This is a genomic window from Calditrichota bacterium (assembly GCA_020637445.1).
Lineage (GTDB): Bacteria > Electryoneota > RPQS01 > RPQS01 > RPQS01 > JABWCQ01.
Genome location: JACJVZ010000001.1, coordinates 115,344 through 173,014 on the forward strand (window position 1 = coordinate 115,344; position 57,671 = coordinate 173,014).

The window sequence follows — 57,671 nt, forward strand, 5'->3', positions numbered from 1 at the left end:
CGCGAACGGCCGCCTTGATGTCCCAGCAAGTAGTTGCTTTGTACTTCGCTGATACGAAGTACCAGTACAAAGTCGATTTGCCACAAAATGCCAGAGTCTTGTCAGTCGTTGAAATGGATAAGAACGAGCTCGGAGGTCGCTACCACGACTACATACGCATTCTCCTGCGAGGATTAGAGCTACCTAATGGCGTTTCAAATATCGACCTACTCAGTTCCATAGTTGAGGGACGGATTGAGTCTCCTCCGATCTCAATCTCGGAGGCAGATGTAAACGAGTCACTAGCGGCCCTAAAGTGTCCTTGTTTCTCAAAGTCTGAGCTCCGCTATCAACTTGCCGCTGCAGTTGTTCTGAACGCATGGATCGAAGCAGAACGACTCCTAGGCTTTGTTAAGCGGAAGAAATTCTATGCCTTTAAGCAAAAGGTTGGTACGCTAGCGCGGTGGGCCAGTGAGTTCAGTCCTCCAGGTGTACAAGTGTGGACAGAGGTCATTGACAAGGATCATGGAGCAGTTGTCTACATTCGAATCGACAACGTCGACTTTAGCTTTCATGCAATTCCAAGTCAAGACAAGTGGAGCAACTCAAAAACGCCTACACCTGCTTGGAGCGGTGTTCGCTTGAAGCCCATTGCTCCTATCGTCTTAAAGTGGGCCAGATCAATGCGTGATTCAAACGTCTAATGTCTTGGCTAAGAAGAACTTTGCTTCTGATCGAGAAGTGGCGGGTGCTTTATACCACGGTTAGACCACATAACACACTGGGCTATCCGCCACCCGCGCCGGAAGCAGAAAACAATAGCTTCCGTCTCCGCCAAGCTGCGACGGAAGTAACCAAGTGTAATCCTACAACTGGTACAGAGAATGGGGGCAGACCATTGTGACCTTCGTTTGGACCAAAAACTCACTGAAGATACAAAGCGAGAGTAAGGCATAGCCTACAATCAATAGAGGGCATTCTATGAAAGCGATTATTACGTGGATCGTCATTACGGTGACTTGTCTAATCGTAATGCCGACGCTGGGTTGGAATCCGTCCGACTTCTTTCACCAGTACTGGCCTAAACCTGTTGCATCTTTTCTGTCATTCTTGGCAAGCGCAAAATTCCTATTGCCAGTTGCAATACCTGTTTGCATTTCTGGCTTGTTCGGAAAGAGTCGTCCGACGACAAAAGAATTTTACAGACATCGTCCAGTCTGGGTGTTCGTTTCGTTTGCTACCGCTGCTGTTATCTGGTTGATAATGCTAGTCGGCTGGAAGACAGAGATTACAATGCCCAACTCTACCACGCTTGGCGCAGATGGTATTAGGTACGATTGGCTGTCGCGACTAGGTGTGATAGTTTTGCTTGCTGGCGTGGCAGCATTTTTCATCAAGAGGCCATTGACATCCAGTTTTTTCAAAGATTTGCGCCAACAAGCTTCAGGAGACAATGGTTCGATCTCAAGGACAATCACCGGCGGTGTGCACTGGTGGAGCTTGATCTCTCTGCTGGGTACCGCTACGCTGGCGTTCATAAGTTTCGAGTGGTTGTCGCTCGACTCGTCGCTTGCATGGAAGTTGATTGTCATTGTTCCGGCATTTCTGTGCTTTTGGCTGGTGGGAGGTGTGATGGTGTTGCATGTCAATGAGATAGGCATACTAACTTCGTACAATAACCCTAACCCTCATCCTTGGGTCCTACGCCGTTCAGTTGACCATCAAAAGGGTTACATTGAGCAGGACGCCTATCATACGGATAAAACAAAGGATTCTGACGGTACAGTTCTGAGGACAGGATTGAACATTTATTGCTTACCGTTCTGGCTTCCTTTTATCGGAATCACTCTCTTAACGAGAGAAATCGAACAACGCTTCGGTACAACTCCCCTATTCCCGACGAAGCCAGTTGCGAGTGACGGACAACCAGATGACCCCAATCGGAGAAGACTCGTTGGCCCGAAAGTGCAGATAAAATTTCGCATGCGCGTTTGCTGGAACGAGGCACCTTTTACTTTTTTACACATATCCTTTTCTGAACAGAACAATATTCGCCAGAATGCAGTCAAAGCGCTTTCCGCTTTGATGGTTAATAAATTCAGCGAGATGAGTGTTGAAGAGGTATACACTTTGCTCCATTACACTCCCTATCGTAACACGGGTAGTGGTGATGCTAATCGTATCACATCCGATTTAGCTGAAACGCCATGGGATAGGTTTCAAAGTGAAGCAGCGCGCCTTCTCTTTCAGGAGTTCGGTGCCAGAGTAATAACGATTCAAATTGAAGACATTAATCTAGATCCCGATCTTGAAAGAGCTATTCAGGCACAGGCTGCGGCCACTACAGAAGTGGAACGCCAGACGATCCTTGGGCAAGCCGAGGGGCGTAGAGAAGCCAGCCTGATAAAGGACTTTGCTCGACAAGTTTTCGGAATTCCCGCCAATCAGGAAGTTTCTGAAGCAAAAATGTTGGAAGCATTAGCGGAGTACAACAAACTAAACAAATTCAGAAACTCCAACATAGTGATTGACGGGAGTGACGAAAGGCGGCAAATTATTCTGGGCATTGATTATAGCCGAACACGTTAGTCCGAGTTGCCCCCGGCAGATTGCTGTCCACATCTACATTGCCTCATTCACTTGGCTGTTTGCCCCCCGCTGTTGCTCCTTCACTGTTTTAGTCAGCGCTTTTGGCACAAAAGAATAGGGACAACATGCCCGACCTAAACCACCTTCAACGCGCACTGCGCATTCTTCAGCGGTTGATGACTCACGATCGAGTCACAGTTGCGGAACTGCATGAACTGCTAGACAAACAGGTCGATAAGCGTTCGATTCAACGGATGTTGAATTCCATAGAAGGCGCGAATATCCCGTTGCGATTTGAAACCGGAGCACATGGTGTTCGGTACTACAGATTGCAGCGGGAATTTGATTTTGTGCCGATGATGCTGGAGCCGGATGACTTGTTGGCGGGCATTCTTTTGGGACAGTTCAAAGAACTGTTTCAAGGCACAAAGATTGGCGACAATATCAAACGTGTCTTTGAACGCATGGAGCAGCTCGTGCCGCCCGATGGAGTCGAGATCGCTTCAGCATTCTGGGATGTCAATGATGCTTTCTCGTATCACGAAGCTGGTCGAGTCGACATCAAGCCATTCAGCCACGTCCTGATGGACCTGTTCAAAGCACTTCTGGCGCGCAAAGTGTGTTGGGTGAAGTACAAAGGGAAGTCGTATCAGATTCATCCATACAGTCTGATTCTGCATACCGGATCGCTCTACGCAGTCGTCTTTCAACCTTATCACAAGTCGTACATCTATCTGTCGTTGCCACGCATCGAGGAGATTACGCCGACTGACGAGATCTTTGAACGTGATCCCAAGTTTAGCCTAAGAGAGTTTATGAAGGACAAGTTCGGCATCTGGTCGGACAAGCCTGCGACAGTGAAAATCAAATTCGCCAAGCTTGTTCGTCCGTCAATAGAAGGACGCGTCTGGCATCACAGTCAGTCGATAAGAGAACTTAAGTCCGGTGACATCGTACTCACAATGAAAGTAGGTATTACGGAAGAACTGATTGCGTGGATTCTGCGATGGGGGAAGTATGGAATCGTGCAGTCCCCTAAGAAGCTGCAAGACAGAATCAAGCGGACCCTAAGAGAAACTCTGAAGAGTTACAGATAGCACGTCATGATTTGTCGCTCTGGCTGGTATTTTTCAGCCATGAAGACAACATCTCCCACCCCAAAGCCCGGCCGCAAGATCGTTATCGATCTTAAGTCTGTTCCTGTTAACTACAAAGCGGCAACGAGGTTATTCTGTCAGCGATATCTAACCGCAGCACTACGAATGTACTCATGGAATGTGACCAAATGTGCAAAAGCGCTTGGAATCAGCAGGAGGACATTGCAGCTCAGGATGAGGCAGTTTGGAATTCAGGAGGGCATGAACATCGAGTCCAATGCGCATTTCATCACTGCAAAAGAAACCTCAATGGCTATTGACTCCGATTCGGCATTAGAACCTACTTCCTTAGATGTCAGCAGCCGGAGTGAAAATGTCGTCCAATAACGGCTATCGATATCTGTCCAAGTCTAGGCTAATGGCACTTCATCAGTGCCCATTGCGGCTTTGGAACGAGGTGCACCGACGCGATCTGATGCAGGCGCCGTCAGCAGAAGCCCAAGCTCGGTTTGACGCTGGAACGATGGTTGGTGAGCTTGCTCGCGATCTCTATCCCCAAGGTAGGTTGATAGCGGAGAAGTACTGGGAAATCGCAATGGCCAAGATTCACACAAACGAAGCACTGGCCGACAAGTCCATTCCGGCACTGTTTGAACCGGCGTTCGAGTATCGGCAGACCCGCGTACGCTGCGATATTCTCGTTCGTGGAAAAGGCGGCTGGCAGCTCTGGGAAGTCAAGAGCGTAGTCAATCCCAAAGAATACCACGTGCTTGACGTTGCAATTCAGGCGCATGTACTGAAGAAGTCGATGGAGGCGTCCGGGAGCGACTGTAATTTCGAGAATATTGGCGTAGTCCATCTAAACAATGAATATGTCTACGACGGCAAGAAGTATGATGCAAATAGTCTCTTCAGCCGATTTGAGTGCTTAGATGAAGCGTTGGACATTGAGATTCCAGTTGAAGACTTGATTTCTGAGGGTCTAGAAATCGCCACGTCGACAATACCGCCGCAGATTAAGCCTGGCGGTCAATGCACAGATCCTTACGACTGCCCATTCCTTGGCAGTGCCTGTGATGTGCCGGAACGGCATCCACTGATGTTGGTGCCAGGCGTTGGTCCGGCCAAGCTTGAGAGTCTTATTGCACAGGGAATCAACACACTGGACGATCTTGCAGCCAGCAGCGTAGTCTTAAATGGCCCCCAGCAGCGCATGATGAAGGCCGAAGAGACTGGACAATGCGTGGTCGAACCGACATTGTCTGAATATCTGGCGGCAATAGGATATCCCAGATATCATCTTGACTTCGAGACGTTCATGCCTGCGCTTCCTAGATACAAAGGTACGCGGCCATTTCAGGCGCTGCCGTTCCAGTACTCAGTTCATTTCGAAGAATCTGAACGACGACCTGCACAGCACTTTGGCTATCTGCATTCGGAAGATTCAGATCCAAGGCGGTTGCTCACCGAGCATATGCTTGATGTCCTTGAACAGCACCCAGACGCGCCAGTCCTAATGTACACAGCGTACGAGAAACGGGTTCTCAATGCGCTTGCAGATGAACTTCCTGAATACGCAGACCGATTGAATACCGTCGCTGATCGACTCGTTGATTTGTGTGCCATCGTCAAGGACAATATCTACCATCCGGACTTCAACGGCAGCTTTTCTATCAAAAGTGTATTGCCTGCCTTGGTCCCGGAACTCGGATACGATGATCTTGAAATTGCGGATGGTACAGCGGCTTCGCTGAAGTACATGGAGATGATCGAGCTAGCCAAGTCTGACAAAACTTCGGCGAAGGTGATATTGAACCAGCTTTGGGAGTATTGTAAACGCGATACGGAGGCGATGATTGCCGTCGTGTCACGGCTTAACATATTGTCAGCGGGTATTTGATACTGGGCTGCCCTATTTCATACCAACATGAATCAATTGATTTGCGATCATACTAATATGTAGTAACGCGTAAGAACTGTAAGAACAATGGCAATTAGACGAAAGCAGCACATTCCCACTTTGCGTGAAATTGTCCGGCGGATTCCCAAAGAAAACGACCTTTTCTCCGAAGTGTTTTCACGTGAGTCAGTAATAAATGCGATCGACCGGCTTTTTGTCAAACGCAACATGTATGGATACAGCAGTTGGTTTGTGCTGGAATGTGCTGGAGAGTTATCCCGACAGTACAGCGACCTCGCAGCTGCCATGCTTGAACGTGCTGCAGACTACATTCTTGAACGCGATGGCCTACGAAGTGCAGATGAATGTCAGAATCTGGTGTCTGAAGCGGCGACACATTGGCTTATGTCGGACAATATTGCTGAGTACAACGAAACGAACTTGCATCGTATTTCTATTAGCCTTAAGTCAACTAAACAACGTGAGCTTTTTGTTTCAGAGGAACATCTCGGTAGTCTAATTGTGCTGTACGATACAGCAGAAAGATACTTTGAATCAGGTAATTTGGAAAGGGCTCTTGAGACGTTTCAGCTATTTATGAGAGAGATGGAAGTCGAAGAACAGTACGTGGCGGCCGGTGATGCAGCCTTAAGATGTATGTTGGTTTGTGCTGCATTGGAGAATTGGCCTAAGACCCAAGATTTCGCCTTGGAGTCGCTGGAACTGTATAAGCGATCAGAAGAGGATATGGATCTAGACGATATGCTTCTTTGCAATTACTACACGGGCAAAGCCATGTACTTCATGGCGGCAGCCGCTAACGCTGGCAGTATTATAGATTGTCTTACTTTCTGCAAAGAGGATGATGAAGACAGAGAGATGCTCACAAGAAACGGAGTTGACTTCCGCGAGATGGATCAAATGCTAGCGAGATGCCATGCAATACGAGGCGAACTGTGCTTTCAGAAATGGGCCTATCAAAACAACTCGACGCTTCTCAGCGATGCTGAGGCTGATCTAATAAAGTCAGCAGAGATGCTTGAGGAAGAGCCGGAACGCCCGCGCAGAGTACTGGCACGAGTGTACGCCGCATTAAGCACCGTCTATAGTGCAAAAGGTAGCATAGATGAAGCAGCAGAATATCGCGAAAAAGCTCTTAGATTCGGATTTGATTTATCCGAAGAATAATGTATTAGTATAGTTTGCATTGGCTCCACGACGGGTGGCGCAATAAGAATGCGATATTGAAGAGTAATGGGCAGCACCTACGAAGCAACGTGCCAGTCTTGTAACCATCACTTTGATTTCCAAATTAGCGGAGGCATGACATTCCACTATCTGCACTGCGACAAATGTGGGGCTGGTAAGGCCATCGCCTTTGACGAACTTGAAGTTGTTGCTGGCGAACCACAATGTCCTGGGATAAATTTAGATCACAATTTGAAAGTTGAATGCGTTGCAGACAAGTGTCTTTGTGGGGGACACTTTCGATTCAATGCGCCAGTTCGATTCCCATGTTGTCATTCAACTGATGTCGATTGGGACGAAGACAATCCGCAAGAGAACTATGACTAGAGGCATAATACCAGACAGTTCACAGATCGCGTTAACCACAATTCGGGCTTCGCAGTGAACCCTTTCGGGGGCCTCCGTACTCTTGCTACATTAATACCGAAAGGTTCGCTGGGTTACCAACTGTTCGCGCCGGGGACAGAAGAACAATTGCTGCCGTCTCACTCCGCCGGACGGCAGTAAGTATGCCTAATCCTACAACTGGTACAGAAATATGGGCAGACCAACCTAGCCTACCCAACCTTGCCGGGTCCCTTTCCTGCTGATCAATATGTCGCGAATCAACTGCAAAAATGGCATTTTTGATAGGTCCTATTGCTGCAAAGCAACTTATCATTCAAGAAAGGGAGATTCTGAATGTCTGACGAAACTACTGTCCGTAACGTAATCACTTCAATAGATCAGCATGTTCGCGATGTTTTTGGTACTTCAAAGGCGTACCATATTGACATCTATCAACGGGAGTATCGGTGGGATAAGGACAATGTCGACACGTTGCTGAATGACCTTCAGATTCGTTTCGAACAACATCAGCGCATTGAAACGGATCCCAAAGAAATCCATAAGGATGTTCTCAAGCGCTTCGAGCCATATTTTCTTAACACCTATTTGACCCACAGCACCAATTCGACAACGGCTATCGTTGACGGTCAACAACGACTTTCGACCATCTTGCTAATGCTGATAAAGCTTCGGTCTATTCTCACTGAAATAGAAGGTGGTGAAAGCGCATCAACCAAGACATTTTCAAGCAAAAGCCTTGAACGTCTGATCTTCGAAACTGATGATTTCGGCGATGCGAATCGCTTCAAAGTCTATAATGAAAATCGCGAGGCAGCCTTTCGCGGGCTGATAGACAATGCACCTGTCGATCCCTGCGACGAGACACAGAATCGGATTAATGAGAACTACACATTCATAAGTCAACAGTTTGATGTATATTTCAAGATTGATGGCGATAGTAAGCAAGAGTGGGACTTATCAAAACTCACACACTACATTTTCTTTCTTCTTGACCGAGTATCAATTGTAGAGATCAAGATAGAACGACAACAGCATGTTGCAACAATTTTTGAGGTTGTAAACGACCGTGGACTCGGACTCAAGCCTTATGAGATATTGAAGGGTAAGTTGTTAGGCAATCTTCCACCTGTTGAGAAGGAATATGCCAACAAGGTATGGACTGACCTTCAAAACAGATACTTCGCTTCCGATGTCAAAAATAGTACTGATTCAAAGATCACACTTGATATGTTCTTTCAAACGTACTTTCGTGCCAAATTCGCTGAAAGCGAAGCGGATTACGTAAAGTACGAAAACGACTATCACTACGAGATATATCGGAACAAAGACATTTCCAAGTACTTTGGCAACTTCTCCGACACACGCATTCTTTACGACAAGATTGTTAATGAGATAAAGTATTTCGCGGAACTGTACCTCAATTTACGCACCGGCTACTTTGATGAATTTCTGATTTACAACAAGCTTCTTGATCAGAATCAGCAGTACCTCTTGATAATGTCCTCGGTGATTCTGAATGATCCAAGTCGCGATACTAAAGTCACAGGGATTGCGCGGAAGTTTGACCAACTCCACTCTGTGCTCCGATTGCTTGATGTATATGACAGTAACGTGTTTCAGCGTTATATCTACAAATTGAATAAACGAATTCGTAATGTATCTATGCTTGACGCAATCCACGTGTTCGATAGTACCTTGATAGAAGCACTCGTTGAAGGTGAAACTATCGCTCCAGAAGACGTAAATAATGTTGCCGATATTTTCCAGTATGAACGGTTCAGAGCTATGAGGAATCGCTGGACTAATTTCAGCAAGTATGTGCTGTTGCGCGTCGACCGCTACTTAGCGGAGCACTTAGACAAGCCTTCGTATACGACGAAAGGATCTTTGCAGGATTTGGAAGACCACTTCAACAAGAGTACACGAAAGATTTATGGTATGCATCTTGAGCATATCTATGCGCGAAACGAGGAAAACTTCGACCAATTTAGGGATGTTAATGGCATATTTGACGAACAGCACTTTAATACAGTTCGGAATCAGCTGGGCTTGGTTCTACTTCTAAAAGACCGTCAGAACGAAAGCAGCAATAATGAATCATATAGGATGAAAATGGAGCGATATCGTACGAGTAACTTTATCTGGAATGAACTTATGGTCGGCCATCTAGATATTGTGGACAAACGAAAGTTACCCGACAAATTTGCATTTGAGAGGGTGGATCCTGATTCTAGCGGTGCCTTTCCAAGCGATAAGTGGGGGGCCCGACAGCAACTAATGTATAATGCTGTAAAAACCGTCTGGCTTGATGATGTTATGAATTGGGAGCAAACATTAAATGAATAAAGACTTAGGCGTCTTCCCTTTTGGAAAAGAAGTTGTAGAAGTTAGGCAAGCTGATGATTCTCCGAAGAGCGTGTTTATACTAGGTGTTTATGCTAGTGCAGTACACGCTCGATGGATAGGAGCAAATGGAAGGGAATTGGTTAAGTCATTGTCCGTGTGCAGCGAGTCTGAGATATTCTGGGATGGGTCAAACCAAGACTTGATAATACAAAGAATTGTAGTTCCTAATGATGCTGGAAAGCTAAAGCCATCACATCTTAATGGCGAGTCAGGAAAGGCTCTCGACAAGCATTTCCTCGCACCACTTCATCTAAATCGGTCACAAGTATGGCTTTCCGACTTGTTACCTTTCTTCCATGTGAGGCCTGGGAGTAAACAGGAAAAGCGGATCCACGATACATACAACAATCTTGCAGTTGAGAAAGGATGGCCAGTTGCGAATATCAGAAAACTATCTACAAAGTTTGAAACAACTGTTGAACGGGTTTATGAGATAGTAGCTGAGCTTGTTTTGTCTGGTGCTGACATCTTGATTACTCTTGGTGATGATCCGCTGCGCCTATTTACTTCAAGATTTGATCAGTGGCACCGAGCGAGCCTAAGTGAATACGCTTCCTATGGCAACACATACAAAATCGAAATAGACGGTCGATCATTGCTGCACTTGCCGCTAGTGCATCCGCGACAGGCTGGAAGACTTGGGAATCACTCCTCCAAATGGAGCGATCTTCATGACCACTGGAAACACGGTGATCCCAGTTGTTTGATACGATGCCGATTATACGACAATGATTTGTCAAACGTCAACTTTGATAATATTCCAAATTATTGTGGTCGAAACCCTTATTCTGTTTTGCAATATCTAATCATGCGCTTCTGCACTTACATAGTTAAAAGAGACAAGGGACTAGCTCCTAATCCCTTCTACGGCTACTGCACACTTGCGCTATGTACGCCTAATCATATGGGGATTAGGCTAAGTGCCGGTGACTGGATTGCAGGATTTACCGACAGAGCGTCAGGTAACAAGCTCGTCTATTGCATGCGAGTTGATGAGGTGCTTGACTTGGATCACTATTACCATGACCAACGCTTCCAACGCAAGAAGCCCCAGCACAATGGAACTGCTCGGCAGCGAGTCGGTGATAACATGTATTGGAGAGATGAACGAGGTGTATGGAAACGAGACCCTGAAGCTAGTTTGCACTTCAAGAAGGAGCACTTCAATAGGGATACTCGGCACGCTTTAGTTTACATTGGCAGACGATTCCACTATCTTGGTAGGGTAGCCTCTGTTGTTCCGCCGAAGTTCCATGTGCTACCGCCTGCCGGCCGAGGAGTAAGGACGAATCATGAAGACAATCTTGTTAATGACTTCCTGTCATGGGTGCAGGAATCATTCGAGGTCGGAATTACAGCAATGCCGAGTATGTTTAGTGGTACTTCGGGATGCAGTACCGATACTGGTTCCAGTCGCAAAAGCGTCGTATGCGGCTAATTAGACCTCTATCATACCAACTTCAAGATGTAGTACTGATCTAGCCCCAGAAAACTGTACCACTTTGAAAGCAACTGAATAGTCACAAAAGTATTTCTGCACGCTCTCGCTCCGACAAATCGCCCAAAGTCGTCTCGATGTCACTCTAAACGACATTGAAAACAAAGACTTTTGAGGCCGTTGGAAGTCGGATCAAGAGACTGTTCCTGATGGAGTGTTAAGCCGAGCAAAAACAGTGGGTGTTGGGATGGTGTTTTAGGAACAGGATGTCGTGTGGGATGTCGGTTGGATGTTTTCTTGGTTAGAAGTAGAATTGGGGTCTGTTTTCGAGCAGAGCGTGTTGACAAGTCTGCTTTCGGGCAGGCTTTTGCGAGGAGCGAACCAATGGGTCGTCGGATTTGACGACTTTCATTGACTAACGAAACGAGCGACTGTGATTGTTCTTCACAGTCGCATTTCTTATTGGTGCGGCCCTCAAAGTCAGAGCCAAAAAATGCGGAGTGAACGTACTTGCAGTGCAGCTGATCGAGCAAAACGAAGCTGACCAAAACGGCCAGGCCAAATTGCTCCCTCAACTAATAGCCGCGACGGCCGGAATCGGGAAGTCTCGGGGGCTTTCACTTCCCCTCGCCTTTTCTATTGATTGAGAGGCATCGACAACTGAATTGTCATCATCACTTGTGCCGCAAAACGGCAAATTATTTTTCGATATTTCATCACCTGACAACGTATTTGCTTGACGAGCATTGAAGCAAACTTATGCGGAACGATGCGATTTCATCCGTTTCATTTGCATTCTGAAGTTCGTGCTGTTAAATTCTGCTAGTGCTATTTCATGGAAGCAGCGATTCAGACAGGACATTAAGATGATTTCGACAGCTAAAATTGACTGGAAGGCGCGCAAAAGGTCGAAGCGCCAGTTTCCGGACGGCATTTGGTCTCGGGCCATTGATCCGTCAAGTGTTTACCTGTATCGAGCGAACATTCCATTCTACGACCCGAAAAGCAATGCAGGGCCTAGCGATCTCTTCGTACCGGAGTGCCCGCCGGTGTTTTCAAATCGGATCGACTTCGCGGAATGGGTGGCTGTGGATGCTAAAAACTACGGAGTAAATTTCGAAGCGGACTACGAGTGGTTTCTCAGGGTCGTTGACGATCTCAATCTTTATGAGGAAGTAGTTACCCAGGCCTCGAACCACCTAGTGGATACAATCGAGTTTATGGGACCCAATCCGGTGATCAGTCTTGACCACGTTGTCGGGACTTTGGCGCTTCCACTAATTCTTGAGCGCCTTGTCAAACGGCGCGTGCTCTTGTGGCTGTTTTCTCGCTACGAGAAAGTGGACGTTGTTGCGCGACGATTGTCCTATAAACCTGGATCGGATAAACAATGGCCAGGACTTCGGACGTTGTTGAGTCGGTGCGGATTGACGTTGCTAGACGTTCAGAATCCGCAAGCGTCATGCACGATCTTGGGCGCCGAACGAAAATGGCTAACGAGCAACTAGACCGAATCAGATTCGCACGCACAGTAAACCCGGCTTCCGCCGGGTTTACTGTTATTGGAGGTATGGTTTGTTGCAGAGCCACTCTGCAACACAGATTTTGTTGGCGTGGGCGTTGGCAATAGTGGAAGCGAAAACACGATAGCCGTAAGTTTGTTCGGTTGGGACGAAGCCAGCACTGTCTACTTCTGAGAATGCGGCAACCCAATCTCTGTGCTTTCAGGCTTTAATTTTTCGCTCGCACACCTCGGCCCTGAACAAAGCAAGGCGCGCGTATCGTGTCCGACTTCATCAAGAAGTTTGGTCCCCAAGGACGTGCGGTTGATTTGAATGAGTCTTCAAGGGTGCTCATACTTTGATGGGACTTGTTGCTCAGAATTTCAATCGCGTCTAGGCGCTCACTTGCACGGTTCCCTGGATTGAACCGAATAACAATAAAGGAGGACTAGTGTACAACAACCGAATTCATCTGTTCCCTTTCGGACTCGCTGAAGAAGACTATAAGAATTCCCGGTGGGGCGAGGAGGAAGATATCAGTGGTCTCGGCGTTTATGTGACGCTAATCGCAACAGACCAGAGAACAATGATATTGAAAACTTCGAACAGTTGCGCTTGCGTCAAGCGAATCAAACCTGCGTTGAAGGTATTAGATGGCCGCCCCGTGGAAAACCGGCGCATCGACACTATCTTTGAACCCTGCGCGTTGGACGCTCACCGAGACCTGTTGCGTTCATTTACCAACGAACACCGTCGCTGGATTGTCGATGGATGGTATGTTCAGGTTGGGTTTGCTAAGTACGACTCAGTAGGCCAGCCTGGAATCGAAACGTGTATCGGCACATCCATGCTGCTGTACGATATCTTGACTGTCCGACACGGTTCAACCTTCACAGTCGACCACGAGCCCCTTGAGCTTTCGGCCAACTCTGTGCGGGACATTAAGCTGGCAATGGGGCAACACTTCCAGTTCGGGTCAGTCATTTTCACGCCGACTCTGGAACGATACCGAAACAAGGTTGCCGTGATGTGCCGCGCGGCCCTGGCAGGCGAGAATCCCGTCAAAGCGTATCAAGAATTCCTTTCCGCTTCGAAAACTCACTTCCTCGATTTCGAGATTCGTGACGCCCCTGACAAGTACGAGACATACGTCACCGTCAAGGGCGGTCCAGAGAATCGCGCCTGGCGTCAGCAACAGTAGCGTTTTCGGTCAATTTAGGAGATCGCTCCACGGAATAGGTGAGTTGCATTGGCAACCGAGCAAATCAAGACGACACAACCCAGCAAGAACTACAGATTAGAACCGCAGGAAAATTACAACTGTTTCAGGAGGAATCGATGAAAGACTTCAAGAATCTCAAGATCGGGACAATGTTCCAGATCGGAATCGTCAAGGAAGTCCAGATGAAAAGTGTGGAAGACTCAAACGGAAAAGTGCTTCCCAAAGTCTTCCTCAAAGTCGAGGCAGGCACCAACACATTTCACGTGGACGAAGCATTCGCTTGTGGACGTGACCGAGTTGCAAAACCTCAGGGCATGTGGCTCAAACTTGATCCTGACGGCAACATTCTTGCCTCATGCACGGTCGCAAAAGTGTTGACCTACTACAATGCATCTACATTGCGTGACATGGTCGGCACCCAAGTTTCTTTGTATCCAAAGCCACAAGGTTTCCTTGTGATCGTCGCCGTAAACCAGGTCAATGGTCACCGCCCCCCAACTCTCGCCGCAAGCGGAAGTAACCGGCAAAGTTGAGGTTCATATTACACGGTATAAGGTAGAGTAGGTGAAATCCGTGGGCGAAAAGCTGGACGAGATCCTCGAAATTCTTCGAGAGTATCGCGTTGAATCCGGTGAAGCGGTTTGGCTCACGCCGGAGGAAGCGGCCGATCGTCTGCGGATTTCGCGTTCGCGCATCTACCAGTACATTCACGAAGGGAGCATCCCATTCCACCGATTGCCCGAGTCGAATTTGATTCGACTGAACACGCTCGAACTCGATGCGTGGGTACGGAGTGGGTCGCAACCGCCAAGACAAGTCTCGAAAGAAGCAATCAGGAGGATTCTAAAATAATGCCCGTCACGGTACGATGGACAGAAAGGAAAAAGGGTCGAACATACTTTCTCGACATCGTTCACGACGGCCGCAGGAAGAAGGTGTCGCTCGGCCCAGTTAGCAGTCGCGAGGCTCGCGAAATCGCCGCACGAACGGAGCGTGAACTTCTACTCAATGGTTGGCCCGACGACAAGCCAGGCAATCTGACGTTTTCAGAGTTCATGACGCAGTACTTCGACTACTGCATTGCAACAAAGTCTGGCAGCACGGTGAAGACGGATCGATATGCGCTCCAAACCTTCGCGAAGTACATCGGAAACGCGCAGTTGTCCGAAATCACGACCGACAAGATTGAAGAGTTCCGGCTGTATTTGCTGCGAAAAGTGAAGCCCAATTCCGTGAACGTTGTGCTTCGTCATTTGAAATCAGCGATGTCCTGGGCTGCCCAACGAGGTCTGATTTCAGCGAGCCCGGCAGCGAAGGTGAAACTGAACCGTGTACCCCGGAACACGCACATGCGATTCCTCGACGACGCAGAGATCCAACGCCTACGGGACGCAATAGGCGATGACCTTCAACTTCGGCGCGTAGTAGACTTCGCGTTGTGGACGGGTCTGCGCCGCAATGAGATAGTGAACTTGCAATGGTCGGATGTCGATTTGAATCGTAAGGTGCTCATCGTTCAGAATAAGGCAGGGTTCCGCACCAAGTCGGGCAAGTCACGCAGCGTACCGATAAACAGCCAGCTTGAAGAGATGCTGAACGTGATGAAGGCCGCTGGCGCGAGACATGGAGATCACGTCTTCCCTTTGAACTATTGGACATTGGGCCAGCATTTCCGACGTGTTGCGCGTGCGGCCGGGTTGGACGGATTCAACCTTCACACGCTACGACACACGTTCGCATCGCATTTGATCATGGCCGGTGCTGACATTCGGTCCGTGCAGGAACTCTTAGGTCATCACGACATCTCGGTAACAATGATCTACAGCCATTTAAGTCGCGACCATCTAACAGCGACCGTCGAGAAGCTGAAATACTGAACAGGAGACCAAATTGGCCTCCTGTTTCTTTTAGGTCTCGCGTATTTTTTGTCGGACTGAAAATGTCGTCGAAAAAAACGGGACAGAAACGGGACAGATTGGTTGATACTGGTTGCTAAAATCTGGACATACGAATGAACACTTGCGCAAATCCGAAAAACAAAAAAGCCCTGCAAAACAATGTTTTAGCAGGGCTTTAACCAGTGCACCCACAGGGACTCGAACCCCGAACCAATTGATTAAGAGTCAACTGCTCTACCAATTGAGCTATGGGTGCTTGGGAAGGCCAAGAAAGTACAAAATCCCGAGTTGATTGTCAAGTGGAGAATTTTCGTGGGGTTGGCAGCCTACCGTTCACGGGCCGGCCGGGGAGCCCAGAAACCGGCGAGAATGGCGAGCGCAACCGCGCTTCCAAGAGAAAGCAACACCCAGCCGGAAGGAGCGGAGATTGGAGTCAAGATTAACCATCCAACGAACATCATACCGGCACGCAAAACCAGAATCGATACTAGTCCAGCCAGTAGACCCAACACGATTTCAATGATGAGCTGGACAAGTTCGAGGTCTCTTGGACGAATACCCAGCATGAGCATCAATTGCCAAGCGGTCCGCCTGTTGCGCAAGATCGCTCGCAAAGCCAGACCTACGAGTATCCACGCAAAAACCGCAAGTGCGCCGATGATGTAGGCCGTCTTGCCGCGCAGCTTGGCGATCCAGTCGTCAAGCCGTTCCCATAAATCCCGCGGATAAATTGCCTGCAGCACTCCGGGCTTGGCCGATATTTCGGTTACAAATTGATCCAAAGATTCTCGTGTCGGAGCGCGCAGCTTTACACGCAAGATCGGCGGGAACGGATTCTCGGTCAAAATGTCACGCAGCGATTCGCCCAACTCCTGTTCCACTTCTTCCAAAACCTCACGGGGAGCAAGGGACGTCACAGCCAGCACGTCGGGACGGTTCCGCAATTCCCGGGCGAGAGCCGTCTGCAGCGAATCATTCGGCGTTGACAGTTCAATCTCGATTGACAGATCATTGAGAAGGGAACCTTTCAATGAGCTGATCGTCTGCACCGAGATAATCAAGCCTGCCAACAAAGATGTCGAAAGCGAGAGCAGCAAGACGGCCAAAAGCGCCAACGTGGGCCGGGCTATCAACGTCTGCCATGAAAGTCTGAATAGCAATCCCATCAGACTAACCTACCTTCACGCACGGTCATTTTCTTAGCGCGGCGCGCAAGTTCCGTTGGACGGTGCGTCGTAAGTACGATAGCCGTACCGCGGGTGTGCGCAAAAGAGAGCAGCGATTCAATCAACTCCACGGATTCGCTGTCCAGATGCGCGAAGGGTTCGTCCGCCAGAAGTAAAACTGGAGAGTGAATCAACGCACGCGCCATCTGCAATCTTGCTTGCTCGCCGCCGGAAAGTTCATGCGGCTTCCGCAACGCGGCACCGGTCAGCCCGGCTTCAAGCAGAGCTTTTGTCCCGCGAGCTCGGCACTCCGAAGCAGGCACGCCCGCAATATGAAGGGGCAATGCAACATTGTCGAGGACCGATTCCTCCTCCAAAAACATCGGCTGCTGAGTCACCACACCGAGTTTTCGCCGCAGCAACGGCTTCTTGTGGGTCGGCAAGGGACGCAACGAAATCCCCACGACTTCGCCATAGCCCGCCGAGGGTGCAAGATGTCCATAGAGAGCTCTGACCAACGATGTTTTGCCGCTGCCGGTTGGTCCTTCGATGATGAGGAAGTCACCGGCCTGTAAAATCAAATCCAGCCCGGCCAGAACTGTTTTTCCGCCATTAGAAATCGCGCAATTCTGGAGCAAAACAACGGGCTTACGTTCAGTGGTCATTTAAGGAAGGATGAGCGGAATGATGGGATAGAGTGTGCAAGCGGGTTTCGCACGGTCTCTAATCAGACCATGCAGTGAAATTTTTAAGTTAATACCAAACAAATAATTAAAATCAAGAACGAGGGTCAAATCTTTTTAGATTGCACCTTTTCACGCTTGCAAAAGTGAGAGGAAATTGAGTATATTCTTGGTCTTAAGACGAAAGACGTGAAAAAATGGCAACATGCCATTGTCTATGTCAAGGTAAGCAGGGTCCAAGTTAAAAGTCAAGGAGCAGCATGCCAAATCCCGGAATAATCTCCCTCGTGGCGGGTGCAGTCGGTCTCGTAATCGCATTTCTGATCTATGGAATGGTCAAGAAGCAGCCTGCGGGAACGGACGTGATGAAAAGTCTCGCGGAAAAGATTCACAAAGGCGCCATGGTCTTTCTGAAGGCCGAATACAAGATATTGGCGGGCTTCGTGGTTCTCGTAGCGGTGCTTTTGTTCTTTTTCCACCCCGAACATGAAACCGCATACGCGTTCATCGTCGGCGCCGCCTGTTCGATGTTAGCCGGTTACATTGGCATGAATGCCGCAACGATTGCGAACGTCCGCACGACGTGGGCAGCCAAGGAAAAGGGTCAAGGTCCCGCATTGGTTACCGCGTTTTCCGGCGGAGCGGTGATGGGTTTGGCCGTCGCGTCGTTGGGCTTGATTGGCTTGGGCGGCTTGTACTACATGCTGGACTTGAATCCCAATGTCAAGGTCGAAGATGCGCTTGTAGGGATGTCGATGGGTGCGTCCTCAATCGCGCTTTTCGCCCGTGTCGGTGGCGGTATCTTCACCAAAGCTGCTGACGTAGGTGCCGACCTCGTGGGCAAGATGGAGTACAATTTGAACGAAGACGATCCGCGCAACCCCGCCGTGATCGCCGACAATGTCGGTGACAACGTGGGCGACACCGCCGGAATGGGCGCGGACTTGTTTGAAAGCTATGTCGGCTCGATAGTCGCGGCCATCGCGATTGCCGGAACAGGTGCCGCCTATGCATCGCAGAAACTGGCCTTCATGGGCTATCCGATGTTCCTCGCGGTTGCCGGTTTGGTCGCGTCGGTGGTTGGTATCTTTGCCGTCCGGTTGTTCCAAAAGGGCGATCCTGCGAAAGCGCTGTCATCAGGAACGCTGATTTCCGCGCTTCTTTTCTGGGTCTTCGGTTATTTCGTTACGACCGCTCTTGACTTGAAAATGGGCGTATTCTGGGCGATGGTGTCCGGTTCGGTAGTCGGTGGTTTGATTGGCCGCATCACGGAATACTACACGTCCGGCAGTCCGGTGCAGAAGATTGCGAAGTCGTCGATGACGGGATCCGCCACGACCATCATCACGGGCGTGGCCGTCGGTCTTGAATCCGTTGCGATTCCGATTATCTTGATCGGCGCTTCGATTTGGACGAGCTTTTATTTCGCGGACCTCTATGGTATCGCTATTGCCGGTATGGGTATGCTCGCCACGGTGGGCATCGTGATGGCCGTCGACGCGTACGGTCCGATCGCGGACAACGCGGGTGGTATTTCCGAGCAGGCTCACTTGGGTCCCGAAGTTCGCAAGATTACCGACAAGCTCGACAGTTTGGGCAACACGACCGCCGCGATCGGCAAGGGTTTCGCGATTGGATCTGCGGCTTTGGCTGCGCTCGCGTTGTTCTCCGCCTACACGACGGCAGTCGGTATCGACATGATCAACCTCGTGGATGCGAAGGTTGTGATCGGTTTGTTCCTTGGTGGCATGATGGCATTTTGGATCGGCGCATTGACGATGACGGCTGTCGGTCGCGCGGCCTCGGCGATGGTGAACGAGGTTCGCCGCCAGTTTACCGAAATCAAGGGATTGTTGGAAGGTAAAGAAGGTGTGGAACCCGACATCGAACGCTGCGTCGCGATTTCCACTCAAGGCTCGCTGCGCGAAATGATTTTGCCCGGCGTGTCCGCGATTTTGGCTCCGATCATTGTCGGTTTCACACTTGGACCGCAGGCGCTCGGCGGGCTGCTGGCAGGTGCGACGCTGGCCGGCGTGCTGTTGGCACTCTTTATGGCCAATGCAGGTGGTGCATGGGACAACGCCAAGAAGTACATTGAATCCGGAGAACACGGCGGCAAGGGCTCGGATGCTCATAAGGCTGCCGTCGTCGGCGACACGGTAGGCGATCCATTCAAGGATACGACCGGTCCGTCGATGAATATCTTGATCAAGTTGATGGCGATCGTGGCACTCGTGCTCGCGCCGCTGCTTAAGTAGATTCGATTAGTATGAAAGTGAAACGGGCGACCATGTTGGTCGCCCGTTTTTTTATTGTGATTTTGCGAATACTCTCGCAACCAAGAACAGCGCGAAGAGCAAGAGCACGATAATAGGGCCCGGCGAGAGTCCATAGTTCACGGCAATGACCGCGCCGACCAAAGATGTGAACGCACCCATGAGAACGGACATCGTTACCACGGTCGAAGCTCTTTGACTCATCAGTCCCGCCGTGGCGCCCGGAATCACCAAGAGTGCGCCAACCAACAGCACTCCGGCAATTTTCATTGCCAATGCAATCGTAACAGCTAAAACCGACAGGCTTCCCAAATGCAGCAATTTGACCGGCAGTCCGGCGATGCGCGCGCCTTCAGGATCAAACAAGAAGAGCAACAACTCTTCCCAATAGAACACGAGAGCTAAGACGACCACCAGGGCCAGCGCCGCGAGGAAATACACGTCGCCAAGAAATACTTGATCAAGAGAGCCGACGAGAAACTCTTCAAGGTGTCCGCCGCCGCAATCGTCGTGACTGTGCATCTGGTCATGCACTCCCGACAGCAAAAGTCCGAACGCGACGGCCGCGGCCAACAGGATGCCGATGGCACTGTCAGAGGAAATGTCGTCACGTTTGGGCAAGAGTCCGACCGCGATGCTAAAGATCAAAGCAGTCAAGAGTGCCACGGGAAACACGGGCCAATGTAAAAACAGAGCAAGTCCGACTCCCGCGATCATTCCGTGTGAGGCTCCATGTCCCATGAAAGCCATCCGGCGATGCACAACCATGAACGACTGAGCGCCGCAAGAAATTCCGAGCAAGACGGCCGCGACCAGCATCGGCCAAAACTCAATGTTCATGGGGGCCTACCACCATATGCGGAAGTGAGTGATCGTGGAACACCAGCTTCGCGGGGCATCCGTAGATCTTTTCGACGTCCGCGGTCGAGAGCTTTTCGGGCGCGTCGTGAAAATGAAGCTGTACATTTAGACAAGCGAGCCGGTCGCAGATAGGAGATATTGCACCGACGTCGTGCGACACCAGCACAACCGTAAGTTTACGCTCCAGCCGCCATTCGGCGAGCCACTGATTCAGCAAGTCTTGCCCCTGCGCATCGACTCCAACCGTCGGCTCATCCAGAAGCAGGAGTTCCGGTTCATGCACCAGTGCCCGCGCCACCAGGATTCTTTGTTTTTGTCCGCCGGAAAGAGTCCACCAGGTTTTGTTTTTGTGCGTGGTCATCCCGACTCGTTCGAGCGCGCGCGCAGTCTTTTGTTCGCTTGCGCTTTTACCGAGCTTTGGTAAGCCGTGTGCGAGGAGTCCCATCGCAACAACTTGCTCTGCCGTGACGGGAAAGCGCGCCGTAAATTCGCGCTGCTGCGGAACGTGCCCGACTTTGCGCCGCCAGTTCGTTCCCGTGCGCGGGTCATCTCCAAACACACGCACGCTGCCGGACAACGGGGCTTCCAATCCCAGCAGCAGTTTTAGCAGCGTGGATTTTCCCCCGCCGTTAGGTCCGATCAGTCCGACAAACGCACCCGCTTCCAGTTCCAGCGAAACATGTTCAAGCGCGTTCGTATTTCCATAACGAAAAGTTACGTCGGACAATGTTACAATTGAATTCGTACTCAAGGCTGCTTATGTAAGTTTTGAAGTGAATCTTCTTGGAGCACGTCAAGCGTGTGCTCGAGTAAGGATAAGTCTCCGATCTTTCCGTGTCCGGGAATCACAATTTGGGGAGCCAGCGGCAGCAGAGAGCGCACGGAGTTAGGCCAATCGCGCATCACTGCGTCGCTCTTGTTGCCCACACGCTTTCCGGCAAGAATGAGACAACCGCCGAACAAAACATTGCGCTCCGGCAGCCAGACCACAACATTGTCGGGCGAATGTCCCGCACCGGGAAAGATCGTTCGTACTTCTTCATCATCAAACTGCAGGGAAAGACCCTGCTTGAGAGGAAACAGCGAGTCCGGAGCGGCAAGTTCCAAATTCTGAAAGTACTCTGACCACAGCGAATCTCCGCCGACGTAGTCCAGCAAGAGAACCCGCATAGGATCGATTCTGCTTTCGAGGAGTTCCGCACACAAATCCGACCCGTACACGGGAATACCGCGCTCTAAATAGACCTCATTCCCACCTGTTCTGTCATTGTGGAAGTGTGTATTGATCGCGGCAAACCGGAGGGGATGAAACTTGTCAATGAGCCAGTCAAGCCAGAGTGCGGTGCTAAGGGTATCGTTTGGAGAGTCCACCAGCAGAAGCGTCGAGTCGCGCATCAGGGCGGCCAGAAAATTCGAGGTATACGGAGAGTCGTGGGTCCCGACAATCGTACTTTTGTCTAAGGCAGTCTCCGTCACCCTCCCGAACTGCGTTTCGCAAACGACTTGCGCCGGTTCGGAAGCTGGCAGTATAGACGCATGCACTAAGATACTTGCAACAATCAAACAAGTCAGTGACTTTGTCATGCGTCTAATCACGAGAGGGTTCGGCAATCGCCGGAGTTCTGGGTTCCAGGACGACAATTAGAATACACAGGACGATAAGTACCGCCCCGACCAATGTCCAGCCTGTGGGAACTTCTGAAAAAATAGACCATCCCAAGAGCGTCGCACCAACGGGTTCGCCTAAGATCGAAGCAGACACGACAAATGCCGGGAGATATCCGACGGCGAAATTTAAGAGAGTATGTCCAATAAGGGTTGGGACCAGCGCGAGCAGCAAAAGCGCCGTCCAGCTATCGCTCGTGAAGCCTGTCAGAGGTTTGTGTGCAAAGCCCGCCAAGGCCATTAGAATAATCGATCCACTGACATGCATCACGAGCATAAACGGAACGATCGGCGTGGTTTTGCGAAACGTTCTCGCAAACAGCACAAAGACGGCGGCCAAAACCGACGCGGCCAAGGCCAGCAAATTCCCGGTCAGTGCTGTTTCTCCGCTGCCTCCGCCAAATGTAATCGCCGCCATTCCCGCCACGGCGCCAAAAATCGCGATCCGGCTCAGCCAACTGACGGCTTCCTTGAGGAAGATCGTGCCCAAAAAGGCGGTGAATATCGGTTGAGTACAGGTCAGAAACGTAGACGCGGCGATAGACGTATAACTTAGGCTGGTGATAAAGCAAACTTGATGCAGGGCAATAATCGCCGTGGCACCGAAAATTCCGAGCAGCTTTTTCGGCCCCATTTCCCTCAGAGCCTGCCGCACGGTAGGGCTTAAAAGCGCAAACAGGAAGATAATCGCGCAAAACCCGCTGCGCCAAAATGCCGCCGCCATTGGCGGAACATGTGCAGACCGGATGAAGATCGCCGCCGTCGAAACGGCCAAGATAGCGGGGAAAAGGGCGACTTTTGCGCGAGCTGGGAAGTCGGTCAAGATGGGTCTATTGAGTTTAAGAGTCTGTCACAGGGCTTGCAACCTGATTTCGGACTGACTTCCAGCCCGTAAGTTCAGAAAATATACAAAACGACCCTGAGATTCACAATTGGCCGGTCTTGGACAAATGGGCCAGTTGCGCTTGCAAGAGGTTGTATTTTTTGATATTTTGAGGATTATGAAGATGAAAACGACCGGAATATTCCTGTGCCTGATGTTCCTTTGGACCACCAGTGGCCATAGCCAGTACTTGGCAGTGCGCGGCAGTGTTCCGCTTACGCCTCGTACCGATGTGGCGATTTCCGGGACAAGTGCCTTTGCCTGTGGCGCAAACTCCCTGAGTATTGTGTCGTTTTTTAATCCGTCTTCTCCGGCCGTGACCGGTCAGGTTGCCCCGGGCGTGGGAGATCTTTTGGCCGTTGCCGTGAATGACGGCTATGCCTATTGCGCGGGCAACGTGAGCGGCATTGTGGTGATCGACGTCAGTGATTTGTCCGATCCGACATGGGTACGCAACGTACAGGCCGCCGCACCGGTCTTGCACGTTTCCGTCAGTGACACGTTTTTGGCGGTTTCGACGTCACTCAATGTGACGCTGTACGGGTTGAGGAATCCGGAGCAGCCGCATTTCTTGGCGACATTTGGCCGTCCGGCCAATCGCGTGGCAATCGACGCCGGCACACGCAAGATTCACTGTGCAGGCACGACCGGAGCTTTTCTATTGGGCTGGACAGTGAATCAAGGTGTCGTGACCTTGAGCAGTGCCGATGAGTTCGGTTCGACTGCTTTTACTCACGTTGCTCTGGGAAACTCGTACGCCAACTATATTCAGAACCTCCAGTTCAGCGCGCTGAACAAGACCACTTATTCGCTCGCCGGGCAATATGGAGCCGTGGCCCAAATCACCGCGCTGGCTTCGGGATCGAATTTCTCGGTCATTGGGCTGGCAACCAGCGGTGTCGAGTACCTCCGGCAAACGAATGCAACTCCGGTATTTTCATCGTCCGTGCAAACTCCCGGCGGGGTTGCAGGCTTGGCCATATCTTCGAACGAACAGCTAATGGTCGCGGCAACTTCTGCGGGCGTCACCATAATCGCAAATTCGCCGCTTGCATCGGACCCTGTGGCACCGCTGCCTGAAGCGTTCACTTTGTCTGCTTTTCCCAATCCGTTTAACAGCCGAACGACCCTTTCTTGGACGGGTTCATTGCACGGTGGTGCTGAGCTTTCCGTTACCGACATACTTGGTCGCGAGGTCATGCGGTCGGCGGTGCCCGCAGGCACCAACACGCGGCAATTGGATTTTAGCGGTTTGGGGGCGGGAAGCTATTTCGTGAACTTTGAGACGCCACAAACACGCTCTGAACCATTGCGTGTGATCTACCTCCCCTAAAGTTCGCGCGTTCCGTTCGCTTTTCCGGGTCTCCGGGAACTCGACCTATCGTTTGCTCCATTCTCGAACAACCATTCGACTATGAATTTCCTTCAACTCATCGTGGAGGCGCTGCTGTATTACTTGGCGTGCTCGCTGCTTGCCAAGAAAGAAGACGCGCCCGGCTTCATTCGTGTTTTGGTCGTTGTGCTCGCGCTGGCCTTTGTCTCCGGCGGAATCAACGCAGTACTTCCTAACTTCTGGATCTCGAGCGCGATCATCGCGATCATCAATTTCTTCATTTTGTGGATCGGCCTCGGAATAGGACTGTTCCGTACGGTGCTCGCATTGATTGCGGTGATGATTTTGCGTTCGCTGCTGCAATATTACTTTGGTCCTACCGGACAAGGCCCCGCACTCTTCACCTAATGCGACTACTTCTTACTCTATTGTTACTTGCTTCTGCCGCGCAGTCCGCTGAACTCACGCGGCAGAAATTTCTTTTGTCCTTTCCCGAGATCTCCTACGACGACAATAGTGTGTTCTTCTCGAACGACGAGTGGTCGGCTGTATTTGTTGGGAAAGAGGGCGCGATGTTTACGGTTCCGCGCGATTCCATCGAAATACCGACACCCCTTGAGAGCGGCCGTACGTGCAAAGTCGTCGTGGGAAACGCGACGTACTCGTGCAGCCCGCTCCGCGGCAACTCCCTTGTCCGGCAGGACGCGTTCGGCAATTCGGACAAGACGATCTCGGCGCCCAATGTCCGCGCGATGGAAGCCTTGGCCGAAGCATGGGATAAACCGGATGTATCTAAGGCGGACGTGACCGAAGAGCTCGGCCCGCTGTGTGAAGACGCGAGCAAGGTTTGGTTCGGATTGGTTGCTTATTATCGAAACGGACAGGACCCCGTGCCCGGTTTGGGCTGGTATGACACACGCACGGATCAATTCGGTCGAGTGTATGCCGCCTCACTTGAAGATTTTCTTCCGCGTTGGATCGGCGTGCGTCAGGATACAGTTTGGATATTTTGCGTCCCGACTGGAGCAGACGTCGGCGGAAAACTGTTGAATTATTCAATTCAGAGCGGGACGGTAGGCATCATAAGTCCCAGCGCTTACGGCATTCCCGGCGATACACTTTTGAATGTCGCGATGTGGAGGAACAACTTGCTTTTGGCCACGGAGAATGCGGTCGCCATCTGGCCGCATGGTAAAACACCGTGGGTCTGGCAAACGGACGCGTACGCCACTCGCGTAGGTACATGGCTCAAGTTTATGACGTTTGACATGGCCAACGGCCTGAAGGTCATTGGCGGAGATTTCTTTCCCTTGCCGATAAACAAACCTGCGCAGGCTTTCGCAAAAGTCGGCGATTGGATAGAGCTTCTTGCACCGACCGGCATCGAAGCAACGATGCCGTTAACCCGATGGAACAAGCGAAAAGACAGGTTTACGTCTATCGATTGGGGCTGCGGGGATCAAATGTGTTTTGAACGGATAAAGATCAACGTGTCCGGCGCGAATCACGAAATGGATTTGCTCGACGCTCCGCTCGCTCCGCTTGGGGACGAAGGTTCACAGAAAAAAGTCGGCATGCGCGCGGGCTGGGCACCTGCGTATGACCTTGTGCCGGTACTAATGAAGAAGTAGATTGGTTACATGAAGCGAAGATTTCTGATTTGTTTGATAGCATTGGCCGCGGGGGCGACAGCGTTGTTGGCGCAGCCCGCCGTAACACTCGAAGACTTGCTCGAGGAAGCGGAGACTGCGCTGGCCGAAGCGAAAGCACACGAAGTGCAAGTAATCTCTCCCCGTCGCGTGGCAAAGGCAGAAGAATCGATTCGCGAAGCACGTGACAAGATGGGGAAGGCGGGTAGCGATAATCTCGTGCGCTTGAATCTGGAGAGTGCGTTGGAATCTCTCGAAACCGCGGTAACACATGCAGAGACGGCTCGACCTAAGCTGCAGAGCATCCTCGAAGCCCGCGACGCCGCCAAAGCCGCGGGAGCGGAAGTTAGTAATCTGCCGGCGTGGCAGCAAGCAGAACGCGGGCTTATGGAGATTGCCGGAAAGATTGAGCAGGGAATTGAATCGGAGCTTAGTGGATTGCGCGAACCGCTTGCGCAGCAGTATTGGGCGGCGCGCCGCGAAGCCTTGCGTGATGGTCTGCTCGCAAATGCGAAGTCGGACATCGCGGCCGCGGAGAAGCTCGACGGTGACAAACATTTCCCGACTTTGATGGCTCGTTCGCGACAGGCTATGTCGCGGGCAGAAGCGCTGCTTGCACAAGAAAACCTCGACGATTGCCGAATAGCGGCGCAGGAAGCATCCGATTACGCAATCCACGCGAAGGGACAAATTGAATACAGTGCGAGTGCCAAATCTTCGCGCTCGCCGGACGAGGCGCTTTTGCTGCCGTACGACGACCTGCTGACCAAGATGGCAGCGGAATGGGGGGAAACTCTGTCGTTTGAAGGCGGTGGCGAGGCCGCCATTCGCCGCTTCGAAGAAATGTACGCTCGCAACATGGCTCGAGAGAAAGCAGTCCGTGATTCACTCGAAGGCGTAGTAATGACGTCGCGAGAGAGTATGGAGAACTCGTTGACGGACATGCAAACGAGTTTGGCCGACCAGCAAAACAAAATGACCGAGTGCGAGCAGCGAATTGCGGATATCCGAGCGGAGCGTGATTTGGCGGTGAGCCGCCTAAGGAAGCGTGAATTGACCGCGCAGCGCGCGCAAATCGCGCAGACGGCATTTGATCCGGGGGATGCCGTGGTCTATCAAAATATGGACGGAAATATCATCATTCATCTGTACGGCGTAAAATTTTCCAGTGGCCAAGCAACCTTAGGCAAGGATCAGAAGTCTATATTAAAGAAGGCGGCGGAAGCGATAGAAGTCTTTCCGGACGTGAAAGTCGTCGTCGAGGGACATACCGATGCCGAAGGTTCGGAGTCGAGCAATCAAGAATTGTCGGAAAAACGCGCTGCGGCAGTTGGAAAAATGCTCGAAGGCGAGCTCAAATCGAAAGTGGCGATTGAAACGGTCGGCAAGGGTGAATCTACGCCAATTGCCTCGAATGATACGGCCCGCGGACGGGCACTCAACAGAAGAATCGACTTAGTATTAACATTGCCGTAATATGAAACGGATCATCATTTTTTTGGTTTTGCTGACAGCGGCGGCCGTTCACGCAAGTGACCGTTCGCCGTTGCTTCTCAATTATGGTCAGGGAATCCTGAACACGGGCTCAACACCCGGGTCATACATGGGAGCGATAGGTTCGTTTTGGAATCCCGCGGGGTGGTCCACGATGTCCCGCTCAGAAGCGGTATTTTCGTGGGATGACCGCAACGATGCGCGCAAACGGCTCGACAATTGGGGAGTTTATCTCGGTGGTCATGGTCTCGGAGCGGTGGTACGCAGGAATTTGGTGTACCGGAACGACGATTACTATGCAATCGATGACTATCAACTTGCCATGTCCGGAGGCAGCCGAGGTGAAGGCTGGGGCATCGCCTACGGGTGGTCCAAAGGAGACAGCGCAAAGGAGTTGCGCCAGCACTACTTGACGGTCGGGAATGTTTACCGTCCGTACAAGTATGTCTCAATCGGCAGTGCGTGGACGCTTGGATTGCGGAACGGCAGGTCGAGGTTTCAAGGTGATTTGGGATTAAGACCGTTTGCGGGGTCGCACAAGCTCACGCTGTTCGGAGATCTTGCGGCTCACGACAAGGACAACTTCAAGACGATGCAGTGGGGCGGAGGAGTCGAGGTTATGCCCCTGAACGGCGTTCGCATATCCGCCAAAATCTCCAAACTCTTTCCTGACGATCCAGCTCCGTGGTTCACACTTGGGATTGGTCTTTCCGTCGATGAGGCAGGCGTGCACGTTACGCCGAACTACAATAAGAAATCCGATATTCAGTATACGAGCTACGCCGTTCGAATTGGCAAAGTCGAGCCAAGTTTTTCCGGACAAGAGAAAGGCAAGCGCGTCGTGGCGCTTGGCATGCGCGGCACTCTAACCTATCAGAAGTCGCGCTGGTTTGATCCCGGTCGGCAAACGTTGACTGAAATGCTTCAGCTTGTTGAGGATGCTAAGAACGACCGGAGCGTCGGCGGCATTGCGATGAATCTTTCAGGATTCAATGCACCGCGGGAATTGGTCTGGGAGCTGACTGAAAAACTCAAGGAGTTTCGTGCCGCTGGCAAAAAAGTTTACATGTATGTAGACCGTCCCACGATGACTCAAGTCTATCTTCTGACGCAAGCGGACTACTCGTGGATGGATCCGCTGGGTTCGATGGACATGTTGGGGTGGTTGATGGGCGGCACCTATTACAAAGGAATGCTTGAGAAGCTCGGCATCGGCGTCGAGGAGTTTCGCTACTTCACGTACAAGTCCGCATTCGAAAGATTGGCCCGCGAAGACATGTCCAAAAAGGACCGCGAGCAGCGCATGAGTTTGCTGTCCGATTTTCACGACGAATGGTCGCATGCGATAGAAGAGAATTTGGGAATCAGTGCGGATTCGATCAAACTCGCGATGGATTCGCTTGGTTTGATCACCGCTCACGAAGCTGAACGGTTCGGTTTTGTGGATACGGTCGCTCGCTGGACGGATGCCGCGGACATAATTGAAAGCGAGCGCGGTTCTCGTGCGAAGTTTGTCGAGCGCGGCGAGCTTAATGAGGACAAACACAGCGATCCGCGGTGGGGAGAATATCCCAAAGTCGCGGTCGTTTACGCGCTTGGCGAATGTGCGATGGATACGGGTATTCGCGCGCGCTATACGTCAAGGCTTCTGCGCAGGCTTGCCAAGGATGACAATATTCAGGCCGTGGTCTTGCGTGTCGACTCTCCGGGCGGGGACGGTCTGGCATCGGACTTGGTGGCCGACGGTATGCGTGACGTCTCAAAAAAGAAGCCGATGATTGTCTCTCAAGGGCGAGTCGCGGCGTCAGGCGGCTATTGGCTGAGTTCACCCGGCGACCGGGTGTTTACGTCACCTTTCACGATTACCGGGTCAATAGGAGTGATTGCCGGTTGGCTGTGGAACGAGCGGCTGACTGAGAAAACCGGTTTGACATTCGACAAAGTACAGATTGGCAAGCATGCCGACTTGGGAATGGGAATAGAGCTTCCATTTATTGGCGTCGAAGTTCCCAACCGCGACGTCGACGACGAGGAGCGGGCGCGTGTCGAGAAGATCATTCGCGGGCACTACGACGATTTTGTGGGAAGAGTGGCCGAAGACCGCAGCCTGCCGCGTGAAGATGTGGAAGAAGTTGCGCAAGGTCGAGTGTGGGGTGGGCGCGCCGCGATTGAGCATGATCTTGTGGATGAGATTGGCGGTTTGGAACAATCGATTCTTTATGCCAAGGACAAAGCAGGAATCCGCCCGAATGAGAAGATTGAGCTGGTTGAGTTTCCGAAGCCCGGCTTGATCAATTTTGACAGGTTGTTTGCACCGGCCTCGCCGTTGGCGGCTGTCGGATTGAAACTCGGGCTCTTTGGCCGAGGGGAAGACAATGTGGACGAGTTCCCACATGAACTGAAAGTCATTAAGTTGTATTCAGAACATCCCGGACAGCCTTTGCTCCTCCTGCCTCCAGAAGACATGATCGAAGATTAACGACTTAAAGCGTAAGAACTCGTTTGTGGCGAGCGACCAATAGGTCGCTCGCCTGTTTTTTTGACGTTTACGATTTTATGAAATCTTCTTTAGGTGAGTCAAATTGATTGCAAATTCAACAAGCATTTGCGATATTCAGCGAATTGGCTGAATCCGAGACGTGTGTCATTTTGTTTGCCAGTTGGGTCATAACCGTTTAATGGAGTCCGTATGAAAATCTCTGGAAGTTTGGTAAGTCGATCGTCAATGTTGCTTTTGCTTGCTTGTTTGGCGTTGAGTCCATGGTATGCATGGTCACAAACGGCAAAACAAACGAGTACGCAGCAGTTGCGCAAAGAACCACTTGAATCGATGCCGTTTCGAGTTGATTCGCGCGCCGATCAAATAGAAGCAAATAGTACTGAACCCGTTTCAGGAGTCGTACGGTATGCGCCGCCAGAAAACTGGGAACAGATTCGCGAAGAGTGGAATCCGCTCGACTTACTTGTGGGCGCCAACGCGCGCTGCAATCAAGACGCGTTTGGAAGCTGGCAGAATGAAATCTCGATTTCGGGAAGCCCGATTTCGACGAGCTATGCTTTGGCCGGTTCGAACGACTATCGCGGTTCCGATTCCAGAGCCGGGTTTTACCGTACCATTGACGGCGGCGCGACTTGGACCGATGTGTTGCAAGGTATCGGCAATGCGACGTTGGACGCCGCCGGCGACCCTGTTTGCACAATTGACCGTACGGGCAGAATGTACGCGGCCTATATCGCGTTTGACCGCAGCCCTGGCGTCGACAACGGACTTTACGTTCAGCGTTCATTGGACAACGGCTTAACGTGGACGACACCGACGGCGGTGATTCAGCATATCGGCGGCGGCAATCCGGACTTTGAAGACAAGCCCTACGCCTGCGCGGATATCACTCCCGGTTCGCCGTACTTGGGTCGCTATTACATTACGTGGACAAAATTCCGTGCGTCCGGCGGCAATCCTATCTACTTTTCTCGGTCAACGGACGGCGGCGCAACTTTTTCCACGGGTGTCCAGATTTCTTCAGGGACGAATTGTCAGTTCTCGTGTCCGACGGTCGGCCCGAATGGTGAGATCTATGTGACCTGGCAGGAAGGCGGCAACACCGTTAAGTTCAGGAAATCGCTCGACGGTGGCACGACGTGGCAGCCGATCGTGACCGTTGCGACTTACAGCAGCTCGTTCCCGACAAATCCTTGCGGGACTTTCCGACACATCATGTATCCGGTAATTGGCAGCGACATCAGCGGCGGCGCTTACAATGGAAACATCTACATTGCATATGGAGCAAGCGTTTCGAGCAGCCCGGAGATCTACTTCACGCGCTCGACGGACGGCGGCTCCTCGTGGTCAGTGCCCTACCGTTTGAACGACGTGGCGACCGGTTGGCAGTACCATCACTGGATGGCAGTCAATCCGACAAACGGATTGATTGGCGCCGCGTGGCTGGATACGCGAGAAGATGGCAGTTCCTGCCAATATAAGAACTACGGATCGATCTCGAACAACGGCGGCGCGAGCTTCCCGGCTGCAGCTCCTGTTGCGACGGTTGCCTCAAACCCAACGTCTTCCGTCTTCCTCGGGGACTACAACGGCGTTTCCTACCACGGTGACCACTTCTTTGCCGGTTGGACGGACTTGAGAAACGACGCGGGCGATTGTTATGCGGCGACGTTCGCGCCAGACCCTGTTGCACCGGCAAACGATGCTTGTCCGGGCACATTTGTTAGCATACCCTACACAGGCACGGGTTCTACGCAATTTGCGAATCACGAAACAGCGAACTGTTTGGGCAACGTGTCGCCGGACGTGTTCTACTATTTCTTCGCCGATTCCTGTGGAAGCGACATAACAGTATCGCTGTGCGGTTCGGGCTATGACACGGCGTTGGAAATTCTGGGCGGTTGCGGCGGAACTTCGCTCTTCTGTAATGACGATTTCTGCAGTCTCCAAAGCAGCATTACGTTTACGCCGACTGCGAACACATATTACACTGTGCGGGTATTTGGATTCACGACGCACTCCGGTGACTACACGATCAATATCACGCAAGCCGGAACGCCGCCCGCCAACGATAATTGCAGCGGCGCCACGGCGATCACAGCGCTGCCGTATTCGGATACGGGCAGCACATGTTTCGCGGCAAACGACTACGACTATTGTTTCATGAACCAGTCGCCGGAAGTTGTTTATACGCTTACCTTGACGGATTGCGAGGATGTTACGGTGTCGCTGTGCGGATCGTTCTACGACACTCGTTTGACGGTTCGTACCGGCGGAGCTTGCCCGGGAACGGATGAAATTGCCTGCAACGACGATTTCTGCGGGCTGCAGAGCCAGGTTACGTTCTCGGCCACGCAAGGTGTGGTCTATTACATCATCGTCGGTGGATTCAGCACGCATCGCGGAGCCTATACGTTGAACATCACCGGAACGTCGCTTGCTCCGGCAAACGATGTTTGCTCCGGCGCGTATGTGATCAATTCATTGCCCTATACTGATACGGGCAGCACGCTTTGTGCGAATGCGGACTATTCGTATTTTGGCTGCTATTCCGATGATTTCATGTCCCGCGACGTTGTCTACCGCTTGAACGTCCCCACTTGCCAAACAGTGCAAGTCAGTACATGTGACCCGGGGACGAATTACGACACGCGTATTCAGGTGATGGCTGGCGGCGCCTGCCCCGGCAACACACTGGTTGCCTGCAACGATGACTTCTGCGGTCTTCAGAGTGAATTGTCGTTCGGCGCCTTGGCCAACACGGACTACTACATCTTGATCCGCGGCTATCGTGATTACTCGTATGGCGATTACATCATGACCGTGACCAGCCTCGGAAGTTACACGTCGGCCAATGACGTTTGCCCGGGCACGAGCATCACGGCGATTCCTTATACCACGTTCGGAAATACGAGCTGCTCGAATGACGACTATGCGAACGGCGATTGCTACTTCTCTGAAAGCTCGCCGGAAGACGTGTTCAACCTAACTCTCGGTACGACGCAGTACGTGACGGTGTCGCTGTGCGGATCGGGCTATGACACGGGATTGAAAGTCCGCCGCGGTGGAGCCTGTCCGGGTGACGTCATGGTTGTTTGCGATGACGATGCGGCTTGCGGCGGCTCGAATTCGCTGCTTAGCACCGTTGAATTCACAGCCAATGCTGGAGTGACCTACTTCATTCAGGTTAGTGGTTTTACGTCAAACTCCGGTCCGTACACGTTCCATGTCGAACCCAGTATCGGTGATCCCGTGGATTCGCTCGTAATCAAGTCCGTCGGAAATACGGTTCAACTGTGGTGGGACGGTTCGCCCAGCGCGTATTACTACTATATCCATCGCTCGGCGTCGCAGAACGACTTGTTCTCGTGGACAACCCTTGTCGATGCCACACTAAGTCCGACCACGACATGGACAGATCCGGCGACATTGTCTGATCAACTGTATTACGGCGTCACGGCAGTTCCGGACTACATGATTCCGGCACTATTGGCCGCTGGTCTTGGCGAACGTCCGATTCAGGAAGTGCTTCGCGATGCGAACGCGCAATTGAAGATCACGGCAGAGCCTGTTGAGGCTGTCGAGTACTATTCTGGACCGATTTCGGACAGCCCCGAGCTTGCCGAACCGGACAAGATTGCAACGAAGTTCGTGCCGACGCACATTTTCGGTGCGGGTGTCTCTATCGAGCATCCGGTCGAAGGGAAGGACTATTCGGCACAATAGTTCTTTAAGAAGAGATCGAATAGAGAAGCGGGCCCAGAATACTCTGGGCCCGCTTTGAATTTGCGATACGTGTTTTTTGTGTTTGGTGCTCGATTAGGCAACTACCTGAATCTCGATTATGAGAGGCGACGGTAGTTCGACCGCAATTGTTGCTTGTCTCTTCGGGTCAAGCAAGTGATTTGAAATGCCAAATCAGACGCAGGTTATCCCTTGATGCTGCCTAGTTCGAGGATCCGCAAGGCAAATTGTTATTGAGAAACTGCACCTCTTGTTTAGGTCAGGGAAAATCAAATGTCTCATAAGAAATATCGTCACGGAAAACCCGAAAGTCAAGTGACTTTGCTACATTGCGTGAGTGTAAGAGTGTTATAAGAAGTTTAATACTCATGTAAAACGAATGGGCTTGCGTAAGTGCAAGCCCATTCGTCTCATGGTAGTTGGTCGCGGCGGGCGCAGGCGAGGAGTCCTTCGCCCGCCGCATTGTGTCCCATCCTGAAATTGTCTCGATACGATCCTCCTTCAGGTGTTGATAGGGATCAACTTAATTCGTGTAAACTACCGGATAGTCGGTTGTCGGAGCGTGATACTTGGTGGAACCCAGAATGTCGTCGCGATCAGTCACGGAGTTCATGCCGTACAACATTGACCATGCATCATAGCCGAGCATTCTCAAGTACGTGCAAACCTGGGCGGAAGTCTGACCGGTGTAGCAATAGACTACGATCTGCTTGTTGGGCGGCAAGTACTTCAGGTTTTCTTCAAAGCCCAACGAACCCGGTTCGAAGCGGTAGGATCCGGGAATATGGCCGAGGTTGTAGGGAGCTTCCGTCCAGTAGCAGAGCAGGAAAACGTCGTTGTCGGCGTTGCCGTCATTGATGTTGGCATAAACGTCGTTCGCGGAGATGTATTTCAAGCCAGCGTCAAACTGGGCGTTGCACGATTCGGTGATGCTGCCTTCAACGTCCGATGCGCTGAGTGTAAGCGTCGGGTAATCATACTCAGTGACGAGCGGATGGTTGTCGGTCTCGAGAGTCTGCATATTCGGAGTCAGGCTGCCCCACTTGTTCAGGTTGACATCGGTGTCTGCCGTCCAGCCGCACATTCCGAATTTCAAATTGTAGGCATCATAGCCCTTCATGCGCAGGAAGGAAGTTGCCCAGCTTGCCGTTTGGCCGGTGTAGCAAACGCAAACGACTTTCGCGCCTGCCGGAATCTGACTCAGATTGTCAGGCAGATTGCCGATCGTCCAGTTGTGCGCGTTTTCGATATGGCCGCATGTGTCGTAGTGCGCGGAGCTGCGGAAGTCAATGATGAACAGTGGAACGCTGTTGGTTATGTCTGCGAACAGAGCTTCCGCCGTGATGTTCTTTGTTCCGCCGGTCAAATAGTCATCGCCGACGTCCGACATTTGGTTTTGCATGGTCGGGCCGGACGGTCCCGTCGGGTTATTGTCGTCCTTGGAACAACCGATGAACATGGCCAAGCTGCCAATTACTAAAGCCAGAGTCAGGTAATGAAAGATGCGTTTCATGATTTTGTTACCTCAAGAGATAAGGGTATGTGAGTAAATTATATCAGTTATTCGATCCCCACGGAGGCGGAAGATCGGGAAGAATAAGGTGCTGGTTGGCCTGCCGCTCATTTTCCGAAGATAAGTTGTCAAGATCGACCTGCCGCAAGAACCAGCCGTCAATCGAGTTCGGTGTGTTGTGGCAAGCTGTGCCGCACGACTGTCCGCTGTCGACTTCCGTGCGAGTCGTCCAGCGCAGGATGTTGTGCGGCGTGGCATATTTGAACGTCGGAAGAGAAGAGTAGTTCGTCGCGGTCGCTCCCCAAGAGTTAAATGTCTCTTCAGAAACCGGGACGTGCCTCAACACGACGATGTCATTCGGGCGGTCGTTGGGAAGCGGATTGCGTCCGATCTTGAACTGCATCCAGCTCGGTTCCTGAATGCCGTCGCCCGCGTGGCAATTGTTGCAGTTCTTGTAGTCTTGCGAGTGGCACACTTGACAGGCGAAGTTCGCGCCGTGAGTCGCGTGGTATTCGTTCTCTTCACCGATATCGTGACAATCGCGGCAAGACGCGCCGTTACGAACTTGGAATCTGTAGTCATATGCGGTGCCGTCCCCGTGCATTTCGCCGGCGTCGTGGCAAGAAGTACATTTCATCGCGTTCGGTACGTAGTGAACGTCCGCGCGATAGCCCTCATTTGTGCCCAAGAACTCGTCACCGACACGGCTGCCGTGACAAGCCGTGCATTGGTTGTTCATGTCAGGAGATTTGCGGATCAAGTGGCTCTGAATGAAGCCGCCGCCGACGGATTTCGGACGACTGATGTGACATTCACCGCACGACGCATGGCACTTGTTGCATTGTTGCTCAAATTTCATGCGGTAGTTGCTGTTGCCGTCGATCGTTTGCCCGGTGCGTGCTTCAAACATCGTGTGATAGCCCTTCATCGTCGAATGCAGACTCGACGTTCTGAAGTTGTGGGCGATAGCGTCGTGGCAACGTGCACACGTATTGTCGAGACCTTCCGAGGGATCCGCCACCATACCGGCGTGCGCCGCATCTTTGGAGAGAATTCCATCCTGCCCGCCGTGGCAGTAAATACAGTCGAACGCGTGCGGACTTTGCAAGTACATGTCAAGCCCCGTGCCTGCCATCAAAACTTTTTGCCATCCCTCCAACGGAGGGACAGAGCCGCCTCAGCCTTCGCCCGATTCTTCGGGCTCAGTGGTTGTGTCGGGCAGCATAGTCGCGATCAACATTTCCTGGTCGGTGTGGCAGCCGATGCAATCCGATTGTCTGAGCTCGGATGCAGTTGGTGACGAGTCGTCGTCGTCATTTGAACATCCTGCGCTGAACATCAGCACGGAAACTGACATGGCGAGGAGAATGAATAGCAGCTTTTTGTTCATGAGTATGTATGGATTAACTTTTGAATACTCTCGTAGCTGTTACAAAGCGAAACGAGGGTTCTAAGTTATTATAGCCGATCAAAATTCAAGTATAGAAGAAACAGAGCAAATCAAGTGCGAGAGTAAAAAACCCGCAACGACTTTAGTCTCGCTGCGGGATTCTCTGTACGATTGGCCAGTTGGCCCAAGATGTAATTTGCTCGCCTGCGCGACACTCCTCGGTGCACGCAGGCAGCAGATACTCGATAATCATCATATGGATTGGACACTTGTTTTCACATAGGTCACGAAATCGGCGCGAGCGGAAAGGGACAGAATGTGAAAAACTTCACATTTATTATCGTCACGTTTTGGTCAAAAGTCAAGTGATAAACGCACAGAGCCGGACAATAAACGTCATTTAGGAGGAAAAAGGCACTTAAATGGGATTATTTTAATCAACTTATGGATCACGGAAAGGGAGTCTGACTATCGTGCTGAAAAGGTGCGATAAGGAGGAATAGAAAGCACACTTTTTTGTGTCATGCCTCGCCAATTTTGGAATATGCCAGCATTCGTCATGTTCTAAAGCCAACCGCACTCGATACTTTTTAATGACGTTGCAATGCACAGATAGACTGTAACTTTGCTACAGTTCGGTTGCAACTCCTAAGGCTCATTGGTACATTTACAACATTCTAAACTTAGCGCAGTCACACCCAGTAATCGATTAGCGAAAAGAGTGACCCCGGAAAAGTTGACTGCGGGGGTCTGATACTGTTTAAGGAGACGATATGAGCCTTGTGGAGAGCACCTCCGCGAATGGGCTGTTTAAGCTGGCCGTGCGTGAAACATGGTGCAAGGGGTGCCGCATCTGCGTTGAGCTATGTCCCACCAAGACTTTGGTCATGGTGGAATCGCCTGATCGATGGGAAGGCTCGGTTGTGAAGGTAGAGAACATTGAAGCGTGCAACGGCTGTGGTATTTGCGAAGCGGAATGTCCCGACTTCGCAATTTCTGTTTTTGTTGAGGGCAAAGGCAAGCCCGCGAAGGGAGAATCGGCTTGAACAGCAATCGAGTGTTTTGGGCAGGTAACGAGACAGTTGCCGAAGCCGCCGTTCGCGCGGGATGCAATTTCTATGCGGGCTATCCGATCACGCCGTCGTCGGAGATTGCGGCCATATTGTCGCTGAGATTGCCTCAGACCGGCGGCGTCTTTCTGCAAATGGAAGACGAAATCGCCGCGATGGGCGCGGTCGTGGGAGCGTCGCTGGGCGGAGCGAAATCTTTGACGGCCACTTCCGGCCCGGGATTTTCGCTGAAGCAAGAAAACATCGGCTACGCAATCATGTCGGAGACTCCGTGCGTCATCATCGACGTGCAGCGCGGCGGTCCGTCGACGGGCGCGCCAACGGCTCCGGCTCAATCGGATATTATGCAGGCCCGATGGGGAACGCACGGCGACCATTCGATCATCGCGCTGACGCCCGGCTATCCGCAGGAAGTCTATCGCGAAACTGTACGCGCATTTCATTTGGCGGAGAAATTCAGGACTCCGGTTATGGTTTTGATCGACGAGGTCATCGCCCACACGACCGAGAGTTTTGATATTCCGACGGAAGAAGAGTTGGATCCGATTCATCCGCGGAGCTGGTATCAAGAGCAGTTCCAGAAGAACAGCTTTCGCCCGTTTTATGATTTTTATCAGGGCAAGCATATTCACATCACGGGTCTTTCTCATACAGAGAAAGGGTTGCCGACGACGACTCCGGCAATTATTCAGCAAGGGATTGAACATCTCGTGAATAAGATTGATCTGAATCAACCTGAGATGGAACGCAACGAAACCTACATGCTGGACGATGCGGATATTGCGTTGATTTCGTGGGGTTCTCCGGGGCGCGCCTCTAAGGTGGCGGTGGATATGGCCCGGGCCGAAGGCATTAAGGTGGGCCTGCTGCGAATCATCACTTTCTGGCCGTTCCCGAAAAACACGATTCGCGAGTTGGTAGATAACGTCAAGGCTGTGATTGTACCCGAAATGAACTTAGGAATGCTGAGACTCGAAGTAGAGCGCGCAGCCATGCGGCGCGACGTTCAGTTAACAGGTGTTAACAATGTCGGCGGCGTTCCCATTGAACCGCAACATATAATGGACAAGATTCTGGAGGTGCATCGTGGCCTTTGATTATGCGTCGTGGCTCAGGCCCGAACTTATGCCGCACATTTGGTGCCCGGGTTGCGGCATTGGCATTGTGCTGAAGTCCGTGATTCGATCCATGGACAGCATGGGCTGGAATCAGGACACCGTCGGTTTTGTTTCCGGTATCGGTTGCACTTCCCGCGCACCGGGTTATGTAGACATGAATACGCTGCATACGACGCACGGCCGCGCGCTGACGTTTGCCACGGGTCTTAAGATGGCCGCTCCGGACAAGAACGTCGTCGTGATGGCGGGTGACGGCGACTCGGCGGCGATTGGCGGCAATCACTTGATTCATAGCTGCCGCCGCAATATCGACATCACGATGGTCATCGTGAACAACGAGATTTACGGCATGACAGGCGGACAGTTTTCTCCTACGACGCCGACCGGCGACCGGGCAGCGACCGCACCGTACGGGAATATCGATCCTGGTTTCGATTTGTGCAAGCTCGCGATTGCCGCAGGAGCGACCTATGTGGCGCGCGGTCACGTGGCCAATGCCATCTTCCTTGAAAAGCTGATAAAGGGCGGCATGGCGCACAAAGGTTTCTCCGTGATCGAGATCATGTCGAACTGCCATACGCAGTACGGCCGCCGAAACAAGCATCCTGATCCGGCAGAGCTTGTCGAACACATAGCTTCGTCAGCGGTCACGCTGAGGAATTGGGAAAAGATGGAAGACGAAGAGAAGATCGGGAAGTTTCCGATCGGCGTGCTCCACAAGGACGACACTCGTCCAGAGTACAGCGAGAACTACTACAAGCTGCAAGCGCACGCGCAAGAGCGGGTTCGCGACGCGGCGCGCAAGATTGCCGAAGCGGAGGCGCTGAAACCGAAGCGCGAACCGCAGGGAGGAGCGAGTCCCTTTGAGGTCTGAAATTAGATTCGCCGGAGTCGGCGGCCAAGGAAATATTCTCGCGGGAGAATGGGTCGCGCTTGCGGCGCACAACATGGGATTGAACGCGCTCCAGAGTCCGACGTACACAGCTCAGGTCCGCGGCGGCCCGACCAGTGTGGACGTGTTGATTGACAAAGATCCGATCGGCTATCCGCGTTTGACGAGCATCGACTTCTTTCTCTGCTTGGCACAAGGCGCGTGGAACCTCTTTTCGAAGCAGTTGAAGGACGATGCCGCAGTGGTCATTGATCCCAACTTGGTGACCAATGTCGGCAAGGGACCGCAAATGGTCTATTCAATTCCGATCATTCAGGTCACGAAGCAGACGGTTGAAAAGCCGGTCTATACGAGCGCCGTTTCGCTCGGAATCTTCTGCAAACTTCATTCGATCATCCCCGTGGATGAAATGATCAAGACAATAGAACAGAATGCTCCGACGGGAACCGTTGAGAAGAATCTTCTCGCATTCCGTACGGGCTATGACATCATTGACAAAGTGGAACCTGTGCCGCGCGACAAAATCGCAGCGGTGACCGCATAGTAAAATGAGCTACTTAATTTACTCGTATCGCAAACTCGCGGACAAGATTCATGAATATTGGGTCGAAGCTCCGCGAATCGCCGCCAAACATTTTGCAGGACAGTTTGTGATTCTGCGTTTGAATGAGCACGGCGAGAGAATTCCGCTAACCGTCGTGGAAACGAACAAAAAGAACGGCCAAATCAGATTGATCGTTCAGGAAGCAGGAAAGACGACCGAAGACTTCGCGCATTTGAAGGCGGGAGACTTCATTTTGGACGTGGTCGGACCGCTCGGGCAAGCCACGCACATTCAGAACTGGGGCAACCTCGTAGTGATCGGCGGCGGAGTCGGTTCAGCTCCGTTGCTGCCGATTGCCAAAGCGGCGAAAGCCGGAGGCAACAAGGTCCACGCGATCTTAGGTGCGCGCTCGAAGGAACTGTTGCTTTTGACAGACGAATTTGAAGCGGTCTGCGACGAAACCCGGATCTGCACTGATGACGGCACGTTCGGCACGAAGGGATTTGTCACGAATTTATTGGACTCATGGGGCCAAGAGGGAGTCAAGTTCGATTTCGGCATCGCCGTCGGTCCGGTACAGATGATGAAAGCGGCCGAAAAGACTATGAGCCAATGGAATATTCCGGGAATGGCATCGCTGAATCCGATTATGGTTGACGGCACAGGTATGTGCGGAGCTTGCCGCGTCACGGTACACGGCAAAACCCGCTTTGCCTGCGTCGAAGGCCCGGAATTTGATATTCACGGCGTCGATTTTAATGAGCTTATTTTGCGCAATCGTTCGTACACACATGAAGAGCACGAAGCTGTCGAGCATGCTCATCAGTGTCAACTTAATGAGATGATTCACCATGCCAGAACAGAAGCGTAATCTGAAGGTGCATCCTCCGCGCGTCCCTATGCCGGAACGCGATCCGGAGGAGCGCGTCAAGGGATTTCAAGAAGTCCCGCTGGGCTACACGGAAGAGCAGGCAATCGCGGAAGCCAGCCGCTGTCTCGATTGCAAGAATCCCAAGTGCGTCACGGGTTGTCCGGTCAATATTAATATTCCCAAGTTTCTGCGCGAACTGCGCGACGGCCGCATTCAAGATGCCGCCGATACGCTGCGTGCCACGAATTCGCTGCCAGCTGTCTGCGGACGAGTTTGCCCTCAGGAAGAGCAGTGCGAGTCGCTTTGCATTGAAGGTATCAAGCATGATCCGGTCGCTGTAGGCAATCTTGAGAAATTCGTCGCCGATTGGGAGCGGATGCACAAGAAGGTGACGACGCAGACGGTCGTTGAGCCGACAGGACGTAAGGTGGCAATCGCCGGCGCAGGACCTGCGGGTCTTACAGTCGCGGGTGACTTGGCAAAGTTGGGTCATGACGTGACGATCTTCGAAGCGCTGCACCGTCCGGCCGGTGTGCTGGCCTACGGAATCCCCGAATTCCGTCTGCCGCGCGAAATCGTGAAGTCCGAGATTGAATATATCGAACGCCTCGGTGTGAAGTTCATCTACAATGTGATCATCGGTGTGACGATTACGTTAAATGAACTTTTTGAAGAAGGCTACGACACCGTCTTTATCGGAACGGGTGCGGGACTTCCCAAAATGTTGAATGTCCCCGGCGAAAATCTCGTTGGCGTATTCAGTTCAAATGAGTTCTTGACGCGGATCAACTTGTTGGGCGCTGACCGGTTCCCGGATTTTGACACACCGGTCTTGCATGCCAAGCACACGGTCGTCGTCGGCGGTGGCAACACCGCGATGGACTCGGCGCGTGTGGCCAAGAGATTGAACCAAGCCAAGGTTTCGTTGGTCTACCGCCGTTCTGAAGAAGAACTTCCGGCCCGCAAGGAAGAAGTACATCACGCCAAGGCCGAAGGTATCGAGATGAACCTGCTCTGCAATCCGGTTGAAGTCTTGGGCGACAAAGAAGGCCGCGTAACGGGCATTCGCTGTATTCGCATGCAGCTTGGCGAACCGGATGCATCGGGACGCAGAAAACCCGTCGAAATTCCGGGCAGTGAGTTTGAGATGGAATGCGACGCCGTGATCGTGGCGGTCGGCAACTCTCCGAATCCGATCATTACCAAATCGACTCCCGACCTTGAAGCCACCAAGTGGGGAACCATCAAAGTGGACGAAGCCACGAACGCGACGAGCAAGCCGGGCGTCTATGCCGGCGGCGACATCGTAAGCGGCGCGGCCACGGTCATTCTGGCCATGGGCGCGGGCCGTAAAGCCGCGGCGGCCATGCACGAATACATGATGAATCTTCCTCCTAAGAAAGCGCAAGCAAGTTAATGCAAGCACTTTACGACATAATACCATTTTCGATGGGTATCGGCACCCTTGCGTTCGGCGCATTTTTGGTGCTGTTGCCCTATTTGATTTCGCCTCGCAGCAAAGGCCGCTTCCGCAGCGAAACATACGAGAGCGGCGAGCCGATTATCGGCGAAGCATGGGTACAGGTTCGGGCGCACTACTATATCTACGCGTTGGTCTTCATGGCGTTCGACGTGGAAACTGCTTTCATCGTCCCTTGTGTCGCGATATTGCGTTCATGGGATAGCTGGCTGCCGGTGATAGAAGTGGGCGTATTCCTGATCATTTTGAGCCTTTCTTTGGTGTACGCGCTGAAGAAGAAAGTACTGGAGTGGGAGTAGGATGAGCGAAGAACTGAAAAACGTGAACGAAGACGGTCAAGAAGATATTGACGAGTCGCAAATTCCGCCGATAGTGCGGTTTGTGCCGCTGCAGAAGGCACTCGATCTGGCGCGTGCCAATTCTCTTTGGCCCCTCACCTTCGGTATCGCCTGCTGCGCGATTGAAATGATGGCTGCTTCGGCCAGTCGTTATGACACTGACCGATTCGGTGCGGGCGTCTTCCGTAATTCACCGCGACAGGCGGATTTGATGATTGTGGCGGGCACGGTGAATTTGAAAATGGCGCCGATTATTAAAAGACTATATGATCAAATGCCCTCTCCGAAGTGGGTGATTGCGCTGGGTGCATGCGCCATTTGCGGAGGACCGTTTGACCAAGACGAAAATTATGCAGTTGTGCAGGGCGTGGAGAAAGTCGTACCTGTTGACGTGTTCGTTCCGGGCTGTCCTCCTCGGCCGGAAGCGTTGATTCACGCAATCCTTGAACTGCAAGAACGTATTAAGTCAGGAAACACGAATGCCGCTCGAGCCTGAACCTGCCGAACCCGTCGCGCAACAACCGGCGCAGCATGTCGAACTAATGAATCGATTGCGCACCGCCGGAGCTTCCGAAGTAAATAGTCTGGACTACCCGAAAACGGGAATGGATGTGGATGCACTCGTAACGCCGCAAAGTCTCGGCGCGGTCGCGAGTGCCCTAAAGCAAGAGCACTTCGCTCTGGATTCGTTGGTCGGAATCGACCGCAATCCGGGGTTTGAAGTGCTTTATCTGTTTAAGCCGTTTACGGACGGTCCGCGAGTCAGACTGCGCGCGAAAGCGGAAGCCGAGAAACCGGAATTGCCGACCCTGTCAAAAGTTTATGCGGGCGCAGACTGGTACGAACGTGAAATACACGACATGTTCGGCGTGAAATTCACGGATCATCCGCACCTCCGTCCGCTCCTGCTTCCGCACTTCACGAATTTCTACCCGCTGCGCAAGGAATTCCACGGCGCGCCGATTGTCATACCGGATGATACGGTTGAAATTCCGGAAATCGACGTTCAGGAAGCGATGAAGGTTGGCCAATCCGAAGGACGCCGCCGCGATTTCTTTTTGAATATGGGACCGCAGCATCCGTCCACGCACGGTGTGCTGCGCATTCTCTTGCATGTCGAAGGCGAAAAAGTACTGGGCGGCCGCTGCCATTTAGGTTACAGTCACCGGGGATCTGAGAAGCTCGCGGAGAAGAAACAATACGTCCAGATTCTTCCTTACACGGACAGAATGGACTACCTCGCGCCGCTCAATTACAATTTGGGTTATGCCAAACTGCTTGAGCGCGCCGCGGGCATTGAATCCACTCCGCGCGCGGAAGTCTTGCGGCTGATCATGGCCGAGCTGGGCCGCGTTGCCAGCCATCTCGTATGGTTGGGAACTTACTTGCTTGACTTGGGCGCGATCACTCCGTTTCTCTATTGCTTTGAGGACCGCGAACGGATTCTGACCATTTTCGAACGCGCTACCGGGCAGCGGATGACGACGTCTTATATTGTCTATGGCGGCGTGCGCAATGATGTTTACAGCGAATTTTCGTCGGAGATTGCAAATCTGATTAAGGACCTGCGCAAGCGCATGCCGGAATACGACGATCTTGTGATGTCAAACGAAATCTTTCTGCAGCGGACGGACGGCGTGGGAACAATTTCACGTGAACAGGCGATTGAGTTTGGAGTCAGCGGTCCCGTGCTTCGCGGAAGCGGAGTGGACTACGATGCGCGCCGCGACGAACCCTACTGCGACCTCTATCAAGAGTTCGAATGGAAAGTCGCTACCGATCCGAGCGGAGATTGCTTGGGCAGATCGCGCGTGCGTATGGCTGAACTCGTGCAGAGCTTTAATCTGATTGAACAAGGTTTGGCGAAGCTCGAAGACGGTCCTGTTCGTTCGAAGGTTCCGCGCATTTTCAAAGTTCCCGAAGGAGAATATTTCTCAGCGACGGAAGGCCCGCGCGGCATGCTGGGTTGGTATTTGGTAGGAGACGGGTCGGCGAATCCTTATCGCTTGAAGGTTCGCGTGCCGTCATTCGCAAATTTGCAGGTTGTCGAAGAACTGATCAAAGGGATGCGCGTCGCGGACGTCGTGTCCATTCTCGGCAGTCTGGATGTAGTCATTCCGGAGATTGACCGGTGAGCATATTTGACATTCTATTTCGTTTGCTCTTGGCATTCGGCGCGGTCATCACTTTCGTCACGATCAACGCACTCTTTTTGGTGTGGCTCGAGCGCAAAGTGTCGGCCGTGATTCAAAACCGAATGGGACCGACCGAAGTCGGGCCGTTCGGACTGTTGCAAACGCTTGCCGACGCGTTGAAGCTGCTCGGCAAGGAGATGATCACGCCTAAATCAGTTGACCAATATGTGTTCCTGATAGCGCCGATCATCGCGTTTCTTCCCGCGCCGCTGTTGGTTGCGGCAATTCCGATCGCGGAAGGTATCGGCGTAACCGATTTGAATGTCGGCGCGCTTTATCTGCTCGCGATCTCGAACATTGCGCTGCTGGGAATTTTGATGGCGGGTTGGTCGTCCAACAACAAGTACTCGCTGCTCGGCGCGATCCGTGCGGTGGCTCAGAATATCAGCTACGAGATTCCGATGCTGCTGGCCGTGCTGACCGTGATCTTGATGGCAGGTTCGCTGAAACTTTCCGACATCGTAGCCGCGCAGGATCCGATTCCGTTCGTGCTTCTGCAGCCGATTGCCTTCCTGATCTACTTCATATGCAGTATCGCGGAATCGAATCGTACTCCGTTTGACTTGCCTGAAGCGGAGTCAGAACTGGTCGCGGGCTATCACACTGAATTTACGGGTATGCGTTTCGCGCTGTTCTTCCTCGCAGAATATACCCAAGTCTTCGTTCTGTCCGCGATCGTGACGCTGTTTTTCTTGGGTGGATGGAACGGACCGTTGCTGCACGGCGCGGTTTGGTTCATGCTCAAAACTTACGTCGTCATTTTCGTGGTGATGTGGCTGCGTTGGACTTATCCGCGCCTTCGCTCTGATCAATTGATGAATTTCAACTGGCGCGTCTTGTTGCCGCTGGCGATCTTGAACCTGCTTGTTTCAACGGTCGTCTACAGGGGGGGATGGTAATGGCTAAACGTGGTTTCTGGACCGGTTTCGGCAGCCTCTTGACGGGCCTTGGCGTCACGTTCAAGAGCATGTTCCGCAAAAAAGTGACGATCAAGTATCCGCACGAGCCCGTGCCGGTTTCGCCGATCTACCGCGGTCCGGTGCACTTGATCGCGGAAGACATCGGCTCCGAACATAAGTGCATTGGTTGTCTCGCGTGCCAGCGGATTTGCCCGACGCATGCAATTCCAGTGTTGACCGTTGCAAAGAACGAGCAGAACAAGAATTATCCGGTTGAATTTGTGATCGACGACGCGCTTTGCTGTTTCTGCGGTTTGTGCGTCGAAGCGTGTCCGACCGCCGCGCTTGAGCATACGCAAATCGGAGACATGGCGTCGCCGGTTCAAGCACTGCTCCGCCGGGAAATTTTGCAGGACGGCAACGTCACCAGCGAGAACTTCCCGACGCGCAAAGGCAAGAAGGAGTCCAAACGTGACTGAGTTTCTCTTTATTGCAGGCGCGGCGCTCGCGTTGATGGGCGGATTGATAGCCGTGATCGCGCGCAACCTTTTTCATGCGTCGCTCGGTTTGGCGATGACTTTGACCGGTACGGCGGGATTGTTCATACCGCTCGGCGGCGAGTTGATTTCCGTCGTCCAAATTCTGGTTTATCTTGGCGCAGTAGCTGTGGCGATCATTTTCATTTTGATGCTCTCTCCGCCGTTTTACCTCAAGCGTCCGCATCGTAATCCCGCCAAACTTGCCGTCGCCGCGTTGATCGGTGTCGTCTTCTCGATCCCCCTGCTGCGCGCCGTGTTTTCGATCGGGTCACGAGTTTCGACCACTCACGTGACACCGACGGTACAGGAAATCGGCAAGACACTTTTGACTGAATTCGTATTCCCATTTGAAATCATATCCGTGCTGCTGACCGTCGCAATCATCGGCGCTATCGTGCTTGCGCGCGATTTACCTGAAGACGACAAACCGCACACCGCAACTTCACAGGGGGAAACCAAGTAATGCCCCTTTCCGCATATCTGGTACTTTCCGTAATTTTGTTTTTGCTCGGAGCGTTCGGAATGATGGAACGGCGAAACCTCGTCGGTCTGTTGATTTCGGTCGAGCTGATGTTGAATGCGGCGAGCATCAATTTCATGGCGTTCAACCACTTTCTCTATCCCGGGACAGTAACAGGCCAAATCATGACATTGTTCGTCATCGGCTTGGCCGCGGCGGAAGCCACACTGTTTCTGGCGATCGTTTTCGCGGTTTACCGCCATTACCGTTCGATCAATGTCGAAAATGTCGATCATTTGCGTGGGTGACAGAAAATGAATGAATCCATGCAAATACAATTAGGCGTCGCGACAGTTCTGTCGCCGATCGTTTCCTTCGTTCTTATTTCGGCCGTCGGTTTGCGCAGACCGACACTCGCCAAAATCATTTCGCTCTCTTTCGCTTCTGTAAGCCTGATTTGCGCGAGCATCTTGCTTTGGGGTGTGGGCGATCCCGAGTTCAAAGTCACGGCGACGTGGTCGTGGCTGCTTGCCGATCCGTCGAAATTCGGAATCGGACTCCTGCTTGATCCGCTCTCGCTGGTGATGCTGTGGGTTGTGGCGGCGATTTCGTGGCTGGTGCAATGGTACTCGATCTCCTATATGGAGGAAGACAAGTGCCAAGGCAAGTTCTTCGCTTTCATCTCGCTGTTCTGTTTTGCGATGATGGGCTTCACGATTGCTCCGAATCTCTTGCAGTCGTTCATGTGCTGGGAGTTAGTCGGTTTGGGCTCCTACCTCTTGATTGGCTTCTGGAATCATCTGCCGTCCGCCGCCACTGCCGCGCGCAAAGCATTTGTCGTCACGCGTCTCGGCGACCTTGGATTTTTTGCGGCGCTGCTTTTAACGTACACAGGTTTGGGCACGCTAGATTTCGGCGCACTGGCCGAGGGCCACATGGCCGCAAGCTGGAAAGCCGCGATTGGCGGAGCCGACTACGGCATTTGGATTTCGCTGGGGTTGTTCCTCGCGGTCGCAGGCAAGAGCGCGCAGTTCCCGCTCTATGGCTGGCTGCCTGACGCGATGGAAGGTCCGACTCCGGTCAGCGCGTTGATTCACGCCGCGACAATGGTTGCCGCCGGTGTTTATCTCGTCGCGCGTGTCAGCTTCCTGCTGGTTTTGGGAAGTGAGGGCACGGTGATGGCTTGGCACGGCTTGGCGGTCGTCGCGATGTTAACGGCATTGATGAGCGGCGCCGTGGCAATCGTACAAAGCGACATCAAACGCGTGTTCGCCTATTCCACGATCAGTCAATTGGGCTACATGATCGTCGGCATCGGCACGGGCGCGGTCGTCGCTGGAATGATGCACCTCTTCACTCACGCTTTCTTCAAAGCGTTGCTGTTCTTAACGGCGGGCGCGTTCATTCACGCGGCACATTCCAATTCGATTACGGACATCGCCCGCGCCGGCGGAGCCAAGCTCAAGATTCCGATGATGGCACTCTTTGCCGGATCACTCGCGTTGATGGGAATTTTCCCGTTTGCGGGTTTCTACAGCAAGGACGCGATTCTCGAGCATCTGTTCGTCGAAGGGGATTGGATCCTCTATGCAATGGCGATGCTGGGAGTCTTTATCACGGCTTACTACACGGCGCGCGTGATTTATCTCATGCTCAAAGTTCCTGCGGAACCGCACGGACACGATGAGCACGGACACGGTCACGGTCTGCACGTGGGTGGCTGGATGAAACTGCCGTTGATCGTTTTGTCCGTTGGTGCGCTGATTGCCGGCAATGTCTGGCTGTGGAGATCGGAACATTGGTTCCACGTTCCTCATGGCGAGCACGGCAACGCAGCGCTGATTACATCCGCAATTTCGCTGTTCCTCGCGGTGGCAGGCGCATACTACTCCGCCCGCGTCTTCTACTGGAGGAATTCGGCTGATCCACTTGCGACGATGACGGGCCTCGCCCGTACGCTGCGCGAGAAGTGGTACTTGGACGATGCATATTGGTTCATCGTGCACAGCATTTACTTGCCGATTACCGCGGGACTGCAGAAGATTGAAACCGTCGTCGTAAAAGGCGCGCTGGACGGCGTCGGTACGGTCAGCATGGCCTTCGCGCGGCTCTTTGCCCGAGCGCAAACCGGTGAAGTTCAGCAATATGTCGGCGTGTCGTTTGTCGTCGTCGCCGTCGTCGTACTCATTTTGATGGGCGGGAGATAGACATGACATTCCCGATTCTTTCTCTCATTCTCCTTTGTCCGGTCTCCGCAGTGCTCCTGATGTTCATGGTGCCCGACGGCAAGGACAAAATGATCAAAGGCATATCGCTGACCTTCTCAATCATTGCGATGGTCTTGGCCACGATCATGTACCTTTCGTACAACCGCGCGATCGGCGGATTTCAATTTGCCGAACAGTATCCGTGGGTTCCCGGTCTGAATTCGACCTACCACCTCGCGGTCGACGGTGTGGGCGTCACATTGGTTTTCTTGAATGCGATTGTAATGTTGACCGGTGTAATCACGTCGTTCAGCATCGACTTTCGCGTGAAAGAGTATTTTATTCTGTTTCTGCTTTTGGTTTCGGGCGTCTTCGGCAGCTTCATGTGCATGGATCTGTTGTTGTTCTTCATTTTCTTCGAAATCGCCGTGCTGCCGATGTACCTTTTGATCGGTATTTGGGGTTCGACAAATCGAGAATACGCCGCCTTGAAACTCACGATTATGCTGCTCGCAGGCAGCGGACTGGTGTTCGTGGGTCTGATCATTACTTATTTCACGAGCGACATTCAAACGTTCGATTTCTTCGCGCTGCGCGATCAAGGCGGATTCACGAGCAGTTTCCAGAACATCGTTTATCCGCTGATGTTCTTAGGCTTCGGTACTTTGGCTGCGGTGTTCCCTCTGCACAATTGGTCGCCGGATGGTCACGTCGCCGCACCGACCGCGGTTTCGATGCTCCACGCGGGCGTACTGATGAAGCTCGGCGCCTACGGTGTGTTGCGATACGGTATTGAACTGTTCCCCGATGGCGCGTCACACTGGGCTCCCGTCGCGGGTGTCATGGCCGCAGGTGGTGTTGTGTACGGAGCATTGGTCGCGGCGCAGCAGACGGATCTGAAATACATGATCGGCTACTCGTCCGTGTCGCACATGGGACTGGTGATGTTTGGCTTGGCTGCGGCGACGCCGCTTGCCATCAGCGGTGCCGTGTATCAAATGTTCTCGCACGGGATTATGACGGCGTTGTTCTTCTCCGCCGTCGGATTCTTCTACGAACAGACTCACTCACGCAACATTTTTGACTACGGAGGTCTCGCGCGGAAGGTCCCATGGGTGGCAACCTGTTTCATTATTGCGGGCTTAGCCGGAGTCGGTTTGCCCGGCTTGGCAGGTTTCCCGGCTGAGTTCATGATCTTTGTCGGAGCGTTCGAGAGATTCCCAGTTTTGACGTTGATCGCCGTCCCGAGTCTGGTATTCGGAGCGTTTTACATGCTGCGTGTTCTGCAGCGAGTGTTCTTTGGGCCGGAGGCCGGCAAGACTCCGCAAGTTCACGACATTGGGCTTTTCAGCGGCTCCGCACGGATCATTCTGGCAGGTCTGATTATTCTCTTCGGCGTCGCGCCGCGACTGCTGTCTGACATCATTGCACCTTACGCAGCGGGGCTCTTCAAATGAATGAATTGATTTCCCAACTGCTTCCCGAGTTTACGACTCTCGCCGCGTTGCTGATTTTATTTGTGGTCACGCTTGGCAGTAACGTCAGCGACAAGACGGCGCGCGCAATCAGCCTTGTGCTTGCCTTGATCGTCATCGCGACGGCAATCATCGCCACGAACCAGCAAGGTATGCTGTTCGTACAAAGCTACCGTATCGATTCTTATTCCCAGTTCTTCAAGATTTTGATCGCGGTCGGTCTGTTCGCCAACGGGCTGCTGGGTTGGCCGCTGCGCACGATTCCCGGCGCACAGAGACCGGAATACTATTTCTTGTTCTTCGCGGCGGGCTTGGGCATGATGCTCTTGGCCAGCGCGTTCAATTTCTTGGTGCTTTACGTCGCGATGGAACTGCTCTCCTATTCGCTGTACACGATGGTCGGCATGCGCCGCGCGCGTACGGAGTCGATTGAGAGTTCCGTCAAGTATATCATCATCGGTGCGACCGCCAGCGCCATCGGATTGTTTGGCGTCTCGTACATTTATGGTGCGACCGGAAGTTTGAATTTCGGTGAATTAGTAGCTTCATTGAAGGGAAGCGCGGCACCAAGCGCGTTGTTGTTGCCGGGCTTAATTATGGTCTTGAGCTCGTTTTTGTTCAAGCTCGCGGCCTTCCCGTTCCACGCGTGGGCGCCCGACGCCTATGAAACCGCGGCGTCGCCCGTGGCAATGTTCTTGGCGTCCGTTTCCAAACTTGCGGGTATCGCATTTTTGTTTAGATTGGTGTATATGGTCAAGCCCCATTTGCCGGAATTTGAAACGGTAATCGGGATCTTGGCTTTAGTGACCATGACCTTCGGCAACTTGGTCGCTTTCCGTCAGAAATCGGTTAAGCGTTTGTTTGCTTATTCGAGTATCGCGCAGGCCGGCTACCTGATGATCGGAATGATCGGCTTCGGAGCCAGCTCGCCGATTGCAGTTGTTTTCTATTCGGCTATCTACTTGCTCATGAATCTGGTCGTCTTCGCCGTCGTTCTCGAACTCGAGAATGCCGGAGAGGATCCGACGCTCGACAACTTTCAGGGCCTGTACAAACGCAATGCGCTGATGGCCGTGGCATTGCTTGTGGCGCTTTTCTCGCTTGCTGGCGTTCCGCCTTTGGCGGGCTTTTTCGGCAAGTGGTTGTTGTTCTCGAGCGCGGCGCAAGGCGGACATGTTTGGTTCGTCGCACTTGCAATCTTGAACAGCGTGATCTCGCTTTACTACTACTTGTTCCTCGTGAAAGCCGCATATTTCGGTGAAGCACCGAGCACCAATGAAATCGGTCGCAGCGGCGGACCAAGACTTGCTATTTTTGTAACGACTGTCGCCATCGCGCTTCTGGGTTTGTATCCCCGAGTGTTGACGGAGTACCTAAGCGGGCTGAACCTTCCGGCCTCGCTTCTACCCTAAATAACTGTTCGAAGACTATAACTCTACTCTAAAGGAGTCCATCATGGCGCTTCAAATTGACGAAACCTGCATCAACTGCGGAGCTTGTGAACCTGTTTGCCCGGTGAAGGCGATTTCCGAAGGTCCGGACATCTTCATCATTGACGCGAATGTCTGTGTTGAGTGCGAAGGCCATTTCCCCGATCCTCAGTGCGTCAGCGTGTGTCCCGTGGACTGCATCGCCAAAGCAGGCTAAGCAAACGTAACCAAGTCGCCGCACTTGTGATGCGGCGCAATGAATCGAGTTAGTAAAAAAATGAGCAAAACATTTGCAACGTTGGACGGCAATGAAGCTGCCGCCAGCGTTGCTCACCGATTATCCGAAGTCTGCGCGATTTATCCGATCACGCCGTCATCTTCCATGGGAGAACTGGCGGACGAGTGGTCGGCGCGCGGCAAGAAGAACATCTGGGGTACGGTTCCGACCGTCATCGAGATGCAGAGCGAGGGCGGCGCCGCAGGCGCCGTTCATGGTGCTTTGCAGTCAGGTGCCATAACGACGACGTTTACCGCGTCGCAGGGCTTGCTCCTGATGATTCCGAACATGTTCAAGATCGCAGGCGAATTGACGAGCACCGTTTTTCATGTCAGTGCGCGCACAATCGCCACGCATGCGTTGTCCATTTTCGGAGACCATTCCGACGTTATGGCCGTGCGTTCCACGGGCTGGGCGATGCTTGCGTCGAACAGCGTACAGGAAGCGCACGATCAGGCTCTCATCGCGATTGCTTCGACGCTTGAAAGCCGCATTCCGTTCGTGCATTTCTTCGACGGGTTTCGCACCAGTCACGAAGTGCAAAAGATCCAGATGCTCGACGACGACGATCTGCGGGCACTGATCAACGACGAGTTAGTGTTTGCGCATCGCGCGCGCGCGCTTTCCCCGAATCATCCTGTGATTCGCGGCACGGCTCAAAATCCCGACGTGTTCTTTCAGGCCCGCGAAGCGTCCCAGCCGTATTATAATGCGTGTCCGGACATCGTGCAGAAGGTCATGGACAAGTTCGCGAAGCAAACGGGACGCGCGTACAAGTTGTTTGAATACCACGGCGCGCCGGATGCCGAGCGCGTCATCGTAATCATGGGTTCGGGCGCGGACACCGTGGAAGAAACGGTGTCGTATTTGGCCGCCAAAGGCGAGAAGGTCGGCCTGCTGAAGGTTCGTCTCTATCGTCCGTTTTCGGCAAAGCATTTTATCAACGCGCTTCCGAAGACCGTCAAGTCGCTGGCCGTACTCGACCGCACAAAAGAACCCGGCGCAACGGGCGATCCGCTTTATACTGACGTACTATGTGCGCTTGCCGAGATGCAGGCGGAAGACGACAAAGCCATTCGTCCGCGCGTTATAGGAGGCCGCTACGGTTTGTCGTCGAAGGAATTTACTCCGGCGATGATCAAATCGATCTACGACGAACTCAATGCCAAGTCTCCGAAGAATCATTTCACGATCGGTATTGACGACGACGTTAATCATTCGAGCTTGAAATACGATCCGTCGTTTTCAATTGAAGGCGACGACGTCTTCCGCGCGCGCTTCTACGGACTTGGCGCGGACGGAACGGTCGGAGCAAACAAGAACTCGATCAAGATTATCGGCGATGAAACCGACATGTTCGCGCAAGGCTACTTCGTTTACGACTCGAAGAAGTCCGGCGCGATCACGGTTTCGCATTTGCGATTCGGCCCCAAGCCGATTCGTTCGAGCTATTTGATTTCTTCGCCTCGCTTTATCGCCTGTCACCAGCCGGGATTCCTCGACAAGTACGACATGCTGAGTGACGCGAAGGAGGGCGCGACGTTCCTGCTCAACACCGCGATTCCGGTGGAGAAGATTTGGGACTCGTTTCCCAAGGAAGTACAGGATGACATCCTGAAGAAGAAGTTGAAGGTCTACGCGATAGACGCCTACCGTGTCGCAGCCGAAGCGGGCATGGGAGGTTTGATCAATACGATTATGCAGACGTGTTTCTTTGCGATTTCCGGCGTACTGCCGCGCGAAGAAGCTATTGCCGCAATCAAGAAGACGATCAAGAAGACCTACGAGAAGAAGGGCGAGCAGATTGTTCAGATGAACTTTGACGCCGTCGACAAAACTCTCGCGAATCTTTTTGAAGTTCCCATTCCCGGCAAGACGACCGCGACGTACAAGCGTCCGCCCGCGGTGTCCGACAGGGCTCCGGCGTTTGTCAAGGACGTTTTGGCGACGATTATCGAAGGCCGCGGCGACTCGTTGCCCGTTTCGGCGTTTCCGCCGGACGGCACGTTCCCGCTGTCCACGTCGATTTGGGAAAAGCGCGCTATTGCTCAGGAAGTTCCGATTTGGGACACGGATTGGTGTATCCAGTGCAACAAGTGTGTGATGGTCTGTCCGCACGCCGCGATTCGGTCGAAAGTCGTTCCTGGCGACCAAGTCAACGGTCACCGTCCGGAAGGATACAAGACCATGACTTACGGCGGCACGGATTTGCCCGGCGAAAATCTGCTTTACACTTTGCAGGTCGCTCCGGAAGATTGTACGGGCTGCGGATTGTGTATCGACGTTTGTCCGGCTAAGAACAAGCGTGAACCGAAGCGCAAAGCCATCAACCTCGAACCGCTGGTGGATGTGCGCGAACGGGAACGCGAGAATTGGGATTACTTCCTGAATCTTCCCGTAATGCCGCGTGAAGAGATTCGCACGAACACCGTAAAGGGCGCGCAACTGCTTGAACCGTTGTTTGAGTTCTCCGGCGCATGCTCCGGCTGCGGCGAAACTCCGTATATCAAGCTGTTGACGCAGCTTTACGGCGACAGAATGCTGCTCGCCAACGCGACGGGCTGTTCGTCAATCTACGGCGCCAACTTGCCGACGACTCCGTATTCGACCAATGCCGCGGGCCGCGGACCTGCTTGGGGCAACTCTCTGTTTGAAGACAATGCGGAATTCGGTCTCGGTTTTAGAGTCACGCTCGACAAACAAACTGAGTTCGCGCGCGAGCTCGTGCTTTTGCTTCGCGACAAGATCGGAACGGGTTTGGCCGACGAAATTCTCGGCGCAAAGCAAGAGACAGAGCGCGAAATCGTGGAGCAGCGCAAGCGAGTCGAAGCACTGAAAGCCAAACTTGCTGGAGTCAAATCTCCGGAAGCCGCTCAGCTTGTGACGCTCGCCGACAAATTGGTGAAGCACACCGTGTGGATCGTTGGCGGCGACGGTTGGGCCTATGACATCGGCTACGGCGGTTTGGACCATGTTCTTTCGATGGGCCGCAACATCAATGTGTTGGTGCTCGATACGGGTGTCTATTCCAACACCGGTGGTCAATGTTCGAAGGCCACTCCGCTTGGAGCGGTTGCCAAGTTCGCCTTCGGAGGCAAACCCGTTGCCAAGAAAGACCTAGCCATGATGGCGATGAACTACGGCACCGTGTATGTCGCGCAAGTTGCGTTTGGTTCAAATGATTTGCAGACACTCCGTGCGATTCAAGAAGCGGAGAGTTACGACGGACCGTCGCTCGTAATCGGCTACTCGCATTGTATCGCCCACGGTATTGATATGGGGCAGGGATTGGCGCAGCATAAGAAAGCGGTTGAGAGCGCCGCATGGCCGTTGTTCCGCTACGATCCGCGTCGCGCGGCGGCGGGCGAACGTCCCCTGCAGCTCGACAGCAAGCCTCCGAAGCTGAAAGTTCGCGACTGGGCTTACAGTGAGACGCGCTTCAAGATGTTGACTCGCAGCAATCCAGCCGAAGCTGAACACCTGATGAAACTCGCCGAAGCAGAAGTGAAATCTCGCTGGCACTTTTATCAGGAACTTGCCGGTGTAGCGGAAACTCCGAAAGTGCCGGAAGGAGACCACAAATGAAAATGACGACCAAATATCTTGGACTGACGCTGAAACATCCCGTGATGTCTTCCGCGTCTCCGTTGGCGCAAAATATCGACGGTGTGCGGAAACTTGAAGATGCCGGCGCTTCGGCCATTGTGTTGCCGTCTCTTTTCGAAGAGCAGATCGAAAATGATGCGATGCACCTGTTGCAGACCATGAGTCAAGGGACGGAGAGTTTTGCCGAAGCGACGACATATTTGCCGGAGCCGGACAGATTCTTGGTCGGTCCCGACGAATATTTGAATCTGATTTCGCAGTCGAAGAAATCGTGCGAAGTGCCGATCATCGCAAGTCTCAACGGACGTCAGTCGGGAACGTGGGCTGAATACGCGCGTTTGATGGAGACGGCCGGTGCGGATGCGCTCGAGCTGAACGTCTACTATTTGGCGACGAATTTTGACGTCAGTGCCAGCGAGGTCGAAGAGAACTATCTGAATATTTTGCGCGCCGTCAAGAAGGAAGTCAAGATCCCGGTTGCGTTGAAACTTGGTCCGTATTTCTCCGCTTTCGCAAATTTCGCCAAGAAGTGCGACGACAACGGCGCCGACGCGCTCGTGCTCTTCAATCGCTTCTACCAGCCCGATCTAAACGTCGAAGAGCTCGAAGTCGAACCCAAGGTCGATCTTTCTACCTCGGCAGAGATCAGACTTCCGCTGCGTTGGTTGGCCGTGCTCTACGGTCACGTCAAATGCAGTATGGCGGCGACATCTGGCATTCACACTCCGGAAGACGCGGTAAAGATGTTGATGTCTGGCGCGGACGTCGTGCAAATGTGTTCGTCGTTGTTCCAGTGGGGCGTCCACCGCTTAGGCCAGCTTGCCGATGAAATCGAAGAGTGGGGCAAGGAACACGGCTACGAGTCTATTGACATGCTGCGCGGATCGATGAGCCAACGGGCTGTCGCGGACCCCGAAGCATTTGAACGTGCCAACTACATGAAGACCCTTCAGAGTTTCCGTCCTGTCGCCTAAGGGATAGGGTGGAGGAGTAAAAAGAGCCGGGTTCGCCCGGCTCTTTGCTTAAAGGTATAAAAAACAAAGAGTAGTTCTTTTGAAGTGGTGACTGTGAACGGGCTAAGCCCTTGACTGATATGGCGGAAATGGTTATTTTTCGGGTTCGGAAATCGCAAGGAGATCATTATCGCACAGCGGAAAACACAGGCTTCGCAGACTGAGAAGGCTGCAGGCAAAAGCCGGGAACCCCAAACACCGCGGTTCTCTGTTCCGTTTACGCGTAAGAACTACTTGCTGTTGGGGTTGGGCGTAGCGATGCTGATTGTGGGTTATTTCTTCATGAAGCAGCCGCCGCATGACGGATTCATGAGCTTGACGCTGTCCCCAATCATCCTTGTGATTGCGTATTGTATCGTTATACCGTGGGGTATTTTGGCTCGGGAGAAGTCACCGACAGAAAGCCCGGCGGCCAGGGGCGATTAGCTCAGCTGGTCCAGAGCGCCTGCTTTACACGCAGGATGTCGGCGGTT

At 52.5% G+C, this 57,671-nt stretch carries 48 protein-coding genes, 2 tRNA genes and 1 pseudogene (2 of these 51 cut by a window edge); 41 read left to right on the forward strand and 10 right to left on the reverse strand.

Translation table 11 applies throughout. From position 1 onward, the window contains the following. From H6507_00425 to H6507_00490, 14 genes and pseudogenes are all read left to right on the forward strand, one after another. On the forward strand, positions 1 to 683 hold the 3' portion of the coding sequence (locus H6507_00425) for a hypothetical protein (protein ID MCB9367567.1). 601 nt of this gene lie to the left of the window's left edge; 683 of the gene's 1,284 nt are visible here — the last part of the coding sequence; the start codon falls outside the window, past its left edge; its stop codon occupies positions 681 to 683. Positions 684 to 706: 23 nt separating this feature from the next. Then, positions 707 to 790: pseudogene (locus H6507_00430) on the forward strand (transposase). Positions 791 to 960: 170 nt separating this feature from the next. After that, positions 961 to 2,568: a hypothetical protein gene (locus H6507_00435; protein ID MCB9367568.1), complete on the forward strand. Its 1,608-nt coding sequence runs from the start codon at positions 961 to 963 to the stop codon at positions 2,566 to 2,568. A gap of 125 nt (positions 2,569 to 2,693) precedes the next feature. Beyond that, positions 2,694 to 3,665: a WYL domain-containing protein gene (locus tag H6507_00440; protein ID MCB9367569.1), complete on the forward strand. Its 972-nt coding sequence runs from the start codon at positions 2,694 to 2,696 to the stop codon at positions 3,663 to 3,665. Positions 3,666 to 3,830: 165 nt separating this feature from the next. Continuing rightward, entirely contained in the window at positions 3,831 to 4,052 is a 222-nt protein-coding gene (locus H6507_00445; protein MCB9367570.1) for a hypothetical protein, read from the forward strand. Between the two features lie 31 nt (positions 4,053 to 4,083). Then, a complete protein-coding gene (locus H6507_00450) occupies positions 4,084 to 5,565 on the forward strand; it encodes a DUF2779 domain-containing protein (GenBank protein MCB9367571.1) in 1,482 nt (493 codons plus the stop codon). 87 nt (positions 5,566 to 5,652) lie between these two features. Beyond that, positions 5,653 to 6,753: a hypothetical protein gene (locus H6507_00455; protein MCB9367572.1), complete on the forward strand. Its 1,101-nt coding sequence runs from the start codon at positions 5,653 to 5,655 to the stop codon at positions 6,751 to 6,753. A 741-nt stretch (positions 6,754 to 7,494) separates the two neighbouring features. Next, on the forward strand, positions 7,495 to 9,507 hold the full coding sequence (locus H6507_00460; GenBank protein MCB9367573.1) for a DUF262 domain-containing protein: 2,013 nt from the start codon (positions 7,495 to 7,497) through the stop codon (positions 9,505 to 9,507). Beyond that, entirely contained in the window at positions 9,500 to 11,005 is a 1,506-nt protein-coding gene (locus H6507_00465; protein ID MCB9367574.1) for a hypothetical protein, read from the forward strand. Before H6507_00460 ends, H6507_00465 begins: the two co-directional genes overlap by 8 nt. Positions 11,006 to 11,871: 866 nt before the next feature. Then, positions 11,872 to 12,513 (forward strand): hypothetical protein, encoded by a 642-nt coding sequence (locus H6507_00470; GenBank protein MCB9367575.1) that lies wholly within the window; start codon positions 11,872 to 11,874, stop codon positions 12,511 to 12,513. 445 nt (positions 12,514 to 12,958) lie between these two features. After that, the gene (locus H6507_00475; GenBank protein MCB9367576.1) at positions 12,959 to 13,708 is read left to right on the forward strand and encodes a hypothetical protein; all 750 of its coding nucleotides are present in this window, start codon (positions 12,959 to 12,961) and stop codon (positions 13,706 to 13,708) included. A 137-nt stretch (positions 13,709 to 13,845) separates the two neighbouring features. Further along, entirely contained in the window at positions 13,846 to 14,262 is a 417-nt protein-coding gene (locus H6507_00480; protein ID MCB9367577.1) for a hypothetical protein, read from the forward strand. 31 nt (positions 14,263 to 14,293) lie between these two features. Next, positions 14,294 to 14,581 carry a helix-turn-helix domain-containing protein gene (locus H6507_00485; protein ID MCB9367578.1) on the forward strand — a complete coding sequence of 96 codons (288 nt, stop codon included), beginning with the start codon at positions 14,294 to 14,296 and terminating at the stop codon, positions 14,579 to 14,581. Further along, on the forward strand, positions 14,581 to 15,606 hold the full coding sequence (locus H6507_00490; protein MCB9367579.1) for a tyrosine-type recombinase/integrase: 1,026 nt from the start codon (positions 14,581 to 14,583) through the stop codon (positions 15,604 to 15,606). Before H6507_00485 ends, H6507_00490 begins: the two co-directional genes overlap by 1 nt. A 204-nt stretch (positions 15,607 to 15,810) precedes the next feature. On the opposite strand, the gene H6507_00495 is transcribed toward H6507_00490, so the two are convergent. From H6507_00495 to H6507_00505, 3 genes are all read right to left on the reverse strand, one after another. Continuing rightward, a tRNA-Lys gene (locus H6507_00495) sits at positions 15,811 to 15,883 on the reverse strand. Positions 15,884 to 15,953: 70 nt separating this feature from the next. Further along, positions 15,954 to 16,793, reverse strand: coding sequence for a hypothetical protein (locus tag H6507_00500; GenBank protein ID MCB9367580.1), 840 nt, complete (start codon positions 16,791 to 16,793; stop codon positions 15,954 to 15,956). Further along, positions 16,793 to 17,458 carry an ATP-binding cassette domain-containing protein gene (locus tag H6507_00505; GenBank protein MCB9367581.1) on the reverse strand — a complete coding sequence of 222 codons (666 nt, stop codon included), beginning with the start codon at positions 17,456 to 17,458 and terminating at the stop codon, positions 16,793 to 16,795. The genes H6507_00500 and H6507_00505 overlap by 1 nt, the downstream gene beginning before the upstream one ends. Before the next feature lie 278 nt (positions 17,459 to 17,736). Between H6507_00505 and H6507_00510 the strand changes: the two genes are divergently transcribed. Then, the gene (locus H6507_00510) at positions 17,737 to 19,734 is read left to right on the forward strand and encodes a sodium-translocating pyrophosphatase (GenBank protein MCB9367582.1); all 1,998 of its coding nucleotides are present in this window, start codon (positions 17,737 to 17,739) and stop codon (positions 19,732 to 19,734) included. A 51-nt stretch (positions 19,735 to 19,785) separates the two neighbouring features. Here the strand turns inward: H6507_00510 and H6507_00515 are convergent, their stop codons facing one another. From H6507_00515 to H6507_00530, 4 genes are read right to left on the reverse strand one after another with little or no spacing between them, the layout of a single operon-like run. Continuing rightward, positions 19,786 to 20,592 carry a metal ABC transporter permease gene (locus tag H6507_00515; protein MCB9367583.1) on the reverse strand — a complete coding sequence of 269 codons (807 nt, stop codon included), beginning with the start codon at positions 20,590 to 20,592 and terminating at the stop codon, positions 19,786 to 19,788. Beyond that, positions 20,582 to 21,364 (reverse strand): metal ABC transporter ATP-binding protein, encoded by a 783-nt coding sequence (locus H6507_00520; protein MCB9367584.1) that lies wholly within the window; start codon positions 21,362 to 21,364, stop codon positions 20,582 to 20,584. The genes H6507_00515 and H6507_00520 overlap by 11 nt, the downstream gene beginning before the upstream one ends. Further along, positions 21,361 to 22,197 (reverse strand): MBL fold metallo-hydrolase, encoded by an 837-nt coding sequence (locus tag H6507_00525; protein MCB9367585.1) that lies wholly within the window; start codon positions 22,195 to 22,197, stop codon positions 21,361 to 21,363. Before H6507_00525 ends, H6507_00520 begins: the two co-directional genes overlap by 4 nt. Before the next feature lie 4 nt (positions 22,198 to 22,201). Next, positions 22,202 to 23,101, reverse strand: a complete 900-nt coding sequence (locus H6507_00530; GenBank protein ID MCB9367586.1) for a DMT family transporter — start codon at positions 23,099 to 23,101, stop codon at positions 22,202 to 22,204. A gap of 184 nt (positions 23,102 to 23,285) precedes the next feature. Here H6507_00530 and H6507_00535 point away from each other — a divergent pair, with 184 nt between their 5' ends. From H6507_00535 to H6507_00560, 6 genes are all read left to right on the forward strand, one after another. Then, positions 23,286 to 24,494, forward strand: a complete 1,209-nt coding sequence (locus tag H6507_00535; GenBank protein ID MCB9367587.1) for a T9SS type A sorting domain-containing protein — start codon at positions 23,286 to 23,288, stop codon at positions 24,492 to 24,494. A gap of 81 nt (positions 24,495 to 24,575) precedes the next feature. Continuing rightward, positions 24,576 to 24,902 (forward strand): hypothetical protein, encoded by a 327-nt coding sequence (locus H6507_00540; protein ID MCB9367588.1) that lies wholly within the window; start codon positions 24,576 to 24,578, stop codon positions 24,900 to 24,902. Beyond that, a complete protein-coding gene (locus H6507_00545; protein ID MCB9367589.1) occupies positions 24,902 to 26,125 on the forward strand; it encodes a hypothetical protein in 1,224 nt (407 codons plus the stop codon). The genes H6507_00540 and H6507_00545 overlap by 1 nt, the downstream gene beginning before the upstream one ends. A gap of 9 nt (positions 26,126 to 26,134) precedes the next feature. Continuing rightward, positions 26,135 to 27,619, forward strand: a complete 1,485-nt coding sequence (locus H6507_00550; protein ID MCB9367590.1) for an OmpA family protein — start codon at positions 26,135 to 26,137, stop codon at positions 27,617 to 27,619. 1 nt (position 27,620) lies between these two features. After that, positions 27,621 to 30,116 (forward strand): S49 family peptidase, encoded by a 2,496-nt coding sequence (locus H6507_00555; GenBank protein MCB9367591.1) that lies wholly within the window; start codon positions 27,621 to 27,623, stop codon positions 30,114 to 30,116. A gap of 210 nt (positions 30,117 to 30,326) precedes the next feature. Further along, a complete protein-coding gene (locus H6507_00560; protein ID MCB9367592.1) occupies positions 30,327 to 33,863 on the forward strand; it encodes an exo-alpha-sialidase in 3,537 nt (1,178 codons plus the stop codon). Positions 33,864 to 34,404: 541 nt separating this feature from the next. Here H6507_00560 and H6507_00565 read toward each other — a convergent pair. From H6507_00565 to H6507_00575, 3 genes are read right to left on the reverse strand one after another with little or no spacing between them, the layout of a single operon-like run. Continuing rightward, positions 34,405 to 35,394: a hypothetical protein gene (locus H6507_00565; protein ID MCB9367593.1), complete on the reverse strand. Its 990-nt coding sequence runs from the start codon at positions 35,392 to 35,394 to the stop codon at positions 34,405 to 34,407. A 43-nt stretch (positions 35,395 to 35,437) separates the two neighbouring features. Continuing rightward, entirely contained in the window at positions 35,438 to 36,529 is a 1,092-nt protein-coding gene (locus H6507_00570) for a hypothetical protein (GenBank protein MCB9367594.1), read from the reverse strand. A gap of 42 nt (positions 36,530 to 36,571) precedes the next feature. After that, entirely contained in the window at positions 36,572 to 36,784 is a 213-nt protein-coding gene (locus tag H6507_00575) for a hypothetical protein (GenBank protein MCB9367595.1), read from the reverse strand. Positions 36,785 to 37,557: 773 nt separating this feature from the next. Here H6507_00575 and H6507_00580 point away from each other — a divergent pair. The 20 genes from H6507_00580 to H6507_00675 form a co-directional block, all read left to right on the forward strand. Further along, on the forward strand, positions 37,558 to 37,830 hold the full coding sequence (locus H6507_00580) for a 4Fe-4S binding protein (GenBank protein ID MCB9367596.1): 273 nt from the start codon (positions 37,558 to 37,560) through the stop codon (positions 37,828 to 37,830). Next, positions 37,827 to 38,951 (forward strand): 2-oxoacid:acceptor oxidoreductase subunit alpha, encoded by a 1,125-nt coding sequence (locus H6507_00585; protein ID MCB9367597.1) that lies wholly within the window; start codon positions 37,827 to 37,829, stop codon positions 38,949 to 38,951. Before H6507_00580 ends, H6507_00585 begins: the two co-directional genes overlap by 4 nt. Next, a complete protein-coding gene (locus H6507_00590) occupies positions 38,941 to 39,846 on the forward strand; it encodes a 2-oxoglutarate ferredoxin oxidoreductase subunit beta (protein MCB9367598.1) in 906 nt (301 codons plus the stop codon). The genes H6507_00585 and H6507_00590 overlap by 11 nt, the downstream gene beginning before the upstream one ends. Continuing rightward, positions 39,836 to 40,408 (forward strand): 2-oxoacid:acceptor oxidoreductase family protein, encoded by a 573-nt coding sequence (locus tag H6507_00595; GenBank protein MCB9367599.1) that lies wholly within the window; start codon positions 39,836 to 39,838, stop codon positions 40,406 to 40,408. Before H6507_00590 ends, H6507_00595 begins: the two co-directional genes overlap by 11 nt. 4 nt (positions 40,409 to 40,412) lie before the next feature. Next, a complete protein-coding gene (locus tag H6507_00600; GenBank protein MCB9367600.1) occupies positions 40,413 to 41,279 on the forward strand; it encodes a sulfide/dihydroorotate dehydrogenase-like FAD/NAD-binding protein in 867 nt (288 codons plus the stop codon). Next, positions 41,260 to 42,696: an NADPH-dependent glutamate synthase gene (gene gltA, locus H6507_00605; GenBank protein MCB9367601.1), complete on the forward strand. Its 1,437-nt coding sequence runs from the start codon at positions 41,260 to 41,262 to the stop codon at positions 42,694 to 42,696. Before H6507_00600 ends, gltA begins: the two co-directional genes overlap by 20 nt. Further along, on the forward strand, positions 42,696 to 43,058 hold the full coding sequence (locus H6507_00610) for an NADH-quinone oxidoreductase subunit A (GenBank protein ID MCB9367602.1): 363 nt from the start codon (positions 42,696 to 42,698) through the stop codon (positions 43,056 to 43,058). The genes gltA and H6507_00610 overlap by 1 nt, the downstream gene beginning before the upstream one ends. A 1-nt stretch (position 43,059) precedes the next feature. Beyond that, positions 43,060 to 43,593: an NADH-quinone oxidoreductase subunit NuoB gene (gene nuoB / locus H6507_00615; protein ID MCB9367603.1), complete on the forward strand. Its 534-nt coding sequence runs from the start codon at positions 43,060 to 43,062 to the stop codon at positions 43,591 to 43,593. Continuing rightward, positions 43,577 to 45,232, forward strand: coding sequence for an NADH-quinone oxidoreductase subunit D (locus H6507_00620; protein MCB9367604.1), 1,656 nt, complete (start codon positions 43,577 to 43,579; stop codon positions 45,230 to 45,232). Before nuoB ends, H6507_00620 begins: the two co-directional genes overlap by 17 nt. Further along, a complete protein-coding gene (gene nuoH, locus H6507_00625) occupies positions 45,229 to 46,191 on the forward strand; it encodes an NADH-quinone oxidoreductase subunit NuoH (protein MCB9367605.1) in 963 nt (320 codons plus the stop codon). The genes H6507_00620 and nuoH overlap by 4 nt, the downstream gene beginning before the upstream one ends. Further along, positions 46,191 to 46,670: an NADH-quinone oxidoreductase subunit I gene (locus H6507_00630; GenBank protein MCB9367606.1), complete on the forward strand. Its 480-nt coding sequence runs from the start codon at positions 46,191 to 46,193 to the stop codon at positions 46,668 to 46,670. Before nuoH ends, H6507_00630 begins: the two co-directional genes overlap by 1 nt. Further along, complete coding sequence (locus H6507_00635) at positions 46,663 to 47,193, forward strand: NADH-quinone oxidoreductase subunit J (GenBank protein ID MCB9367607.1); 531 nt, start codon at positions 46,663 to 46,665, stop codon at positions 47,191 to 47,193. The genes H6507_00630 and H6507_00635 overlap by 8 nt, the downstream gene beginning before the upstream one ends. Then, positions 47,193 to 47,498, forward strand: a complete 306-nt coding sequence (nuoK, locus tag H6507_00640; protein ID MCB9367608.1) for an NADH-quinone oxidoreductase subunit NuoK — start codon at positions 47,193 to 47,195, stop codon at positions 47,496 to 47,498. Before H6507_00635 ends, nuoK begins: the two co-directional genes overlap by 1 nt. A 6-nt stretch (positions 47,499 to 47,504) precedes the next feature. Further along, entirely contained in the window at positions 47,505 to 49,397 is a 1,893-nt protein-coding gene (locus tag H6507_00645) for an NADH-quinone oxidoreductase subunit L (GenBank protein MCB9367609.1), read from the forward strand. Positions 49,398 to 49,399: 2 nt separating this feature from the next. Next, positions 49,400 to 50,854, forward strand: a complete 1,455-nt coding sequence (locus H6507_00650; protein MCB9367610.1) for an NADH-quinone oxidoreductase subunit M — start codon at positions 49,400 to 49,402, stop codon at positions 50,852 to 50,854. Beyond that, complete coding sequence (locus H6507_00655) at positions 50,851 to 52,284, forward strand: NADH-quinone oxidoreductase subunit N (GenBank protein MCB9367611.1); 1,434 nt, start codon at positions 50,851 to 50,853, stop codon at positions 52,282 to 52,284. Before H6507_00650 ends, H6507_00655 begins: the two co-directional genes overlap by 4 nt. Before the next feature lie 43 nt (positions 52,285 to 52,327). Continuing rightward, the gene (locus tag H6507_00660) at positions 52,328 to 52,519 is read left to right on the forward strand and encodes a 4Fe-4S binding protein (GenBank protein ID MCB9367612.1); all 192 of its coding nucleotides are present in this window, start codon (positions 52,328 to 52,330) and stop codon (positions 52,517 to 52,519) included. A 39-nt stretch (positions 52,520 to 52,558) separates the two neighbouring features. Next, a complete protein-coding gene (gene nifJ, locus H6507_00665) occupies positions 52,559 to 56,164 on the forward strand; it encodes a pyruvate:ferredoxin (flavodoxin) oxidoreductase (protein MCB9367613.1) in 3,606 nt (1,201 codons plus the stop codon). Next, positions 56,161 to 57,159, forward strand: a complete 999-nt coding sequence (locus H6507_00670; GenBank protein ID MCB9367614.1) for a dihydroorotate dehydrogenase-like protein — start codon at positions 56,161 to 56,163, stop codon at positions 57,157 to 57,159. Before nifJ ends, H6507_00670 begins: the two co-directional genes overlap by 4 nt. Before the next feature lie 455 nt (positions 57,160 to 57,614). Next, positions 57,615 to 57,671 (forward strand) — tRNA-Val (locus H6507_00675); it runs 18 nt beyond the window's last position.

Coding starts and splice junctions, on each gene's coding strand:
- H6507_00510 (MCB9367582.1), top strand. CDS start 17,737: ATGCCAAATCCCGGAATAATCTCCCTCGTGGCGGGTGCAGTCGGTCTC.
- nifJ (MCB9367613.1), top strand. CDS start 52,559: ATGAATCGAGTTAGTAAAAAAATGAGCAAAACATTTGCAACGTTGGAC.
- H6507_00670 (MCB9367614.1), top strand. CDS start 56,161: ATGAAAATGACGACCAAATATCTTGGACTGACGCTGAAACATCCCGTG.
- H6507_00535 (MCB9367587.1), top strand. CDS start 23,286: ATGAAAACGACCGGAATATTCCTGTGCCTGATGTTCCTTTGGACCACC.
- H6507_00505 (MCB9367581.1), bottom strand. CDS start 17,458: ATGACCACTGAACGTAAGCCCGTTGTTTTGCTCCAGAATTGCGCGATT.
- H6507_00570 (MCB9367594.1), bottom strand. CDS start 36,529: ATGGCAGGCACGGGGCTTGACATGTACTTGCAAAGTCCGCACGCGTTC.
- nuoB (MCB9367603.1), top strand. CDS start 43,060: ATGAGCGAAGAACTGAAAAACGTGAACGAAGACGGTCAAGAAGATATT.
- H6507_00540 (MCB9367588.1), top strand. CDS start 24,576: ATGAATTTCCTTCAACTCATCGTGGAGGCGCTGCTGTATTACTTGGCG.
- H6507_00460 (MCB9367573.1), top strand. CDS start 7,495: ATGTCTGACGAAACTACTGTCCGTAACGTAATCACTTCAATAGATCAG.
- H6507_00470 (MCB9367575.1), top strand. CDS start 11,872: ATGATTTCGACAGCTAAAATTGACTGGAAGGCGCGCAAAAGGTCGAAG.
- H6507_00440 (MCB9367569.1), top strand. CDS start 2,694: ATGCCCGACCTAAACCACCTTCAACGCGCACTGCGCATTCTTCAGCGG.
- H6507_00480 (MCB9367577.1), top strand. CDS start 13,846: ATGAAAGACTTCAAGAATCTCAAGATCGGGACAATGTTCCAGATCGGA.
- H6507_00445 (MCB9367570.1), top strand. CDS start 3,831: ATGTACTCATGGAATGTGACCAAATGTGCAAAAGCGCTTGGAATCAGC.
- H6507_00525 (MCB9367585.1), bottom strand. CDS start 22,197: ATGACAAAGTCACTGACTTGTTTGATTGTTGCAAGTATCTTAGTGCAT.
- H6507_00600 (MCB9367600.1), top strand. CDS start 40,413: ATGAGCTACTTAATTTACTCGTATCGCAAACTCGCGGACAAGATTCAT.
- H6507_00545 (MCB9367589.1), top strand. CDS start 24,902: ATGCGACTACTTCTTACTCTATTGTTACTTGCTTCTGCCGCGCAGTCC.
- H6507_00465 (MCB9367574.1), top strand. CDS start 9,500: ATGAATAAAGACTTAGGCGTCTTCCCTTTTGGAAAAGAAGTTGTAGAA.
- H6507_00490 (MCB9367579.1), top strand. CDS start 14,581: ATGCCCGTCACGGTACGATGGACAGAAAGGAAAAAGGGTCGAACATAC.
- H6507_00620 (MCB9367604.1), top strand. CDS start 43,577: ATGCCGCTCGAGCCTGAACCTGCCGAACCCGTCGCGCAACAACCGGCG.
- H6507_00500 (MCB9367580.1), bottom strand. CDS start 16,793: ATGGGATTGCTATTCAGACTTTCATGGCAGACGTTGATAGCCCGGCCC.
- H6507_00435 (MCB9367568.1), top strand. CDS start 961: ATGAAAGCGATTATTACGTGGATCGTCATTACGGTGACTTGTCTAATC.
- H6507_00565 (MCB9367593.1), bottom strand. CDS start 35,394: ATGAAACGCATCTTTCATTACCTGACTCTGGCTTTAGTAATTGGCAGC.
- H6507_00660 (MCB9367612.1), top strand. CDS start 52,328: ATGGCGCTTCAAATTGACGAAACCTGCATCAACTGCGGAGCTTGTGAA.
- nuoK (MCB9367608.1), top strand. CDS start 47,193: ATGCCCCTTTCCGCATATCTGGTACTTTCCGTAATTTTGTTTTTGCTC.
- H6507_00575 (MCB9367595.1), bottom strand. CDS start 36,784: ATGAACAAAAAGCTGCTATTCATTCTCCTCGCCATGTCAGTTTCCGTG.
- H6507_00580 (MCB9367596.1), top strand. CDS start 37,558: ATGAGCCTTGTGGAGAGCACCTCCGCGAATGGGCTGTTTAAGCTGGCC.
- H6507_00550 (MCB9367590.1), top strand. CDS start 26,135: ATGAAGCGAAGATTTCTGATTTGTTTGATAGCATTGGCCGCGGGGGCG.
- H6507_00650 (MCB9367610.1), top strand. CDS start 49,400: ATGACATTCCCGATTCTTTCTCTCATTCTCCTTTGTCCGGTCTCCGCA.
- H6507_00630 (MCB9367606.1), top strand. CDS start 46,191: ATGGCTAAACGTGGTTTCTGGACCGGTTTCGGCAGCCTCTTGACGGGC.
- H6507_00560 (MCB9367592.1), top strand. CDS start 30,327: ATGAAAATCTCTGGAAGTTTGGTAAGTCGATCGTCAATGTTGCTTTTG.
- H6507_00555 (MCB9367591.1), top strand. CDS start 27,621: ATGAAACGGATCATCATTTTTTTGGTTTTGCTGACAGCGGCGGCCGTT.
- H6507_00655 (MCB9367611.1), top strand. CDS start 50,851: ATGAATGAATTGATTTCCCAACTGCTTCCCGAGTTTACGACTCTCGCC.
- H6507_00610 (MCB9367602.1), top strand. CDS start 42,696: ATGCAAGCACTTTACGACATAATACCATTTTCGATGGGTATCGGCACC.
- H6507_00450 (MCB9367571.1), top strand. CDS start 4,084: ATGGCACTTCATCAGTGCCCATTGCGGCTTTGGAACGAGGTGCACCGA.
- gltA (MCB9367601.1), top strand. CDS start 41,260: ATGCCAGAACAGAAGCGTAATCTGAAGGTGCATCCTCCGCGCGTCCCT.
- H6507_00645 (MCB9367609.1), top strand. CDS start 47,505: ATGAATGAATCCATGCAAATACAATTAGGCGTCGCGACAGTTCTGTCG.
- H6507_00455 (MCB9367572.1), top strand. CDS start 5,653: ATGGCAATTAGACGAAAGCAGCACATTCCCACTTTGCGTGAAATTGTC.
- H6507_00515 (MCB9367583.1), bottom strand. CDS start 20,592: ATGAACATTGAGTTTTGGCCGATGCTGGTCGCGGCCGTCTTGCTCGGA.